Origin of the sequence: Providencia sp. R33, assembly GCF_019343475.1 — a bacterium.
In the GTDB taxonomy this organism is placed as follows: domain Bacteria; phylum Pseudomonadota; class Gammaproteobacteria; order Enterobacterales; family Enterobacteriaceae; genus Providencia.
In genome coordinates this window covers 1,495,292-1,552,962 of record NZ_CP072453.1, presented here as the reverse complement: position 1 = coordinate 1,552,962, position 57,671 = coordinate 1,495,292, and the positions used below count along the sequence as shown (strand labels likewise).

General features: G+C 38.4%; 50 protein-coding genes (2 of these 50 running past the window's edge). 34 read left to right on the top strand and 16 right to left on the bottom strand.

Going from position 1 to position 57,671, the window contains the following annotated elements; all coding sequences use genetic code 11:
* Nucleotides 1-146, bottom strand: partial view of an MFS transporter gene (locus tag J6836_RS07190; protein WP_219248042.1) — the 5' end (the start) only. It extends 1,096 nt beyond the left edge of the window; 146 of the gene's 1,242 nt are visible here — the first part of the coding sequence; it begins with the start codon at nucleotides 144-146; the stop codon falls past the left edge of the window.
* A 538-nt stretch (nucleotides 147-684) separates the two neighbouring features.
* Here J6836_RS07190 and J6836_RS07185 point away from each other — a divergent pair.
* The gene (locus tag J6836_RS07185) at nucleotides 685-1,824 is read left to right on the top strand and encodes an MFS transporter (RefSeq protein WP_219248040.1); all 1,140 of its coding nucleotides are present in this window, start codon (nucleotides 685-687) and stop codon (nucleotides 1,822-1,824) included.
* A 41-nt stretch (nucleotides 1,825-1,865) separates the two neighbouring features.
* Here J6836_RS07185 and ydeE read toward each other — a convergent pair whose 3' ends face one another.
* Both ydeE and J6836_RS07175 read right to left on the bottom strand, forming a co-directional pair.
* Nucleotides 1,866-3,056: an efflux MFS transporter YdeE gene (gene ydeE / locus J6836_RS07180; protein WP_219248038.1), complete on the bottom strand. Its 1,191-nt coding sequence runs from the start codon at nucleotides 3,054-3,056 to the stop codon at nucleotides 1,866-1,868.
* A gap of 311 nt (nucleotides 3,057-3,367) precedes the next feature.
* Nucleotides 3,368-4,525 (bottom strand): iron-containing alcohol dehydrogenase, encoded by a 1,158-nt coding sequence (locus J6836_RS07175; RefSeq protein WP_219248036.1) that lies wholly within the window; start codon nucleotides 4,523-4,525, stop codon nucleotides 3,368-3,370.
* Between the two features lie 295 nt (nucleotides 4,526-4,820).
* Between J6836_RS07175 and J6836_RS07170 the strand changes: the two genes are divergently transcribed.
* The 4 genes from J6836_RS07170 (at nucleotide 4,821) to J6836_RS07155 (ending at nucleotide 13,226) form a co-directional block, all read left to right on the top strand.
* Nucleotides 4,821-8,177, top strand: a complete 3,357-nt coding sequence (locus tag J6836_RS07170) for a C80 family cysteine peptidase (RefSeq protein ID WP_219248034.1) — start codon at nucleotides 4,821-4,823, stop codon at nucleotides 8,175-8,177.
* Entirely contained in the window at nucleotides 8,147-9,316 is a 1,170-nt protein-coding gene (locus J6836_RS07165; protein WP_219248032.1) for a hypothetical protein, read from the top strand. The genes J6836_RS07170 and J6836_RS07165 overlap by 31 nt, the downstream gene beginning before the upstream one ends.
* 15 nt (nucleotides 9,317-9,331) lie before the next feature.
* The gene (locus J6836_RS07160) at nucleotides 9,332-12,130 is read left to right on the top strand and encodes a hypothetical protein (RefSeq protein ID WP_219248030.1); all 2,799 of its coding nucleotides are present in this window, start codon (nucleotides 9,332-9,334) and stop codon (nucleotides 12,128-12,130) included.
* A 211-nt stretch (nucleotides 12,131-12,341) separates the two neighbouring features.
* Nucleotides 12,342-13,226: an ATP-binding protein gene (locus J6836_RS07155; RefSeq protein ID WP_219249422.1), complete on the top strand. Its 885-nt coding sequence runs from the start codon at nucleotides 12,342-12,344 to the stop codon at nucleotides 13,224-13,226.
* 33 nt (nucleotides 13,227-13,259) lie between these two features.
* Here the strand turns inward: J6836_RS07155 and J6836_RS07150 are convergent, their stop codons facing one another.
* Nucleotides 13,260-14,150 (bottom strand): alpha/beta fold hydrolase, encoded by an 891-nt coding sequence (locus tag J6836_RS07150; RefSeq protein ID WP_219248028.1) that lies wholly within the window; start codon nucleotides 14,148-14,150, stop codon nucleotides 13,260-13,262.
* 137 nt (nucleotides 14,151-14,287) lie between these two features.
* Nucleotides 14,288-15,475: an MFS transporter gene (locus J6836_RS07145; protein ID WP_219248026.1), complete on the bottom strand. Its 1,188-nt coding sequence runs from the start codon at nucleotides 15,473-15,475 to the stop codon at nucleotides 14,288-14,290.
* A gap of 94 nt (nucleotides 15,476-15,569) precedes the next feature.
* On the opposite strand from J6836_RS07145, the gene J6836_RS07140 reads away from it, so the two are divergent.
* Nucleotides 15,570-16,508, top strand: coding sequence for a LysR family transcriptional regulator (locus J6836_RS07140; protein WP_219248024.1), 939 nt, complete (start codon nucleotides 15,570-15,572; stop codon nucleotides 16,506-16,508).
* A 111-nt stretch (nucleotides 16,509-16,619) separates the two neighbouring features.
* Entirely contained in the window at nucleotides 16,620-17,156 is a 537-nt protein-coding gene (locus J6836_RS07135) for a metallophosphoesterase (protein WP_219248022.1), read from the top strand.
* Nucleotides 17,157-17,176: 20 nt separating this feature from the next.
* Here the strand turns inward: J6836_RS07135 and J6836_RS07130 are convergent, their stop codons facing one another.
* The 3 genes from J6836_RS07130 to J6836_RS07120 all read right to left on the bottom strand — a co-directional run bounded on the left by J6836_RS07130 (nucleotide 17,177) and on the right by J6836_RS07120 (nucleotide 19,265).
* Nucleotides 17,177-17,800 (bottom strand): helix-turn-helix transcriptional regulator, encoded by a 624-nt coding sequence (locus J6836_RS07130; protein ID WP_219248020.1) that lies wholly within the window; start codon nucleotides 17,798-17,800, stop codon nucleotides 17,177-17,179.
* 79 nt (nucleotides 17,801-17,879) lie between these two features.
* Nucleotides 17,880-18,848, bottom strand: a complete 969-nt coding sequence (locus J6836_RS07125) for a threo-3-hydroxy-L-aspartate ammonia-lyase (RefSeq protein WP_219248018.1) — start codon at nucleotides 18,846-18,848, stop codon at nucleotides 17,880-17,882.
* A 27-nt stretch (nucleotides 18,849-18,875) separates the two neighbouring features.
* Entirely contained in the window at nucleotides 18,876-19,265 is a 390-nt protein-coding gene (locus tag J6836_RS07120) for a RidA family protein (protein ID WP_219248017.1), read from the bottom strand.
* A 389-nt stretch (nucleotides 19,266-19,654) separates the two neighbouring features.
* On the opposite strand from J6836_RS07120, the gene J6836_RS07115 reads away from it, so the two are divergent.
* The 5 genes from J6836_RS07115 to J6836_RS07095 all read left to right on the top strand — a co-directional run bounded on the left by J6836_RS07115 (nucleotide 19,655) and on the right by J6836_RS07095 (nucleotide 30,347).
* Nucleotides 19,655-23,389 carry a DUF4132 domain-containing protein gene (locus tag J6836_RS07115; RefSeq protein ID WP_219248015.1) on the top strand — a complete coding sequence of 1,245 codons (3,735 nt, stop codon included), beginning with the start codon at nucleotides 19,655-19,657 and terminating at the stop codon, nucleotides 23,387-23,389.
* 23 nt (nucleotides 23,390-23,412) lie between these two features.
* Nucleotides 23,413-24,522 (top strand): ATP-binding protein, encoded by a 1,110-nt coding sequence (locus J6836_RS07110; protein WP_219248013.1) that lies wholly within the window; start codon nucleotides 23,413-23,415, stop codon nucleotides 24,520-24,522.
* 70 nt (nucleotides 24,523-24,592) lie between these two features.
* Nucleotides 24,593-27,139 (top strand): DUF5682 family protein, encoded by a 2,547-nt coding sequence (locus tag J6836_RS07105; RefSeq protein WP_219248012.1) that lies wholly within the window; start codon nucleotides 24,593-24,595, stop codon nucleotides 27,137-27,139.
* 2 nt (nucleotides 27,140-27,141) lie between these two features.
* A complete protein-coding gene (locus tag J6836_RS07100) occupies nucleotides 27,142-28,296 on the top strand; it encodes a VWA domain-containing protein (protein WP_219248009.1) in 1,155 nt (384 codons plus the stop codon).
* Nucleotides 28,293-30,347 carry an SWIM zinc finger family protein gene (locus tag J6836_RS07095; protein ID WP_219248007.1) on the top strand — a complete coding sequence of 685 codons (2,055 nt, stop codon included), beginning with the start codon at nucleotides 28,293-28,295 and terminating at the stop codon, nucleotides 30,345-30,347. Before J6836_RS07100 ends, J6836_RS07095 begins: the two co-directional genes overlap by 4 nt.
* Here J6836_RS07095 and J6836_RS07090 read toward each other — a convergent pair.
* The gene (locus J6836_RS07090; RefSeq protein WP_219248005.1) at nucleotides 30,344-30,829 is read right to left on the bottom strand and encodes a MarR family winged helix-turn-helix transcriptional regulator; all 486 of its coding nucleotides are present in this window, start codon (nucleotides 30,827-30,829) and stop codon (nucleotides 30,344-30,346) included. The two genes, J6836_RS07095 and J6836_RS07090, sit on opposite strands and share 4 nt — an antisense overlap.
* 84 nt (nucleotides 30,830-30,913) lie before the next feature.
* Here J6836_RS07090 and J6836_RS07085 point away from each other — a divergent pair, with 84 nt between their 5' ends.
* From J6836_RS07085 to J6836_RS07070, 4 genes are all read left to right on the top strand, one after another.
* The gene (locus tag J6836_RS07085) at nucleotides 30,914-31,771 is read left to right on the top strand and encodes an EamA family transporter (protein WP_219248003.1); all 858 of its coding nucleotides are present in this window, start codon (nucleotides 30,914-30,916) and stop codon (nucleotides 31,769-31,771) included.
* A 58-nt stretch (nucleotides 31,772-31,829) separates the two neighbouring features.
* The gene (gene alkB, locus J6836_RS07080) at nucleotides 31,830-32,465 is read left to right on the top strand and encodes a DNA oxidative demethylase AlkB (protein ID WP_219248001.1); all 636 of its coding nucleotides are present in this window, start codon (nucleotides 31,830-31,832) and stop codon (nucleotides 32,463-32,465) included.
* Between the two features lie 168 nt (nucleotides 32,466-32,633).
* Nucleotides 32,634-33,659, top strand: coding sequence for a threonine aldolase family protein (locus J6836_RS07075; RefSeq protein WP_219247999.1), 1,026 nt, complete (start codon nucleotides 32,634-32,636; stop codon nucleotides 33,657-33,659).
* Between the two features lie 120 nt (nucleotides 33,660-33,779).
* Entirely contained in the window at nucleotides 33,780-34,541 is a 762-nt protein-coding gene (locus J6836_RS07070; protein WP_219247998.1) for a DUF4184 family protein, read from the top strand.
* On the opposite strand, the gene J6836_RS07065 is transcribed toward J6836_RS07070, so the two are convergent.
* Nucleotides 34,538-35,119, bottom strand: coding sequence for a TetR/AcrR family transcriptional regulator (locus tag J6836_RS07065; protein WP_219247997.1), 582 nt, complete (start codon nucleotides 35,117-35,119; stop codon nucleotides 34,538-34,540). The two genes, J6836_RS07070 and J6836_RS07065, sit on opposite strands and share 4 nt — an antisense overlap.
* A 109-nt stretch (nucleotides 35,120-35,228) precedes the next feature.
* Between J6836_RS07065 and J6836_RS07060 the strand changes: the two genes are divergently transcribed.
* From J6836_RS07060 to J6836_RS07040, 5 genes are all read left to right on the top strand, one after another.
* Entirely contained in the window at nucleotides 35,229-36,449 is a 1,221-nt protein-coding gene (locus tag J6836_RS07060; RefSeq protein ID WP_219247996.1) for an MFS transporter, read from the top strand.
* A 45-nt stretch (nucleotides 36,450-36,494) separates the two neighbouring features.
* Nucleotides 36,495-36,986, top strand: coding sequence for a GNAT family N-acetyltransferase (locus tag J6836_RS07055; RefSeq protein ID WP_219247995.1), 492 nt, complete (start codon nucleotides 36,495-36,497; stop codon nucleotides 36,984-36,986).
* 169 nt (nucleotides 36,987-37,155) lie between these two features.
* The gene (locus J6836_RS07050) at nucleotides 37,156-37,617 is read left to right on the top strand and encodes a YaiI/YqxD family protein (RefSeq protein WP_219247993.1); all 462 of its coding nucleotides are present in this window, start codon (nucleotides 37,156-37,158) and stop codon (nucleotides 37,615-37,617) included.
* A gap of 114 nt (nucleotides 37,618-37,731) precedes the next feature.
* Entirely contained in the window at nucleotides 37,732-38,376 is a 645-nt protein-coding gene (locus J6836_RS07045; protein ID WP_219247992.1) for a LysE family transporter, read from the top strand.
* Between the two features lie 83 nt (nucleotides 38,377-38,459).
* A complete protein-coding gene (locus J6836_RS07040; protein WP_219247990.1) occupies nucleotides 38,460-39,503 on the top strand; it encodes a transketolase-like TK C-terminal-containing protein in 1,044 nt (347 codons plus the stop codon).
* A 38-nt stretch (nucleotides 39,504-39,541) separates the two neighbouring features.
* Here the strand turns inward: J6836_RS07040 and J6836_RS07035 are convergent, their stop codons facing one another.
* Nucleotides 39,542-39,979, bottom strand: coding sequence for a MarR family winged helix-turn-helix transcriptional regulator (locus J6836_RS07035; RefSeq protein ID WP_219247988.1), 438 nt, complete (start codon nucleotides 39,977-39,979; stop codon nucleotides 39,542-39,544).
* Between the two features lie 195 nt (nucleotides 39,980-40,174).
* On the opposite strand from J6836_RS07035, the gene aceE reads away from it, so the two are divergent.
* Together aceE and J6836_RS07025 are read left to right on the top strand one after the other, a co-directional pair.
* Nucleotides 40,175-42,850, top strand: coding sequence for a pyruvate dehydrogenase (acetyl-transferring), homodimeric type (gene aceE / locus J6836_RS07030; protein ID WP_219247986.1), 2,676 nt, complete (start codon nucleotides 40,175-40,177; stop codon nucleotides 42,848-42,850).
* A gap of 76 nt (nucleotides 42,851-42,926) precedes the next feature.
* Entirely contained in the window at nucleotides 42,927-43,337 is a 411-nt protein-coding gene (locus tag J6836_RS07025; protein WP_219247985.1) for a hypothetical protein, read from the top strand.
* Between the two features lie 37 nt (nucleotides 43,338-43,374).
* On the opposite strand, the gene J6836_RS07020 is transcribed toward J6836_RS07025, so the two are convergent.
* The 4 genes from J6836_RS07020 to mnmH form a co-directional block, all read right to left on the bottom strand.
* Nucleotides 43,375-43,878, bottom strand: coding sequence for an ATP-binding cassette domain-containing protein (locus J6836_RS07020; RefSeq protein ID WP_255586343.1), 504 nt, complete (start codon nucleotides 43,876-43,878; stop codon nucleotides 43,375-43,377).
* 97 nt (nucleotides 43,879-43,975) lie between these two features.
* On the bottom strand, nucleotides 43,976-44,755 hold the full coding sequence (locus J6836_RS07015; protein ID WP_255586402.1) for an ABC transporter permease: 780 nt from the start codon (nucleotides 44,753-44,755) through the stop codon (nucleotides 43,976-43,978).
* A gap of 16 nt (nucleotides 44,756-44,771) precedes the next feature.
* The gene (gene modA, locus J6836_RS07010; protein WP_219247981.1) at nucleotides 44,772-45,521 is read right to left on the bottom strand and encodes a molybdate ABC transporter substrate-binding protein; all 750 of its coding nucleotides are present in this window, start codon (nucleotides 45,519-45,521) and stop codon (nucleotides 44,772-44,774) included.
* A gap of 166 nt (nucleotides 45,522-45,687) precedes the next feature.
* Complete coding sequence (gene mnmH / locus J6836_RS07005; RefSeq protein ID WP_219249421.1) at nucleotides 45,688-46,773, bottom strand: tRNA 2-selenouridine(34) synthase MnmH; 1,086 nt, start codon at nucleotides 46,771-46,773, stop codon at nucleotides 45,688-45,690.
* Between the two features lie 194 nt (nucleotides 46,774-46,967).
* On the opposite strand from mnmH, the gene J6836_RS07000 reads away from it, so the two are divergent.
* Nucleotides 46,968-47,225, top strand: a complete 258-nt coding sequence (locus tag J6836_RS07000) for a DUF3811 domain-containing protein (protein WP_442959468.1) — start codon at nucleotides 46,968-46,970, stop codon at nucleotides 47,223-47,225.
* Nucleotides 47,226-47,343: 118 nt separating this feature from the next.
* Here J6836_RS07000 and J6836_RS06995 read toward each other — a convergent pair whose 3' ends face one another.
* Nucleotides 47,344-47,595 carry a hypothetical protein gene (locus J6836_RS06995; protein WP_219247978.1) on the bottom strand — a complete coding sequence of 84 codons (252 nt, stop codon included), beginning with the start codon at nucleotides 47,593-47,595 and terminating at the stop codon, nucleotides 47,344-47,346.
* 586 nt (nucleotides 47,596-48,181) lie between these two features.
* Here J6836_RS06995 and J6836_RS06990 point away from each other — a divergent pair.
* From J6836_RS06990 to J6836_RS06945, 10 genes are all read left to right on the top strand, one after another.
* Nucleotides 48,182-48,901, top strand: a complete 720-nt coding sequence (locus J6836_RS06990; RefSeq protein ID WP_219247976.1) for a type IV pilus major pilin — start codon at nucleotides 48,182-48,184, stop codon at nucleotides 48,899-48,901.
* A gap of 64 nt (nucleotides 48,902-48,965) precedes the next feature.
* Nucleotides 48,966-50,576 (top strand): type II secretion system protein, encoded by a 1,611-nt coding sequence (locus J6836_RS06985; RefSeq protein WP_219247974.1) that lies wholly within the window; start codon nucleotides 48,966-48,968, stop codon nucleotides 50,574-50,576.
* 27 nt (nucleotides 50,577-50,603) lie between these two features.
* Complete coding sequence (locus tag J6836_RS06980) at nucleotides 50,604-51,044, top strand: TcpQ domain-containing protein (RefSeq protein WP_219247972.1); 441 nt, start codon at nucleotides 50,604-50,606, stop codon at nucleotides 51,042-51,044.
* Nucleotides 51,045-51,059: 15 nt separating this feature from the next.
* Nucleotides 51,060-52,532, top strand: coding sequence for a type II and III secretion system protein (locus J6836_RS06975; protein WP_219247970.1), 1,473 nt, complete (start codon nucleotides 51,060-51,062; stop codon nucleotides 52,530-52,532).
* 149 nt (nucleotides 52,533-52,681) lie between these two features.
* The gene (locus tag J6836_RS06970) at nucleotides 52,682-53,077 is read left to right on the top strand and encodes a hypothetical protein (protein WP_219247968.1); all 396 of its coding nucleotides are present in this window, start codon (nucleotides 52,682-52,684) and stop codon (nucleotides 53,075-53,077) included.
* 10 nt (nucleotides 53,078-53,087) lie between these two features.
* The gene (locus J6836_RS06965) at nucleotides 53,088-53,906 is read left to right on the top strand and encodes a hypothetical protein (protein WP_219247965.1); all 819 of its coding nucleotides are present in this window, start codon (nucleotides 53,088-53,090) and stop codon (nucleotides 53,904-53,906) included.
* A complete protein-coding gene (locus tag J6836_RS06960; protein WP_219247963.1) occupies nucleotides 53,894-54,409 on the top strand; it encodes a hypothetical protein in 516 nt (171 codons plus the stop codon). Before J6836_RS06965 ends, J6836_RS06960 begins: the two co-directional genes overlap by 13 nt.
* A gap of 1 nt (nucleotide 54,410) precedes the next feature.
* A complete protein-coding gene (locus tag J6836_RS06955; protein WP_219247961.1) occupies nucleotides 54,411-55,955 on the top strand; it encodes an ATPase, T2SS/T4P/T4SS family in 1,545 nt (514 codons plus the stop codon).
* Nucleotides 55,939-56,967 carry a type II secretion system F family protein gene (locus tag J6836_RS06950; RefSeq protein WP_219247959.1) on the top strand — a complete coding sequence of 343 codons (1,029 nt, stop codon included), beginning with the start codon at nucleotides 55,939-55,941 and terminating at the stop codon, nucleotides 56,965-56,967. The genes J6836_RS06955 and J6836_RS06950 overlap by 17 nt, the downstream gene beginning before the upstream one ends.
* 12 nt (nucleotides 56,968-56,979) lie before the next feature.
* Nucleotides 56,980-57,671 carry the 5' portion of a hypothetical protein gene (locus J6836_RS06945; protein ID WP_219247958.1) on the top strand. Its footprint extends 508 nt past the window's final position, so only the first 692 of its 1,200 coding nucleotides appear in the window; the start codon lies at nucleotides 56,980-56,982; the stop codon falls past the right edge of the window.

The following is a 57,671-nucleotide window of genomic DNA, read 5'->3' as shown; positions in this document are numbered from 1 at the left end:
ATTCCTAACGTACTGAATATTAATCCAATTTCCCCTCCTTTGAAGTGGAGGGTATTAAAAAGATATGAGGCAAAAGTGACTAGCCATGAGCCCCAGATAAAGAATTGTAAGAAAGAAACTATTTTTAATCGAGTTGTAATACTCATGTCTGCACACCTTGATTTAACTTAAACTTACTTAAATATAATTATTAATTTTACTGGCTGATGTTGATTGTTTAATAATTAACCATGAAAGCGCTTAGTGCCTATCTTGTTATTGTTTTTGCATTATAAGGTAGTAAATAGCTCGCTTTATTGATGTGAAGATGGCTATTCGTAAATTAGTTAAACTAATGATTGTTTTTTAATCGATATTAATACTTGAATTATCACGTTTAAGCTAATTAGTGGCATTTATAAAAGATAACGAAAATGTAGAAAAATAGTTAGTTTATGTTTAAGTTTTAATATTTAGTTGTAACAGTATTCATTTTAGTGTCTAATTGATAAGTATTTTTGTGGTTTTCTATTTTAGCTATTCATCTACATATCCACCTAATTTCCTTCCATACCCAAATATCTTTTGTTGAACAATCAGATTCTTAAATTTTTCTTCGTTCATTTGATAACTACCAAATAATTTTTCAATGGCTCGACTCAGGAGTCTTATTTAATACTTAACTAAAAACCTTAAAGGAGTGTTATGACTTCATATCGTTTTTTACTTTTTGTACTCGCAATGGCAGTATATCTTGTTGGTGCAACTGAATTTATGCTCTCAGCAATCATGCATCTATTAGCGAATGTGTTTAATGTACAAACGTCACAAATATCATGGCTAATATCGGTTTATGCATTATCGTATGCATTGGCAGCACCTATTATCGGATTTTTTTCGGATAAAATGGACAAGCGAAAAATGTTACTCGTAGCAATGTTATTTATTTCAATTGATAGCATAGCAATAACATTTGCGCCTAGCTTATTGATAGCACTTGTTTTGCGAGTGTTTGGTGGGGTTGCTTCCGCAGCTTTAGTTCCGATTACGTTTGCGCTTATTTCAGATGTAATAGATGAAAATAAACAGGCGATTGCAATGGGCTATGTCATGCTAGGAATGACACTGGGTATCATCACGGGGCCTATTATAGCAGGGGGAATGGCACAGTATTTTTCATGGAAAATGCCATTTATCTTTATGGCGATAGGCGGCTTTTTGGTGTTATTTATATCAATGAAGGTTTTACCATCTTCTAAGTCATCAATAGTAAAACAAGGTTCATTTAATATTTATAAGCAAAAAGCGCTGTGCCAATTTATTATTGCTAAAGGGATTTGGAATGGTATTACCGTCTGTGTATTTTTATTAGCAGGTGAAATTTTACGAAGTAGGTATCAACTTAATAGCGCAACTCTCGGCAGTTTGATGGGGCTTTTCGGCGTAGGATTAATATTAGGTAATAGTGCTGTTTCGAGAGTTGTTTCATATACGGTTTCTGAGTTATCACTGGTATTAGCTATACTCGCGTTTTTGTTTATTACTATCATTTTGTTTATTAGCGGTTGGTTAACATTAATAGGTGATTGTTTTAGTTTATTTGGATTTGGCGTGTGGTTAGGTCTAATTTCACCTATCAGTACTTCATTGCTTGCCAGATTAAATGTTAACAATAAGGGGTTGGTACTATCAATCTCAGAAAGTTTTAATAATTTAGTACTGTTATTGGCAATCCCACTTTTTTCTTGGTTGATCTCTAGTGGACGAGTTTTAACCTCCGCAATATTGATTGGCCTATTATTTAGCATTGCGATGCTGTTTATAAAAAGACAAAAGCAGCAATAACAATACACATGCTGATAAGATTTAGGGATATTGTCAAAGGGTTACTCCTGCACAACTAACTGATTTTGACGTAATCTCATCCCATTTAACATGGATAACCAAGCTAAAAACGTAATCATCATCAAAATGATAAATATATAATAAGCAGGTAATTCAGTTAAAATCACGCCAGTCATCATTGGGTTAAAAGCCCCCCCTAATAAACCTAAAGATTGAGCTGAAAAATAACTCGCTTTCATGCCTTCTGGTGCAATGCTATCAATCAACATATATTCACCAGGAGCATAAATAAGCTCTCCAAGCGTAAAAAGAAAAGCACCAAATGCCCATATATAGAGGTTTTCAGCGGCAAACATAAAGGTGGCTAAACCGAGTAAGAAAAATAAGCTACCCAATGTCATTAGCTTTTTCAAATTATCTGGAGTGATCCGTTTGCCAACTGCGTATTGCAACGTTACAACTACAACAGCGTTTACTGGGAGTATCACGCCGATGACGACTTGTGCAAAATCACTGTTTGCTACAGTAATAACATATTGAGAAATCCAGGTTGTAAAGGTACCAAAAACCAATGACCCTAAGAATGTCGATAAAATAAACCAAGCCAGCACTCGGTCTCGTAGCATTACAACTGGGTTCCAAGGGCGCTTGCTACCATTCAGATGTTGTGCAGGTTTTATACTTTGTACAAACCTTTGGATAAAGTATATTGGAAAAGCAGCAGAAATAGCAGCCAAATAAAATGGCAGATTAATACTATACATTAACAGCCAAGTACCAATAGGCGGCCCAATTGTCCACCCTATATTGATAAAAGTGTAATTTAAGGAAAACACTTTTGCTTTTAACGATAAGGTAAGAGTATCTGCAAAGTAAGCTTTTAGCACGGTAGAGAAAACTGAATAAGAGCAATTGATCAAAGAGAAAAATATAATTACTAAGATGGCATTAGTGGAAAGAGGAATGGCAATAAAGCCACCAATAAAGGCTGTCACAGCAAGCAACATACACCTTTTTTTATCTACTCTATCAGCGAGCATGCCAAAAACCATGCTAAATAGCACCCCAACAACCATCGCCAATGACATTGCAATACCAACAGTATCAATTGCCATTTGGTACTCTCGAGTGAGATAAATGGCCATGAAAGGCAGTGTTGCTCCACGACCAATGGTCAAGAGTAATGACGATGCAAGTAACGCACTGTTAGATACACTAAATTTCGCTGACATAACTCATAACCTAAGATTTTTATTATTGTTAACTGTTTGTTTCAACTAAACGATATTGTAATAAAATACATAAATTTAGCGTGGTGATAAATGGGTAAAAATGCGCTAAATCGAAAACAATATTTTGCGCAGTTCAATCCGCCATTATCGATTGAATATATGGCAATATGAAAGCAGTTCAACAGTATTAAATGTTATATGCTGAGAATAAATAACAAATGAATATTGGTGGATACATAAATTAGTATTTACTGTTTTTAAATAGAAAGATGTATTACTACACCTCTCTATTTAATTAAAGATAATTGAATTTATAAAGCAGCAGTATAGACACGGCGGCTTACATCAAGTGTGATGTCTCGATGTTCACCTAACTTGACCATATTATGGGCTTCAAGGCTTTTTATGAGAGGTTCAATAACATCAGTTGAAAGCTGGTAATCACTGAAATGCGTACCTACATTCATACTTTCGAAAAACTCACGGGTTAGCTCAATTGCTTTTATTGATTTTTCCTGTTCATTGCCAACTTCTATTCCCCATACTCGTTCCGCATATTGCGCCAATTTTGCTTGTTTTTGCGGTAGTTTCTCAAGCAACATTGATGGCAGTACTATTGCTAATGTTTGTGCGTGATCTAAACCATAAAGTACAGTAATTTCATGGCCTAGCATGTGGGTAGACCAATCTTGTGGAACACCTACGCCAATTAAGCCATTTAGCGCTAACGTTGCGGTCCACATTAAACTTGCGCGAATGTCATAATCTTTAGGTGTTTCAAGTGCTTTAGGGCCAATTTCAATAAGAGTTTTTAATAAGCCTTCTGCAAAAGCATCTTGAACATAAGCATTAACTGGGTAAGTTAAGTATTGTTCAATAACATGAACGAAAGCATCAACGACACCATTGCTGATCTGACGAGGTGGGAGAGTATAAGTTTTAACTGGGTCAAGAATCGAAAACTGAGGGAACACTTTGTCACTCATAAATGCAAGTTTAGAGTGTATTTCTTCGCGTGTAATGACTGAGCCCTTGTTCATTTCTGAACCTGTTGCGGGTAAGGTTAACACAGCCCCAAAAGGTAATGCAGTTTGAATTGTTGTGCCGCCCTTGGTAACAACTTCCCATTTGTCACCAGGGTAATTAACAGCAGCGGCAACAAATTTAACGCCATCAATAACGGAGCCACCACCAACAGCCAGTAAAAAATCGAAGCCTTCTTTTTCTATTTTATCAACTGCTTTGATCAGTGTTTCATAACGTGGATTGGCTTCTATTCCGCCAAAAAGTGAAAATTGTCGTGAACCTAAAGCTTGTTCGACTTCATCTAGCGTGCCGGTTTTACGTGCGCTTTCACCGCCAAATAAGATAAGTACTTTCGCATTTTCAGGGATCAATCGGTCAAGCTCACTAATTTTACCATCACCAAAAACAATACGTGTCGGGTTATAGAACTCAAAATTATTCATATATAGACCTTTGTTGAAATGAAAAATACCGTGGACTAGATGGCATAGTACTACTCTGGCTGATAGCTTCAATATGAAATAGTGCAATTTTAACATTTATAAATTTTAAAGCTTTAGTATTTTAACTCTTTGTTATAGAAGATGAATGAATTCATTAAGAAAAATAAAAAAGTAATTATTTTTAATTAAATGATTTTCCATCAATCAACTCACTCCTAAAATAAAAGGCAAAGTGCTTAAGTGAATTATTGTCTGTTATATTTAAGCTTGTCAAATAAAACCAAAAGGAATCAAAGTGATAACTAATAATACAAGTGTTAATGAATTTAATAGCAAAGATTTTTTTATTCTGGAGTATATTTTAGGTGCTAAACCCCTTGCAGGAGAGAAATCAGAAACAACAAAGAACATTAACCATTGGGTTAACCCAATAGATTTGTTTGATTTATTAAAGAAAGTAAATAGTGAATGGGTGAAAGTTGAAAATAAATCTCAATATGATTTTAATGTTATTATTCAATTAGGGGAGGATAAAACAGTTGCAACTTCAATTGCTAAGCTTATTTCAAAATATAATAAAACTATCGTAATGCAACTTGAACTAAGTAGTCATCAATGGAAAGTCCTTCATGGTGATATTAATGTCAAGCCCGAAGGGAAAATACGTTGGATTGCAGTTGGTCATGGTAAGTATTTAGGTAAAAACCAAGAGACACTTTTTGAAGGTTATAATTCTAAGATATTTGTTGATGCTCTAAAACATATAAAAAATAATATATTAAAAAATCATCAACCAGATAAAATTGTATTGGCAGGATGTGAATTGGGTCGTGGTGGGCCCAGTGAAAATTTTACGTTTCGTACGGGGGTTGAATTAGCTAAGCACGGGATATACTTGCCTATTGTTGGCTATAGCCGAGAAATTTCCATAACGAAAATGGGTAAGAAAAAAATTAGTACATCTGGTTTTTCCAGTGAGGTGTTTTCAACAAAACCGTATCGACTAGAAATATGGATAAACCCAGATGAGCAACAAGTTTTTATTAATGAAAAAATCGCAGCTTTGTATTTTATCGATGAGTTAAAAAATGGCGAATTAGATATATGGCAGCTGATGAAAGATAGTAATTCAACAGCGTTAGATGTATTGAGAGACAACATGGATGATATTGATATTGAGCTAGTGAAAACAATTGCATACAATGAGAGGGCATATGAAATTTTCAAGTCAAAACTTGTTGGTGACCTAACTAATTTTAGAAAGGAGCTTATAGCAGACTTTAGTAATTTGGGTATTAGAGAAGCACCATTATGGCCAATGATAAATGTTAATCCAATCAATGATGGAAGCAATCGGAAATTTGAAGATTTAACAGTTATTTTTCGGTCAGGAAATGGGATAACGGGAAAAATATATGCTGAAAAATTAGCATCATCAGACCCAAATAATACCGTGGCATTTCAGATAGACCCAAATACAATGCAGTTTTTTATTGAATATGGGGATATAGGAAATCTTGATACATTATCATCTCAACAATGGGTTATCATTGATAATATTCGTTCTGAACCTTCTTTTATACAGAATTTAGCTAATTCTATTGATGTTGCTAAGAATAGGTACCTACTTAGGAAACCTGAAAATATCTCAGTTTATTTAACAGATAAAAAATCATTTTTAGATTTAGAGGATAAGTTTGAATTTACACAACAACTGGCTATAAGATTAAAAGAAAAAGGAATAAATTCAAATGTTAATTTGGAAATATACTTTGATGATGAACGAAAACTTATGTTTTTATTGGAAAATATAGCAATAAATAATATCAAAAAAGAAGATATTAATATAAATCGCTATGCTTATTTAAAGGGTTATTTTACATTAGAAGATGGCAACGTTGATTATGAAAAAATTAATATTGCAATTTATGACCCAATAGTGAGTAAGAAAGTAAATCAATATTTTAGAGAGTCAACTGGACAGGAGGGTTTTGAAAGGTGGAATGCTAATTTTGAAGATGAACCGAATGTTAGTCTTAAACAGCAAGCCATAGAGTTAAAAGAAGTTTTAAAATTCATAAGCTTACAACCAGAAAGGATCAATTATTTAAGCAAGCCTTCTGTTAATCGTTTGTCTGAATTATTCCCTGCTGAAGGTGGATTTAACTACTCAGATGTTCTTAAATTAATTAATGACCCAGTAAAATTAGATGACTATAATAAAGACATAGAAAATTTCTTAATAAGCTATATTGAAATAAAAATACCATTCGGCGATAAAAAATCACTAGGCGAAGAATTCAAATATGTTTTTGATTTGAAAGGCAAACAGAACATTAAATTCTCGGCACTATTGAAAATATTGAATAAAAATAGCTTGAAAGCTACAGTGAGAAAAGTGGAATCACCTATTTTTTATGATGATAGTATTAATTTTTTATATATTCTAAGTGATTGTGATTCATTGCAGGAAGAGGAAGGTAGTGTTAAAAAACATTTAAATTCATTAAAACATTTAATGCGAAGAGATGCTCTAAATGAAGTGACATTAGACGAGAAATTTATACTTGACCAATATCGGGAGTTATACGAAAAAAAGAGTGTTATTTTAGAATCGATGACGGAAAACATTGATAGTCAAACACATACTGCAATGATAAATAATATAAAAAACGATCAGTTCATTTATTTTCAGGCTGATAGTGAAATTTATACGATAGTAAGTTATAACCGTGATGGAATATTTTATATTTCACTATCTGATACTGCTGGTGTTGAAATTACAGTTAGCGATGCTGATTTAGTCGTCGCGAAGGGAAGGTTATTAGATATATTTACACGATTTATTAACAATGAGGTAGATTTGGATAATGAAAAATCTATTACAAGGGGAGATGGTGTAGAGTTTAACCGTAAAGTAGGCGAGCATCTCTATGGTGAAGTACAAATTATAAATACTAAAAGCGCGTCTTTTAAAAATGTACGAGATGCAATAACCGTAGAGCTAGACTCCCTATTTGAGCCGGTTGAAATTTCAGTTATTGATGATTTTGAAATTATATTTGGTGAGCAGCAAACAACACTAAAAAAACTTAGAGATATAGGGGCGAATATAAATGGTGAACCATTAAATTCAAAACATACCCAACAACAAAATTGGAAAGAGCATATTAATTTTGATGAGCAAAAACTTACTGCTAAGCTCGCAATGATAAAAAACGAGACTGAAGGTATTGAATTAGCATCAATATTAATGAATAGTTTGAGCGAATCAGATTATGAAAATTATATTTCAAGTGGAACGACAATACAAAATCAAGCGCTATTGAAAGAGCAACTTTCGATTATTTACAGTTCAAAAGTTAATGAATCTACTATTTCTAAGGAGACGATTCATAAACTACAAAAAACGGGAATGAAGTTGCCTATTTACAATAGAGTTGCTAACTCTGTTGGTCAAGGTATTGGAGGTATAGGAATATTTCTTACTATTAATAATGTATATCAACTAATCGATGAATTAGATAATCCGAATCTGACAGAGCAGGAAAGGGCTGAATTACAAAAAAACCTTGATTTGGCTTGTGCAAATGCTTTCTTTAATTATGGTGATATGGTGATATGGTGTTACAGCCAATCTTACTTAAGTTAGCTTATCAGCAGGCAGGGTCATTTAATGTATCAAGTAAAATTACAGCACGTATTACATTAATATTTAGCCTAATTGGTATGGGATTGGATGTTTACCAAGCTTGCGAAGCATTTAAACAAATTGACAATATAACTAACTCAAAGGATCGGCAAGATCTTATTGTGAATGGCTCGTTATCTATTGCAAACATTGTTGTTGGTGGCATTACAGTGCTGGGAATATTGATAGGTTCATCTACACTGCCTGTTGTTGGGTTAATTGTTGCGGGGGCATTACTCATAGGAGGAATGGTTTATACAGGCATACGAGCTGTTGAAAAAATAGAAGAGGAATTGGGTGCGTCACTTAAATGGAATGAAAAAGCGCGGGAAGGAATACGAGCCGCTCTAGGCTTCAAACCCTCAGATGAAATTCTGAACCGTTTTAGTTATAAACAGCATATTGAATTTTATAAAAATGCGGCTTGGCTACGGGATTTGGGGCTTTTTAAAGGTGAATTATTACACCTAGATTTCGAGGAGCATTTACAGCTTATTTCAGTACCCGTTCTAGATGTTAATGATAAATACTATATTAAATATTGGGCGAGTAAAAATGTCATTCAGTCTCAAGTTTTTTTCGGAGATAGTCCAGATTCAATACTCAGTAACATTGATGTTGATGAAGTCGGCCCATGTTATACGATAGAACAGATAAACTATATTCGAGACAACTTTTTCTATGACGGAGTAAATAAAAAGTGGGTTAAATCAATATTATCTAAAGAAATTAATTATCATAACTTTAACTGGCGATTTAGTTTGATTGATAAAGAAGCCCCATTTTCGTATAAAGAAGTTGGTAAAATAGAAACTGATGATATTCTCATATTGAATGAAAATTATGTTAGTGATTTTTTTGACTTTTTTTTAATAAATGAAAATATGCAAAATCATTATGATTCACATAAGGAGACCAGTATATTTGAGCAGCTAAAACTTTTATCTAATGGAGATTTGCGTTTCTTCCGTAGTAGGAATCAATATTCAAATACATTTCATCCGGATTTTTCCCCTGATGAAGAGGTACGAAATATTGGAGTTGAATATACTAACTCACCTGATGAAATATTTAAGGAGATTAGTAAAAACAATAAATAAATAGTTTTTGAGGGAATGCATAATATTGGATATAGCTTTGAATCTATAGAAAGAAGAAAAAATATAAGTCTAAATCTTGGCCGGGGAAAAGATATCATAATAGGAAAGGAGAACGCAAAGAATGCCTTTATTTTTCATGGTGGAGTGAAATTTTTTGCAGGAGGAGATAAGGACGATATTGTCAGTGTGTATTTTAATAATGAGAAATCTAATAATTCAAAAAATAAAATATACTTTGATGGTGGTAAAGGAGAGAATGGCATAATTATTAATGACATCCCTGAGTATAGTCAGATTGAAATCGATCTTAAAATAAACAATGGGAGCATTTATACTAATGAAGGAGGGGTAGATGAACTCTATTTGAAAAATGTAAATAACGTAACATTAAATGGACAATATAATTCTATCTTTTCATTATACGGCAATGGGGAGAATAATATTCTTGATGTAAGAAGTGGTGAGTGTTTTGTGAGTGGAGGTGCTGGCTATGATAGAATATATTTTGAATCAGGTATTGTAAATGGAGATGAAGGGGATGATACATACTTCTTAAGGCGCTATGGCCAATCAGTAAATAAAACTATTTCAAATGAAGATGAACCCGATATTTTTCTTTCCGCGACAATAATTGAGAATAAAAAAGGTAAGAGTACGGTTTATTTAGGCTATTCATTAAAGGAAATTAAAAATATTTCTGTTGTTAATAATGATATAGTAGTGACTATAAAAATAGATGATGAACAAGAAAAACAGGAGATTCAATTTAATCTAACGCTTAAAAATGCCTATGAAGAAAAAATTAAAAATAGAATTAAATTTCATGATTATCAATTGATTACACGTGATGGCTTTGTGTTGACTAGTCAACTTAATGATATAAATGATAGTGAGCTAATGATATTAGATCATGGAATTTATACTGTTAATTATCAACGGAAGCTTGATTTATCAAATAAAAAACGTAAAGCCATAGTTAATGTCAATACTAATGAGAATGTTATTGCTATAGATAATGATAGCTACTTGATAGATAATTGGGCGAGCATGGGTTTTATAGAAAACAGTTCTGGGCTGATCTATCATGGTAGTAATAAAAATGAAAAGATCATTTTGTCCAATTTGAATAATAAAGTCATAGTTAGCAAAGGTGCTGATGTTTATCAAGTTATAACAGATGAGTTTCATCCCGGTAAATTAGTTTTCGACTACTCTGAAGTACAGGGAGTTTACGAAAAAAATGATAGCATATCGATAAAATTTACCACACTAAGTGGTTACGACCTTAAAATAGACAATAAAGTTATTTACTTGGAAAATAAGTTTGGTGATAGAAGCTTAGAAATTGAATTTATCAATTATAATTCGATAAATTTTGACCAAATAAAAATAATTGATGAAAGAAATAAATTATTTAAATTAGGCCTTGATGGTGATAGTGTAATCATAGAAACTAGCAAAGATATAATTCCCACTGATGGCTCCGACTACATTCACTTTCAGCCTCGTTATAAGTTTTCATCTAGGGTAGTGGATTCTCTCGCGGGTAATGATGTTATATTCGATGAAAGCGGGCTGGGTAATATTATTAATGGCGGAAATGGTAATGATAAGATTGTCGTCGAAAATGGCGAAAATACCCTATATGGTGGTGATGGTAATGATATTTTATACGGAGGTGCTAAAAGTGACTTGTTACTTTCAGATTTAGGTGATGATATATTGGATGGAATGGAAGGCGATGATTATTATATTATTGATGGGCGTAAAAATGTTGGGGAAACCATAATTTGTGACAGCCAAGGTGTCAGTAATATTTATTTAATTGACTTTCAACAGAACTATGAAATTAGAATAATGAAAAATGGGTTGTATCATATTTATACATCTAATTCGAATAAGCGTATTGTTAAAATAAAAGTTCCTAAAGAAGAAATAATGAGCTCCATTAAAATATATCATCATGAACAACTTCCAAACCATATGCCAAATTATGTTAATGAAAATATGAGCCATCTAGTTCGTTATCTTGCAGAGCAAAAAAGTTATGTAAAACAAATGAGTCCGTTAACGCCATATCATCCTTTTGATGAGTTTAAATCTAAATTTACTCACAGTTTACCAGAAAAGCTTTCTTTAACTGAAACATCAATACGTATTTCACCACAATCTAACCCACGCCATCACGTTATTCATACCAGAGGGGCAGAACAAAAAGTCTGGGACTCAAGTGGACATGGACGAGTATTTAAAGCAGAAGCTAAAAAAGGGGGGATATCCATACCTAATGGGAGTTTAGCCAATAATGTTTTATATGCAGCACAGGGTGAAACCAATTTATCTGGTGGTGATGGTGATGACGTGTTTATCGCAAATGGGGTTAGCGGTTTAATAACCGATGAAAGCGGTAAAAATTTATTTGTTATTAATGGTGATCTGCCAGGCTGGAATTCACTCTATAGTTTAGGTGGGGAGAATACGATTTATTTGGTGAATTTTAAACGTAATGTGACCAGAGAATCACCTGACCATATCAGTAACGCCACTCGCTATATTTATGAATCAGAAAACGGAAGAACAGTTAAAATATTTCAATACCCGAATACACAGGCCCCTACAATAGTTCATCAACGATGGGATATTGAAGAACATACAGATAATGTTTCACAAAAATTAGCGTATTTAGTGAACACATTAGCGTCGTTACGTATGCAAGATGAAATGCAAAATGTTGCTAACAACAATCATGATGGTATTTCAGTGAAATGGGAGCCCGTAAAATTGGTTAAAGGCTACCTAAATCATATGGGGTAATTTGCAAACTTAGAATCTACATGAACTATTGTACTAACCGTGAATATCCGCAATAAACATTTTACGGTTTTTGAAGATATTGTTTGGTTTAAATCATCTTTATAGACAGCAAGTTGCAGTAAACTTACTGTCTATTTAATGCTAAAATTTCCCATGAATTTAGTGCATGCATTTTTACGATCATTGTTTGCCATGTAAGGAGGGCTAAGTGATGAAACGTTTTATGAGTCTAGAGCTTCCTCCTGAACCCATAATTAATAGCAGTTGTGTGAGAAAGCGTCTTAAAAACAGTATTTGTGATAACTGTGCGGACAGTTGCCCAGTAAATGCTATCTCCTTTAGTCACATGGACGCCAAAATTGATAATGAACTTTGTTTCCAATGTGGCAACTGTCTTTTTTCTTGCCCTGTTGATGCAATTGAAAATATATCGCCTCACGAACGCACCTATCAACAGAATTACTTAGTGGTTCACCATGATGAACCTGTTGCAACGACGGAAGAACTTATTGTTTGGCATAAACAATATCAAATTCGAGGTATTCAAATTGCGGAGCCATTGGTTGATAAATGGCTACCCACCTTAGCGGCACTTAACCTCAAATTAAAAACACTGCAAGAGCCTGTCTGGCAGCTGCGGATCGAACAACCTCCTGCGGTTGATAGTGGGCGCCGCATGATGCTATTTCGCCAAAAGTTAGATCAAAAACCACTGGATAAAGGGCAGGTAAAAACAGGGCTTAATGCTCGGAAACAATTCTACCCAGAAGACAGTTGGTTTCGGATTGCACTCGATAGCGAAAGCTGTATTTTGTGTGGAGCATGCGCGAAAGTATGTGATGAAAATGCGATACAAATTGGTGATAATCAGTTTGTTTTAGATGAAAAGCGTTGTACGGGGTGCATGAGTTGCCAAGTAGTGTGTTTTCCAGAATCAATTCAAGTTCATGCGCACACAGCCAAACATAGTGAACCGACAGTATTTCACTACTATGATGCAAAATGCCACACCTGCCATTTACCGTTTTTTTCTTGGAAAGAGAACGTGCAAACCTGCCCAATATGCTCACAGCATAAAAAACAAGGGTGGTTATAGAAAAAAAGGTGCTATCAAGAGCACCTTTTTCAGTTAGTTACTGACTGAATTTAAATTTTCAATCACTAATTTTGCAACCTGCGGGTTAATGGCAGGGGGCGTTTCATGTCCCATTCCTTCGATAATGGCTATTTTTGCGTTTGAGATACTATTTGCAATATCTTGGCCCGCTTCAACAGGGAATAACGGGTCAATTGAGCCATGAATAACCAATGTTGGAACATTAATTTGACTCAGATATGGTCGCATATCCCCAGTCACCGCAACCGCTACAATTTGGCGTTTGGTGCCTTCTGGTGAATAATTTCGCGAAAGCGCTTGCTGTACATAATCGCGGTAATAGGCTTCATCAAATGGGCAACAACTTGAGCTAATACGGCGATAAAACGCAAGTTGCCCAGCCAAATAACCCTCGAAATCTTCATTGGGATTTGCACCTGAACTCATCAACATTTGCATTACATCAGGGGCACTTTGCGGTAAATTTGGGTTTCCTGTTGAAGACATAATTGGGCACAGTGTTAATGTGTGTTCAGGGTATTTCGCAGCAAATAATTGGGCAATCATTCCGCCCATTGAACGGCCAATAATATGTGTCTTATCAATTGATAAGCTCTCTAATAAACGCACAATGTCATCTACCATATCGAATAAGGTATATGCAATATCGAATGGTTGGCCTGTTTGCATTTTTTGAATCAATTCCCCTAGGTTAATTGGCGGAAAATGATCCATATGAGGAGATAGACCTGCATCACGGTTATCAATCCGAATGATATAAAAACCCTCATCGGCGATTTGTTGGCAAAAATCGGTTGTCCAACTAATGTTGTGACCGCCCAGGCCGGGGACTAATACAACGGCAGGGTTCTCTGGAGTACCAAATGAATCATAAAAAAGTGAAATAGGTTGCTTGGTTGTCATTTTTTTTCCATTGAATTGAGTGTTGTGCTATTTATGCCGCCACAGTGTAGCAAATACGAGCCCCAAAAATGCGTAAAGGTTGCCAAGAAAAAATTTTAGCGACATAGCTATTATTCTACAGAAAATAACACAGTTTATTATCTAGCCGGTATAAATCGGCTAAATACCAGCACGATAAGTGAAAAAGTCAGCAAAACCAAGGCAATAAGTAAACTCATATTGAGTGAATAGGCAAAAACAATAAGGCTGCCCAAGGCTGATCCTAACGCTATTCCGCCATTGAAGAATGCGATATATAAGGCGCTTGTTATCTCAATTTGTGAAATGCTATATCCGATCATCCAATTCATTAATGAAACAGATACTCCGCCGTACGCCACGCCCCAAAGTGTGATGACAAAATAGCCCCCAAAAATGTTTAATGGCAAATATGCGAATAAGACTAGACTAATGATAATTAAGCTAATTATCCAAAAAATGGAAAGTTTGATATTTCGGCTAGAGGCCATTCCAAAGATAAAATTACCTAGAATCCCTGCAATGCCATAAATAAGCAGGGCAAAACTGATTTGATTACTGTCTAAATTAAAATGTGCAATTAATAATGGGCGAATATAGGTGAACACCATAAAGTGACCAGAGACTAATAACAGCGTGATTAGCAGGTTAGCGGTGATAATCGGGCGTTTTAGTTGTTGCGTAAAGGCTGCTTTTACTGCTGCTGAATTTGTGGGGAGTTTAGGTAAATAAATAGCCATTAATAAAATTAAAATAAATGATAAAACCCCCATAAAGATAAATGCGCTACGCCAGTTCCATATACCACCCATAAAAACGCCGAGTGGGACCCCCATAACGGATGCGGCCGCGACACCACCAAAAATCAGTGACGTGGCAAAACTAATATGCTGTTTGTTCACTAAACGAGGGGCAATCCCACCAGCAATAACCCAAATAATACCAATACAGACTCCAACAAGTACTCGACTGGCAAATAGTAACCAAAAATAGGGTGTAGCAGCGGCTACAAAATTACACACCATCAGTAAGCTAGCGCCAAAGATGAGCAGAAACTTTCGGTCTATCTGCTTAGCAAACAAAATAATGAAAGGGGAGCTGAGCGCAGCGACGATCGCGGGTAAAGCCATTAATAAACCGCTTAACCCTACGGAAACAGAGAACTGTTCTGAAATTGGTGTCAGCAAGCCGACAGGGAGCATTTCCGTAGTGACAACAATAAAGGTTGCTAGGGCAAGGGAAATAACGGCCATCCATGAGCGAAGTGGATGAACCGATGATGCATTTTCAACAGAATTAAGTGACATGGTGTTCCTACCGATAAAATAATGAGTTGAAAAAGCTTATAGGGGACGATATATAAGATAAACAACCTATTTGGATTAACATTGGGGATTGAACGTGGTTAATAAAACGTCATCATCAATAGATAACTTGCTTGATTTAAAAGTATTTGTTGATGTTGTGGAAACCTGTAGCTTTACACAATCGGCAGAACGGCTCGCGTTATCGCGCTCTGCGGTTGGCAAATGTATTGCTCGCTTAGAAAGTCGTTTACAGACGCGTTTATTTAATAGAACAACGAGAAGTATTCATTTAAGTGATGATGGGCAGCTTGTTTATGGATCTGCACTAAAAATCTTACAAGAAATTGAAAATGTCGAAAACATTCTCAGCCAAGGGCAGCAACAGCCGAGAGGTTTATTAAGAATTACGGTTCCTGTGGTTTTTGGTAAACGCTTCATTATGCCTCTTGTGCATGATTATTTAGCACGTTGGCCAGAGGTTGAGGTCGACGTTGATTTTTCTGATGATTACTGCGATATCGTCAAAGACGGTTTTGATATTGCTATTCGTATCGGCGGTAATGATGATAATCGCTTGGTTCGCAAAGTGCTCGCACCACACCGTTTCATTACTTGCGCTTCACGACAATATCTTCAGAAATTTGGTTACCCAACAACGTTGCAAGCGCTGGAGCAACACAATACATTGATTTTTCGCCACCGCGGTTTGAATGTGCCTTGGCAATTTAAATCGGGCTCAGCGGTACAAAATTATATGCCAAAAGGGCGGCTTGTGCTGAATGATACTGAAGCTATTTTAAATGCGGTATTACAGGGGCATGGTATTTGCCAGTTGGGTGCATTCTTGGTGGGGGAGCACATCGCACAAGAAAATTTGATCCCCATTTTAACTGAGTTTTCGAAGCTAGAGGCACCAATCTGTGCGTTATACCCAACAAAACGTTATTTGCCACCGAAAGTGCGCCAATTCTTACAGCTTTTTGATGAACATTGGCAAGGGTGTGCTATTTGGGATGAAAATAAGAGCCAATAAGGTGATTTTTCAGCCTATTCCGTAAAGCAATTAAAAATCATTGGGATATGATAGCTATCAAGCAATTCGTTGCTTAAATATATTTTTTAACAAGAGATTTTTAGGTTTTATATGATTTACTTTATTTCAGATACCCATTTTTGCCATTCTAACATTATCAACCTCTGTGATCGCCCGTTTAAAAGTACCAGCCATATGAATGATACACTTATCCATAATTGGAATGCTTATGTGACAGACCATGATGAAATCTACATCTTGGGGGATTTTTTATATAAAGGTAATGGCTCAGATGCGAATAAAATTTTGCGCAGGTTATCAGGCAAAAAATACCTTATTCGTGGTAACCATGACAAGTTTTTAGATGATCCTGAGTTTGATGCATCACTGTTTGAATGGGTAAGAAGCTATTATGAATTGGATTACCAAAAGCAAAAAATTGTTTTATTTCATTATCCTATTTTAGAATGGCAAGGTTTTTTTCGTGATGCGATACACTTATATGGCCATGTACATAATTCAGGTAAAGACCCAGAGCAACGTAAGCGTCTAGATATTTTAGGGCCTCGTGCGATTAATGTTGGCGTTGATGTGAATGATTTTTTCCCAATTAGTATTAAAACCATTTTAAAACGCGCAAATAGTTAACTTACGAACAATAAATAACTTTATTTTTTGGCATACAGATACACAGAAGCACGTGATACACCGAGGTGTTGTGCAACAGTTTCCATTGATTTTTTTACGTCAAGTAAGCCTTCGCTACGTAAAATTTCAATGAGGTTTTTTCTCTCATCTGCTTTTAGTGTCCGCGGAGTTGCAGCGAGTGTCGCGGCATATTGATCGATTCTATGGCGAATAGCTTCAGACCCGTTGGGCTCAATATGCTCTTTAATTGGGCTATTTCCAACCTCGGTAAATTGCGACAACACACTTTGCATGCCCCGAAATAAAGTCATATCTAAATTTAGGCACAAGGCAGCAACATATTCACCACTGTCATTTTTGATCCCAATAGATGTGCTTTTTACTGGGCGACCATCAGAAAATTGATTGGTATAGTTAGCAACAATACTTGGAAAATCAGCAGATTCAATACGCGCTAAGCCCAACTCAGTTGTCGGCTCACCCACTTGGCGACCAGACAAATTATTATGAATCGATAAAATTGAATGCTCAGGGTTTTTTAAGTCATGAACAACAACTTCACAAAATGGCGCAAAAGTTTCGCTGAGCCCTTTCGCTATTGTGTCGATTTGCGCCAGTAATGTGTTTTCATTGGTGTCGGACATAAACCCCCCCTTATCTAAAAGCGTTAATCTATTAATTTTAACCTATTTTTTACCTCGCTAATAGATAAAGGACGGAGAGTTACTGTGAAACTAATTCAGCAAACCGATTAATGTCAACATTACCACCACTGACGATTATACCGACGCGTTTTCCCTGAAACTGTGCTTTTTGCGCGAGTGCTGCCGCGAAAGAGAGGCAACCTGTTGGTTCAACAACCATCTTCATGCGCTCTGCGTAAAATTTCATTCTGTCAATGAGCTGCTCATCGGTAACAGTGAAAATATCATCAACATTATTTTTAATGATTTCAAATGTGTATTGCCCCAAATGTTGCGTCTGCGCACCATCAGCGATAGTTTTAGGGGTATCGATATGGACAATTTTACCTTGGCGGAAAGATTGCTGAGCATCATTACCTGCCAATGGCTCAACACCGTAGACTTTACAGTTAGGGGAGAGCTGGCGAGCTGCAAGTGCACAGCCAGAGGTCAAGCCACCACCGCCTAAGCAAACAAATAAGGCATCCAATTCACCCACCTCTTGGAACAGTTCCATGGCAGAGGTACCTTGCCCTGTAATGATATGAGGGTGGTCATAAGGTGGAATAAGGGTTAACCCCTGTTGTTCTGCGAGTTGCTTGCATAACGCTTCCCGGTCTTGTGTATATCTATCAAAACGGACAACAGTCGCTCCATAACCCTGTGTTGCTGCAACTTTGACAGCTGGGGCATCATTTGGCATTAAAATGGTTGCAGGAATATTCAGTAGTTGCGCTGCAAGTGCAACCCCTTGAGCGTGGTTGCCCGAAGAAAAGGCGATGACTCCCGCTTTTTTTTGCTCTGGTGTAAATTGGGACAGGGCATTGAAAGCACCGCGAAATTTAAATGCGCCCATACGTTGGAAGTTTTCACATTTGAAAAATAGCTCACCACCGAATTCTTTGTTGGCCGTTGTTGAGGTGAGTACTGGGGTTTTGTGTGCAAAACCCGCAATGCGCTTAGCTGCTGCTTCAACATCTTGATAAGTGGGTAAAGTTAAACCTGTCATGTTTATACCTCTTTTGAATTTTTTAAATTAGCCTAAAACCGCAGTTGCTTCAATTTCGAGCGCGGCATTAAAATGAAGCTCTGAAACACCTGCAACAGCGCGAGCAGGGCGAAAATCGCCTATCCATGCTGCATAAATTTGATTAAATTCCTGCCAATCATTCATATCTGCTATATAAACACGCACTTGAACTAAGTTTGCTTTTGTCAGATTGGCGGCTGACAAGCAAGCATCAAGGTTTTTTAATACTAATTCAGCCTGAACGTTAAAGGGGGCGTCAGTGATTGCTTGCCCTGAAGCATTGACGGGTAATTGACCCGAAATAAACACAAATCCATTAGCGTTAACACAATGAGAATAGTGGCCTCGTGGCGGGATCAGTGTAGGGGCATTGATATATTGAATTGATTGGCTCATAGCAACCTCTAATTTTACAAAAACGCATTTATTAGATTTTTAGTCTAATATTATACTATATGTATAGTCAATCTGTTTTTGAAGAAAAAAACATCAATATATTGGGGGGAATATGAGAAAAAATGCAGAACAATTTGCAGTTAAGGTTTTGTGGATTGTTAGCTGTGATGTTGAACACTAATATTTTTTCTTTGTAATTTCCCACGTATTTATTTAATAAAAGCGAATTTTTCAGTGAAAGAAATTGTAAAAATTGGAATGAATGAAATTAAAAGTTATACATAATTAAAGGGAGTTATCTTAAATAAAAATGATTAAGAATAATCGAATTGTGACGATAAAAATAAAATGGTAAGAATTTGTTATATAAAAACTTTTAGGGATGTGACATGGCGAAGTTTACGTTTGATATACTTTCTATTTTTGGGAAAAAAAGCAGTAAAGTGGCTGAACAGTATGTTCAAGAAGCTGTTTTACCGTTATCCGTCTTGGATGATTCATTGCCCAAAATGGTGGTTGAATATGTACTGGAAGGAACATCGCCAGAAGTATTGGTCAAGTTAAGCCAATTAGACACCGAAAAAGCGGTTATTTTATTAGATAAACCGGGCACTGTGGATTGGTGGTGGGGCGGTAATAATTTTAATACGGGCCAATATAATAAAGTGATCCGCCAAGGGATTAATGCACGCCATAAACTTTATTCCAAAGTCGGTGATGGAGTGAGCGCAGAGCAAGTTGCGCGTTTTGGCAAAGTTTTAGCAGCTGCATGCCAAGATATTAATATTAAAGTGCTGACCTCAGAGTTACCGTCGTGGGTCAGTTATTTAGTTGGCGATGTATTTTCCAAAACTTTCGATAATTCTCGTGATGAAAAATTAGAACATCGTAAGCATTGGAATATGGAATTGCTAGCTGAGATTATTGGTAAAGAAACCGATAAGCCAGCTAATTCAGTTTTATATGTTATTTTTGATAGACAGCATTTGTCTGATTACCACTATGAGAACTTAAATCGCTTATTTGTTCTCCCTGGGTTTAAAGAGTATTTAATTGCGCAGCAAGATTTTATTAAGCAGATATTGATTGGTAATTTGTCTGCCGCTGGGCAAGTGCAGCTAATTAATTCCCTGAAAAAAGATGAAGCACTCTATTCGACGTTTGCGGATTGCTTAGTAACCTTTGCAACCAGCTCATTAAAAACGGTACGCAGTGCAGCAGAACCCATTTTATCTATTCTGCCTGATGAATCAGTCAAAACCTATTTGACCAAAGTATTGACTGAAGGAACGCCAAAACAGCGTACGCAAGCTGCGGATTTATTTGCGCGGATTGGTAAAGATAGGGAAGTTCTCGAGGCTGCTTTACAAACGGAAACTAACAAAACGGTACTAAAAAGTATCGAAAGTGCCATTTCACGTTTTTCGGTGATGGATACGGCGAGTGAAATTGAAGAAACTGCACTGCCAGCGCTTGTTGAGTTGGAAGATACGCCTTTACCTGAAAGTGCAAAAGATATTTTAATCAGTAATTTCAATGAAATGCTGCAAAAAGCCAAAGAAAATGCAAAAAATGAAATTGAAGAGAATAAAAAGCAGAAGCATACATACAATTGGGCACAGCGCCATTATAAAGAGTTCCAAAAGCTGGATGCGAAAACCTGTGCAAAAATTATTGATAAACTGAATTCAGGTAAAGAGGTTATCACCGACCACGAATACAGCGTGGTGAAATTCAAAGAGTGTATTAATAACCTCCCTGAATTTACGCTATTTCATGCATTACGTCTGATAAGCCATAACCGTACAGGAATGGATCATTTCTCCCATTATTACCTGACCCGTGAAGTGCCACCGCGTATTATTGGCCAAATTGAATTACGCCAATTAGAACAAGTTTTAACCCATTGCCATTACCAACAAGCGAACCGCTTAATCGCCGATTTCTGCTTGCGTTCATACAATGACGGTTTAAAACTGTTTAATCAGCCTGAGCAAGTATGGCCATTCTTTACGCAATATCCTGATTTTATTGCAGAGGCATTAGGGTTAATTCCGCAACAAGCAAAACAGCGTTATTACCAAGAATATGATGCCTCAAGTGGTATCGAAGTATTGGCGATGTTACCAACCATTCCTGCTCGTTTTATTCCACGTATTATGGAATTAGCATTGGGTGAAAGTAAAACGGATCGCTTAAGTGCACAACAATTACTTGAAACATTGCCTAATATTCATATTAATGCCGCAGAAGGGTTAGATTCAGGTAAACAAGAAATTCGTGTTACAGCCATTGAGTGGTTGGCGCGTCTAAAACACCCAGATTCTTTAAAGCCACTGTATGCGTTATTGAAAAAAGAAAAACGTGAAATTGTGCGCGCTGCATTATTAACGGCGTTAGAGCAATTTGGCGAAGATATTTCCAGTTATTTATCGCCAAAAGTCTTATTAGCGGAAGCACAAAAAGGGCTTAAAGGTAAAGCCCCTGCGAGTATGTCTTGGTTTAATTTAGACACATTACCAGCACTGACTTGGCAAAATAATAAGCCCGTGGATGGGGATATTATTCGCTGGTGGGTTATTTTAGCGGTGAAATTAAAAATGCCCGCAGGGAACGGTTTATTACAGCGTTATATCAGTTTGTTGTCTGTGGATAGCCAGCGCAAGCTTGGCAGCTTTATTCTAAATAGCTTTATTGCCCAAGATACTGCGGGCCCATCACTCGAAATGGCGATGGCAGAAGCAGAACGTGATGCGCCACAGCGTTTAACCAACTACCAAGATTGGGTGAAACGTTGGCCAGAATATTACAGTCAATATGAAAACTACACCCTTGAGCAGTGCATCAATGATATTAAAAATGAAGTGCTTCGTCGTTATTTAGGTTCAGCGATTACGGATAAAGGCATGTTAGCGCTTATTTGTGGTATTGAAGGGCACATTGCAGTCACTGCGTTACGTAATTATATGCGTGATCATTATCAGCGCCGTGCGCAAATTGAAGCCATGATTGATGCAGTTGCAACTAGCAATGACCCGTTAATTATTCAGTTGTTGCTCTCGCTATCACGCCGTTACCGTACCGCATCCGTGCAAGAAAAGGCCCGTGGTTTAGTGGCTCAAATTGCTGAGCGTAATGGCTGGAGCGCCGATGAACTTGCTGACCGAACAATTCCGACGGCAGGCATGGATGAATCGGGGGTACTTGCCCTTGAGTATGGTGACAGAACCTTTACTGCTAAGCTGGACGCCCAGCAAAAACTGGTGTTGTTTAACCCAGAAGGTAAAGAAATCAAAGCATTACCCGCAGCACGTAAAACGGATAATGAAGAGCTGATTAAAGAATCGAAAAAATTATTGAGTTCCAGTAAGAAAGAACTTAAGCAAGTGATTGACTTACAAACTGCACGCTTATACGAAGCGATGTGTGCAGAACGTTTGTGGACGACTCAAGACTGGCAAGAATATATTCAAGCTCACCCAATTATGCGTGGTTTGATTGAAAGACTGGTCTGGATGGAAGTTGATAATGATAAGGTTATCAATGTATTCCGTCCTTCTGATGATGGCAGTTTGCTGAACCTTGAAGATGATGAAATCGAGCTAAGCGCAGGGTCATCAATTAAATTGGCCCATGCTGCGTTGGTTTCTGAAGAAGAAAGAAAAGGTTGGATAGCCCATTTTAAAGATTACAAAGTGAAATTTTTGTTCTCGCAAATGGAGCATAAAATCCCTGAGTTAGACCTTGCACTCACTGAAATTGAAGACCGTAAAGGTTGGTTAACAGATACCTATACGTTACGTGGGGTACTTACCAAAATGGGTTATCAGCGTGGCCAAGCTGAGGATGGCGGTAGCTTTATGCATTACTCCAAACACTATGCTAGCCTAGGTTTCTACGTTTACATTGAGTTCAGCGGAAGCTATGTGCCAGAAGAAAATATTCCTGCGGTCTTGTACTCCTTAAGCTTCGAAAGCGGGCAGCAAAGTTCGTGGAACCGCAATTACATAGAGCTAAAAGATATCCCGCCAATTTTATTAGCTGAAAGCTATGCAGACTACTTAAAAGTAGCTGACGCGTGTGCGGGATTTGACCCTGAGTGGGAAAAGAAAACGCCTTGGTAATTAGGGGTAAATAGGACAACTCAATGAGTAACAAAGAAACAAAAAATGGGCATGTTCTGCGCGAAAGCGCAGAAATTCGCTTTGCTGATGAACTAGAAAAGCTCACTCAAGCCGATAGCCATAACCCAAAACCACAAGGCTGGTTGCGTTCACCACGCGCTGTTCGCCAGTTTATCTTAGGTGATGAAGCATTGGGTATTACGCCGAAGTTTTTTGGTGATGATGCCTTAGTTGACCGTGCAATAGTGACCCTGTTAGGTAAACAGGGTCTGATGTTAGTCGGTGAACCTGGGACAGCCAAATCGATGCTATCTGAATTATTAGCCGCTGCAATTAGTGGGGACTCGGGCTTAACCATTCAAGGAACTGCGGGAACAACTGAGGACCATATTAAATATTCATGGAACTATGCGTTGTTATTGGCAGAAGGGCCAACGGAAAAAGCATTAGTGAGCTCGCCACTTTACCAAGGCATGATGGAAGGGAAAATTGTGCGTTTTGAAGAGATAACCCGCTGCCCACCAGAAATACAGGATGTGCTGGTCAGCTTAATGTCTGAAAAACAGATGATGATCCCTGAAATGAAAGACAATGCGAGGATCAGCGCCAAGCAAGGTTTTAACTTAATCGGCACAGCCAACTTACGTGACCGTGGCGTTCATGAAATGTCGTCAGCATTAAAACGCCGCTTTAACTTTGAAACAGTTAGGCCGATCCAAGACCCTGCCTTTGAAATCGAGCTAATCAATAAACAGCTGACTAACGAATTAGGTGAGCTGAATGGCTTGGTAACGGTGCCTGCGAATGTGATTGAATTATTAGTGACGACATTCCAAGAGTTACGTTCAGGTAATACCAAAGACGGCGGCAATATCAAAACCCCCGATGCAGTGATGTCGACGGCAGAAGCGGTGAATATCGCTTATGCGTGTGCATTAGAAGCGCATTATTTGGGTGACGGAACATTGAGTGCAGGTGCGGTTGCTCGCCAGTTAATTGGCGTTGTACTCAAAGATAATGCGGATGATATCAAGCGGATGCGTTATTACATTGATAATGTCGCACGAGAAAGAGCCAAACAGAGCCCAGAGTGGAAAGCGTTTTTTGACGCTTCTCGCCAGTTCTGGCAATAGGCTCGATGGTGTGTAGTGCAATGGCGAGGCTTTCGGCTTCGCCCATTTTTATCAATCAGGGAATATCACGGTGAGTTTGCCTTCCATACCTTTACCAGAACGGCTTGAAAAAGCATTGGTTAGCTGGCAACAGCTTGAATCAGAAAACATTTATTTTGCCCCTGTTCGCCATCACAGCCCAGCTTGCGCCTACGGGACGCTTTCGTTAATCGAACAAATTAATCCTGATTATGTATTGATTGAAGGGCCTGATAGTTTTAATGGGTTAATTGCGGGGCTACTGCATCAAGATACACAGCCTCCCGTCGCGATTATGGCACAAACGGAAATTAAAGCTGAATCATTGAATGGTGAAAGTGACAGCGTCACTCGATCGGCTTATTTTCCATTTTGTGAATATTCCCCTGAATGGCAAGCACTCAAGCAAGGTTCATTGCATAAAGCCCAATTACAGTTTATTGATTTGCCATGGGCTGCGCAGGTTAATATTGATGAGGCGGATGTTGGGCAAAACCAAAGCTTGCAAAAAGAGCGTTATTTAGCGCACAGCTTGTTTATTGCGCAATTAGCAAAAAAGAGTGGTTGCCGTGACCATGATGAGCTTTGGGAGCAACTATTTGAATTACGCACGCTTGAGCAGCTCATTGATTGGTCAACATTTTTTAAAGACAGTTTCATCTGGTGCGGGTTAGCACGTTTAGATTATGAGCCTAAAGTCCTTGAATCTGAAGGCTCAACACAGCGTGAAGCCCATATGCAGGCGCACATCCAAACCATTAAAGCACAACAACCAAATGCCAAAATTGTTGTTGTAACAGGTGGGTTCCATACCTTAGCGTTAATTGAAGGCTTGTCTGAATGCATTTCGGCAAAATTTGCATTAACCGCGACAGCGCAAAAACAGTTTATAAAACTACAAAAAACGGCTGAAAACGATAACGCATGGCTGATCCGCTACAGTGACGATAAGCTCGATGCATTAAACGGCTATGCCTCAGGTATGCCATCACCTGCGTTTTACCAAAAGGTATGGGAAACGCTATTGCAGCAACGCCAAGACCATGAAAATGGCCTCATGCGGCCGACTCAAGCATATCGAAATGAATTAGGCGTTGCGTATCTGGCAAAGGTTGCGACTATTTTGCGCGAAAAGCAATTTGATGCGGCACCAGGTTTTTTATCGGTAAAACTAGCTGCGGAACAAAGCATTCGCTTAGCGGCCTTTCGTGGGCATGCAGGGACAGGACGCTATGATTTATTAGATGGGCTACAAAGTGCATTTATCAAAGGTAGCTTGGATGAGAGCCAAGATGAACTTTGGCATGAAATTAAAACCTGTTTTTCAGGTTTTCGCCTAGGCCAAATCCCCAAAGGGACAACAACGCCGCCGTTGGTAGCACAAACCTATGAGATGGCGAAAGCGTTTCGCTTTAAGCTTGATGACACATTAAGCAAAATCAGCCGGTTAGATGTTTACCGCAATAAGCAACACCGCCTACGTAGTCGTTTCCTACATTTATTAGCTTTTTTAGATATCCATTTTGCCAAACACCTTTCTGGCCCCAATTTTATGTCAGGAAACCAAATGGATGTACTATTTGAAGAGTGGCAATATGCGTGGACGCCAAATGTGGAAGGCGAACTGATCGCGTTATCTGAAAAAGGCACCCAGCTTAAAGGAATTGCATTAAACCGCTTATTTGAAATGGAAAAAAGCCTTGAGCAACAAGGTGTCAGCCGTTCAAGCCAAAGTGCAGTGACATTGCTAATGCAGGCCGCGCTTATTGGCTTACACCAGCGCATTCCTGCTTTATTTTCATTACTCGACAACTATATTCAACAAGATGCTAAATTCGAATCGTTAGTTGCTTGTGGCCATAAGTTAGTGCATCTATGGCGTGGTCGACAATTCTTTGATATCGAAGAAAATTTTGCGATCGAAGTCCGTCTGGATACCTTATTACAACAAGTTTTTTATTGCTTTGAACAAATCACGCTGGGGGATGAACAGCAACAAGAAATGCATTTTAATGCGCTGCTATCATGCCGTGAATTAATCACCTTTATGCCAGAAATTAATAAAGCCCATGATTATTCGAACGACTTTTATCACCAGTTATCGCGTTGTGAAGGCAAACTAAACCATGTTCCTTTATTAAAAGGGGCGGTGGATGCGCTGCGTTATTTAGGTGCCAAAACCGATGAAAATACGTTAGTCAATGAGATCCAAAAGGCGTTTAGTGCAGGAAGTGACCCAGAAATTGCGATTGGTTATTTTATTGGCGTAATGCGAGCTGCACCTGAGTTAATTTTACGTATCCCACTCTTAATCGAATTATTGAATGATTTGCTCAGTGAATGGGATGAACGCCGATTTATTCAAGTATTGCCTGATTTGCGCTTTGCATTTAGCCAATTGACGCCAAAGCAAAATGCGCAAATGGCACAGCATGTCGCGCAAAACTTATCAATAGAAGCCCAAGATTTAACACTGCACCAAACTGAGTTTAATGAGAAACAAATGCTGCAGGCGTTGCAATTAGAGCAACGGCTACAAAACCAACTTACTGAGCTTGGGCTACAAAGCTGGTTCACACACACGTCGGAGGCGAAATAACTATGAGTAAAAAAGAGACGCCATTGACGCCAGAGCAGCTACAACTTGCTAAACGTTGGCGCTTGGTATTAGGCCAATATGCCGATAACGCGTTGGGGCAAGCCGCTTTCAGTGCGCAAGAGCTAAAAATTGAACGCTCACTGGATTTTTTATATCGCCGTGAATACCAACGACGTGGCTTACGGCAAGAAAGTGGCCGTCATGGCTCGTTAGATGCCTCGCAACTTACCGCGGTCAATTGGTTAAACCAAGCTCGGAAATTATTCCCGAACAGTACGTTTGAGCGCATGCAATCACAGGCACTTGAACGTTATGAAATCAGTAGTTTGCTGAAAAACCCCGATGCATTAAATGCTATGGAGCCCACGAAAGCATTAGCAAAAACGTTAATGAGCTTGCGCGGGAAAATGAACGAAGATACGCGTGATGCGGTGAAAAATATTATTCGCAAAGTGGTGGATGATATTCTCAGTCAAATGCGTAATCAGTTCCGCCAAGCATTAACAGGGCGCAAAAACCGTTTTCGTCGTTCGTTAATACCCAATAGTCGTAATTTCGATTGGCGCGCGACTATCGCCGCAAATTTAAAAAACTATGATGTACAACATCAACGGCTAGTCATTAAAACGCCGTATTTCAACTCACGCCAGCAGCAGCATCTACCGTGGGATGTGATTTTGTGTGTTGACCAAAGTGGCTCAATGGCAAGTTCAATTATGTATGCGGCGGTCTGCGCCAGTATTTTAGCAGCGTTGCCAACGGTACGGGTTTCATTAGTGGTTTTTGACACACAAGTGGTTGATTTAAGCCATTTAGCTCATGACCCTGTTGAGGTTTTAATGACGGTGCAATTAGGTGGTGGAACCGATATCGCCAAAGCGATGCAATACTGCGAAAGCTTAATTCGCAACCCTAAAAGAACAGTGATCAGCTTGATCAGTGACTTTGAGGAAGGCGGTGCGTTAAATCATCTGCTTAACTGCACACAGCGCCTGAACAGTCAGCAAGTGAAACTTTTAGGTTTAGCTGCGTTAGACGATGATGCATTACCTGTTTATGACCCTGAAATTGCCCAAAAATTGGCAGATAGGGGCATGCATGTCGCGGCCTTAACACCAGAGCATTTTGCACAGTGGCTGGCGGAGGTGATGCAATGAGTTGGCAAACCATTTATTACCAATATGACGATGATGCATTAACCGTATTTGCCAACGCAGGGTTATTACGCCGAGCACGTAAAGATATAGAAAATCAAAAAGTTAACCCTATAGATCTTGCGGTGGGGCAATTTGACAGTGATGGGCAAACGGTACAGTTAGATGCGCAAGGCGTGCAAAGAGCAACGTGTAATTGCAGCGCATCAGGTTGTTGTAAGCATATTTTAGCGGCTGTACTTTGGGTTCAGAATAATGTGGCGAATGAAAGCACTCAGGAAATTGGCAGCGAAACTGAGCTTAGTGAACCTGAGCCACTACTGCCTGAATTGCTCGCATTAGAACCGATGTTATTAATTAAACTTTCTTCTAAACCCGATTGCCGCTTAGCTATCCGCTTGTTAGATGAGTGGCAAGGGCGTGAGCTGACTTTTGATGACCAATACAACCAATTAAGAGTGACATTAACCGAATATGATGAGCCAATCATTTATCTGAAAGGCAGTGGTTTTCAAGGGATGATCTCCTCAGTACCTGAAAAACAGAAAAAAGCCGTTCACCTTGCGGTGATTGCTAAGCTGTTGATGCAAAATGGTGTGGTTTGGCAATGGCCTGATGATTTAGCCCCTGTGCCTGATACTGCTCTGTCGTTAACTGATGATGATAAAACCGTTATCGCAACAATTGGGCAATTTATCCAAGATTTGTTGCGCCAAGGTTTGTCGCACATTAGCCAAAGCAGCGCCACGCAATTGCACTTGTTGAATATGTCGGCGAAAGCAGAAGGTTTACCTCGGTTAGCTAATTATTTGAAAAGGCTCAGTCAACAAGTGAAATTACTTGCTGATAAGCACTTTACCATGGATGAAGGGCAAGTTTTGCGGCTAATCGCCGAAATTGCCGCCTATTTACAGCAACTTTCAACAGCAGATGCAACACAGCTTGCAGTGCTTAAAGGTTTACAACGTCGGCAATATACCAGCCAAGCGTCAGTGCTTGATTTAACACCGATTGATGCGAATTGGTGGCAAACGCAAAGTGGCGCAATTGGCGCAACATTTAGTTTTTGGGATAACCAAGAGAAAAAAATTATTCAATGTACGCAAGGGCGTGCAAACCGACTTGACCCGATGTTTGGTCGGCAAAACGTTTGGCAAACGTTATCTATTTGGAAGCAAACTGCCGATAATTTGATGCGAACACCGTTTAAATTGCATGATCCACGGCTTTCGGATGAAGGTAAATTATCGGCCAGTGGCGACAGTTTTGCCGTAAAAGATAGTCAAAAACTGTTAGCAAATGAGGATTACCAAACGCTTCAAGGGGAATTGGGCTTTACTCACTGGCACGAGGCTTGCGAGTTCCTTTCGAACCTATCCAACGAAAATGTTTATCAACCAGTTATCTTGCATATTGCTGATTACGAACAGTTGCATTGGGACGAAGCAGAACAGTGCATTTTATGGGCGGTATCCGATAGCGAAAAAAATAGAGCGTTTTTGCGGTTAAACTGGGAAGGGAATGAAAATCATAAAATCGAAGAATTACGCTTTATCACCAAGGAAAAATGGCCTATCGCCGCAGTGAGTGTTCTGGTCAATCAAACAACACAAGGTATTCAACTGGTGCCCAAAACCGTGTGGCTAAAGAAAGAACTCGGTATTGAGCTATTTTACCTTGATTTTGAATCTATTCCCCGTAAGAAACAGCGTTCAGGTTTTTTCAATAAAATCATCGAATACATGGAGAAAAAGCAACAAAAGCGCAATACATTTGTACCTGAAATAACACTCGCAAGCCAATTGGTTCGTCCAATTTTATCCGTACTGGAAACCCAAGCTTGCACGGGAAGGCAAAAACTTTCGTCATCTCAACACGCTGAAATTGGCGATGTAATACGTGTTCTGGAAGATTTGGGAACAATATGGTTAGCCAATCAGGTCAAATTGTTAACAGCTTCAGGGGAGATCCCCCCCGAAAACGTATTACGATTAGTGTACTTATGCGATAAATTTGAGCGTTTGCAAATGCCGTTACCGTTTCAGTTTACTTAAGGTTCAAACGTTGCGAGAAATGTCCGTAATAGTTGGTTGAGCGCCTGTTGCTCTTCCAACGTCAACTTTGCCACTAACCGTGCTTGGTTTTTTGTATGAGCCTCAATGACTTGATTAATTAAGGTTAGCCCTTCATCAGTCAGTGAAACTAAAAAACCTCGACCATCATCTGGGTTGGTGTGGCGGGAGACTAACCCCGCTTTTTCCAGTTGATCAATGCGGTTTGTCATAGTTCCCGACGTTACCATTAGTGTCGCAAGCATATCCCCCGGGCTCAGGGTGTAAGGTTTACCAGAGCGCCGTAAAGTCGCCAGCACATCAAAACTTGACCGATTAAGGCCAAATTCAGCGAAGACTTTTTCCATTTCACGGGTGAGATGATAGGCAATATTGCCTAACCGACCAATTAACCCCATTGGGCTAATATCGAGATCTGGGCGCTCACGCTCCCATTGTTGAGTGATTTTATCGATTCTATCCATAGGTAAATAATGGGCTTTATTTATCTTGACGTCAAGGTAAATAAAAACTATCTTGACATCAAGATAAATATTGAAGGTCAAACTATGAATCGCTATGTTGTTTTATGTTTTACTGCATTAGCCCCCATTGTGTGGGGAAGCACCTATTTGGTGACGACTGAAATGCTGCCCTCGGGTTTACCATTAACATTGGCTGTTTTACGTGCATTGCCTGCGGGGTTGTTGTTGATGCTACTTTTACGCCAACTACCTTCAGGGATTTGGTGGTTGCGAGTGGCTATTTTAGGGGCGTTGAACTTTTCACTGTTTTGGTGGTTATTGTTTATTGCAGCTTACCGTCTACCCGGTGGTGTTGCCGCAACGGTGGGGGCTGTACAGCCACTAATTGTACTGTTTTTAAGTCGTTGGTTATTGAATAACCGTTTGTCCAGTGTTTCAGTAATCGCTTCGCTTAGCGGAATTGTTGGTGTGGCGATTTTGCTGTTAACACCTACAGCTGCGCTAGATTGGGTTGGCGTGATAGCTGGCTTGGCTGGGGCATTTTCAATGGCCGCGGGCACGGTTATGAGCCGTCGTTGGCAACCTCCCGTTAGCGCATTAACTTTTACATCGTGGCAATTAACTGCGGGCGGTTTGATTTTACTCCCATTTGCCTTCATTTTTGAGCCAGCATTGCCGACGTTAACATCCGTGAATATCATTGGGCTTAGTTATTTAACCTTAATTGGTGGGGCATTAACCTATGCACTATGGTTCCGCGGGTTGGCGTTGTTAGGGCCGAGTTCAGTGGCATCGTTAGGTTTTCTTAGCCCGGTTAGCGCCGTGGTTTTAGGGTGGTTTTACCTTAATCAACAGCTTAGTACCTTGCAATTTATTGGCATGATAGTGATTTTAGGCAGTGTTTGGGTGAGCCAGCGCGCAGAAGCACTCAAAGCACGGTGAAGCGATGTTTAACTGCGTATTATGAGTGACTACGGTTAAATTAATGAGATAATCGAATATGTTATTTTCTGATGATGAAAACACCATTGAGATAGCACCAAATGCTTTCTTGCTAAAAGGTTTTTTACTGGGCAATAGTCAGGCGTTATTACAATCATTAAATGACATTATTTTGCTATCTCCATTAAGAAATATGGAAACCCCGGGAGGGTACCGCATGTCAGTTGCGATGAGCAATTGCGGTGATTGGGGGTGGGTGACTGATAAAACAGGGTATCGCTATACAAATAGTGACCCTGTCACTAATCAACCTTGGCAACCCATGCCAATAATATTGCGCCAATTAGCCCAAGAAGCAGCAGAAAGAGCGGGTTTTCTGGGGTTTGAACCAGATGCCTGTTTGATTAACCGATATGCTGTGGGGACTAAGCTATCACTTCATCAAGATAAAGACGAAGCGGATTTTTTACAGCCGATTGTTTCATTTTCATTAGGGTTACCCTGCATATTTGATTTTGGCGGTGTTACACGTGAAGCGCCCAAAATAGCCCTGACACTGGAACATGGGGATGTGCTGGTTTGGGGTGGAAAATCCCGTTTAAATTACCATGGTGTTCGAACCATAAAGGCGAGTGAGCACCCATTGCTGGGGCCATACCGCTTTAATCTCACATTTCGCCGTTCACAAAAGTAACGGTTTATAAGCGTTGGTTTTGTTTACAAATTTCGTTGGTAGCTGTTATTTTTGTGTACCTATAAAATTGTATCAGTGAACGATAAAAAAGATCGTTGAATAATAAATTAGTTATCTCTATAACTATTAGCTAATTATTTACATAACAGGGTATTAGTGGGTGAATTAATGTACAGCTTTACAAATGATTATAACGAAATTGCGCATCCTAACGTGATGGAAGCATTGAACAACTTAGCTGGGAAACGTTTTACAGGTTATGGTACAGACGGTCTGTGCAAGCAAGTTGCTGAGCAAGTTAAACACCGTATTGGTCAGCCTAATGCGGATATCCATTTCTTTAACGGCGGAACGATCACCAATTTAACGACGATTTCCCATATTTTACGTCCACACCAAGCGGTGATCTCCGTTGTTGGTGGTCATATTGATGTTCACGAAACAGGGGCGATTGAAGCATCTGGGCATAAAGTTATCACAGTAGAATCTGGCTCTGGGAAACTGACACCAGCGCATATTGAAAAAGTATTGTCTGAACATCCCGATGAGCATTCAGTTCAACCAAAAGTTGTTTATATCAGTAACTCCACTGAAATTGGTACGGTGTATCGCAAAGCGGAGCTAGTTGCTCTGCGTAAAATTTGCGACGAAAATGGTTTGTTCCTATTTATGGACGGAGCACGTCTAGCATCGGGTTTGATGTCCCCAGTCAGTGATTTAACCATTGAAGATATCGCACAACTCACGGATGTTTTCTACATCGGTGGAACAAAAATTGGGGCATTGACTGGTGAGATTTTAGTGATTTTAAACCCCGCGATAAAATCTGATTTTCGTTATAGCATTAAGCAAAAAGGCGGGTTACAAGCTAAAGGCTGGTTATTAGCTGCGCAGTTTGAAGCACTATTTAATGACGACCTTTATTTTAAGTTAGGTCAGCAAATCAACGATGCTGCAAGTGAACTTGCCAATTTCTTTAGCGAAAAAGGGTTCGGCTTTTTAGCACCTGTAGAATCAAACCAAGTTTTTGTGATTTTACCTAGCTCGCTAAGTGATAAAGTGTTGGCTCACTATGTCGTCAGTAAAGTTTGCCAGCCAACAGCAGACACAACCTGCCTACGTTTTTGTACCTCTTGGTCAACGACGGCACAAGATATTGAAAAGTTGAAACAAACTTTCAATTCGCTCATCTAGTTTACCTTAGCTTTATAGCCCACATGAATTTGTGGGCAAATTTTTCCGATTTCTCGTATATCGTTTTTACAAATAAAACGGCACTATCCTGATATTTATTCAATTGCGTTGGTCGCGAGTATGCCTTGGACGTTTTCCCATCCCGCTGTCGTTTTTCCCATTAAACAGGCCAAATATTTCCGTTGGTTAAGTTTGCCTGCACTTATTTTAGGTAGCTTGAGCCCAGACTTATTCTATTCGCTAACGTGGTACAAAGCCGCATCAATGGCCCATGATTCTATTGGTTGGTTTTATGCAGGGTTGCCACTGTGTTTATTAGTTTATTGGTTAACGCAAAAAATGGCGCCCGTGTTGAATAGAATGAGCCCTTTTACTATTCATACTATGAATAAACTCACTATTCGACAAACGTTAGTTGTCTTTATTTCACTGTATATCGGGGCATTAACACATATTATGTGGGATAGTTTTACACATGAATCAGGGGCATTTGTACGGGAAATTTCATTTTTGCAAATGAAGCTGTTTGCGATGTCTGATAGCCAAGAAATTGCGTTTTATAAATTATTACAGCACCTTAGTTCTGCGGGGGGATTAGCCTATCTGTGTTATCAATATTTTCAATTCCATCGTATGCAGCCCAATGAAATTAAAAGTGAAAACAAGAAAAAGTTAAAGCGATTAATTGTGATTGGTGGGCTTGCATGCGTATCGACGTTGCCTTTAGCTTATTGGCTAACGCCGAAAGTAAATGGTTTTAATTTCAATCGGTTCGTTTATTTAGAGTTAACGCTAACGGTACCTGTATTTTTGCTAATCGTATTATTATTCGCCTATAGGCTCAATACCTTATATAAACAAAATAGGGTAGCTAACGATTAGTTTTCGCGTAACCCATCAATGATTTTATCAATAGCTTGAATACTTTGCTGTAAACGTTCTTGGCTATTGGCCTGAGAAATCCAATAGGCAGATTCAGCAAGCCCGCCATTGATTAAAAAGGCAAGGGCGCGGGTATTAACATTGCCAATAATCTGTTTGCTCATTAATTCCTGTAGCAAGATATCGACTTGTTCAGTGCATTTAAGATTTGATTTTGCAAGATCTTCAGCCACAACAGATTTGGCATCTCGTAAGATAATCTGTTGATAATCAGGCTCTAATGCCATTTCTAAATAGGCATGGCAGCGTAGACGGAAGTTGTTCCACAGGTTAGTGGAATTGGTAGAGATTTTTTGCAACCGACCATTCATTTCGTTATCAATCTGTTCAACAACAGCGGTAAATAAACCTTTTTTATCACCAAAATGATGGTAAAGAGCACCTCGAGTTAAATCAACGCTTGCCGCAATTTCATCCATGGAGGTTGCTGCAAAACCCAAACGGCTAAAGTGTTCTCGTGCAGTGGTTAATAAAAGCTCGCGGGTTTCTTCCATTTGAGCTTGCGTTCTTCTTGCCATAAAACCTCTTATAAACACGGAGTCTCGTTATTTACATTCACCGTGTATGATTATATCATTATTATACATACGTGTTGTATGTATAATGAATTTATCATAGGGAGCTTACATGCTAAGTCGCTATCAAGAACTCTTCCAAGCTAAAGGAAGCCAGCGCTTTGTTATCGCAGGGTTACTTGCTCGCCTCGCGTTACCGATGATGGGCATCGGTATCATCACTATGCTGGCACAATTAAAGGGAAGTTATACGTTAGCGGGGTTAGTTTCAGCAACATTTGTGCTTACCTACGCATTGCTGTCGCCACAAATTTCCCGATTAGTTGATAAATTGGGTCAGTATCGAGTGTTACCCGTAGTCACGCTTATCAGCTTATTGGGAGTTATGTTGCTCGTTACGACAACGTGGCTGGCATTACCTAATGCAGGGTTATTTATTGGCGCGTTTTTAGCCGGTGCGATGCCCAGTATGTCGGCTATGATAAGAGCACGGTGGACGGCATTGTATAAAGGGCAACCTATCCTACAAACGGCTTATTCACTTGAAACTGTTTTTGATGATGCGACGTTTATTGCAGGGCCGCCGTTGTCAGTTGGGTTGACTGTTGCTTTATTTCCGCAAGCGGGCTTGTTGGTTGCCGCTGTTTTATTGCTGATGGGTGTGATGCTCCTTGTGCAACAACGCAGTACAGAACCCCATGTTGTCACTTTGGAAATGTTAACACCAAAGCAAAAATCGATTTTGTCGATGACAAGCTTACAATTGCTGATCGCATTAATGATTGCATTAGGGGTTATTGTTGGTTCGGTGGATATATTAAGTGTCACACTCGCACAATTACAACAGCAACCCGCTGCGGCAAGTTTAGTTTTATCCGCTTACGCGATAGGTTCTTGTGCGATGGGCTTGGTTTTCGGGGCGCTCAATTTAAAAACACCATTACCACGCTTATTATTCATTAGTGGGGTTATGACATTCTTATCTATTGTGCCAATGTGGTGGGTAGGTGGCGTTTATTCCCTCGCGCTTGTAGTGTTTATTTCGGGGCTTTTCTTTGCACCAACCATGATTATTGCAATGTCATTAGTGGAAAATATCGTTCCGCAAAATCGGTTAACAGAAGGAATGACGTGGTTACTCGCAGGGTTAAATATTGGTGTGGCTATCGGTGCAATGATGACGGGAAAAATGGTTGATACTTATGGGTTGTATGCTGCTTTTCTTGTGGCGATCATTGGAGGCGTATTTGTTCTATTGTCCACGGCATTAAGTTATTTACAACTCAATGCGCTGCAAAAAATGACGAAAACGTGCGAAAATAGTTGCCCATAGTTTGGAAAATAAAATAAGTACAAATAAAGAATAAGAGGTTATTAAATGCAACCCCCCGTATTTAGACAAGCGACATTACATGATGTCGAAACGTGTTTTGCCATTGAAATAGAGTCATATGAAGGGGATGAGGCAGCAACCAAAGAAAAAATCGCAACGCGAATAGCGCAGTACCCACAAGGTTTTTTATGCATGGAGGTGGCAGGTGAAATCGTTGGCTTCATTAATGCAGGCTGTGCGTGGGATGTGGTGATGTCCGATGAAGAATTCAAAGAGCTCATCGGCCATGATGCACAAGCGCCAAATGTGGTTATTATGTCGGTTGTGATCCACCCAAATCACCAAGGAAAAGGCTATTCATCGTTATTGATGAAAGAATTCATTGCTTTAATGCGAAAAAATAACAAAGAAACTATTCATCTAATGTGCAAAGAACGCCACGTTGATTTGTATAAACATTTTGGTTACCAATATGTCAAACCCTCTGAGTCAGATCATGGTGGAATGACATGGCATGAAATGGTCATGGTGCTTTAGTTTATCAATTATCACCAAGTTTATTTCAGATTAATTGCTAATATTATCAGTGATAAACTTGGTCGACATAACGTTTAATTAAACACTACTCAAATCACATCGGTACTTTTTCTTGCTGTGATCGTGTTATGATATCCCCATAATATACCGCTAAGTTTTGGATAAAATAATGGAAATATGGGTTGATGCGGATGCGTGTCCTAAAGTTATCAAAGAAGTTTTATATCGCGCAGCTGACAGAGAAAATGTGCAAATTACATTTGTTGCCAACCAACGCTTGTCGGTTCCGCCATCTCGTTTTTTAAAAACCTTACAAGTTCCCGCAGGCTTTGATGTCGCAGATAATGAAATCGTTCTTCGTGCGCAAAAAGGGGATTTAGTGATCACTGCAGATATTCCTCTAGCCGCAGAAGTGATGGAAAAGGGCGCGTCCGCCTTGAACCCTAGAGGTGAACGATACAGTGATGCAACTATTCGTGAGCGTCTGAATATCCGTGATTTTATGGATACGATGCGGGCAAGTGGCGTGCAAACTGGAGGCCCTGCAAGTTTAAACCAACGGGATCGCCAGCAATTTGCAAATGAATTAGATAAATGGTTATTACAACGAAAAAAAATGTTAAGCCAATAATACAACTTGTCGGATAATCACCCTGATTTTGTGCAGTAAATCTGCATTTTGAAATAGAGTTGATAATAATTTCGTGCCTATAATGGAAAACCCTAAATTTTCGAAGACAAAATTATGGATCCGTTACATAGCATTATTATCACTCTATTTTTATTTATACTGACGTTTTTTAATCCTGGCGCCAATTTATTTATTGTTGTCCAAACCACGCTTAGTTCAGGGAAAAAAGCGGGGCTGACCTGCGGTTATGGCGTTGTTTTAGGTAATGCCATTTATTCTGGCCTTGGGTTATTTGGTCTTGTAACCTTAATGTCAGAGTTTGGTGCGTTGTTTTCGTTAATTAAAGTACTAGGCGGATTGTATTTGTTGTATTACGCGATTAGCGTTTTTAAAAATAAAACCCAACTCAATTTATCCACCGAGAATATTACTGAACATTTCCCGAAAGGTGTGTATTTTCGCCGTGGTTTAATTTCCGATCTTTCAAATCCGCAAACCGTGCTGTTTTTCATGAGTATTTTCTCAACCACTATCTCTCCCTCAACGCCATTATGGACAAAACTGGTGATTTGGCTTGGGATCGTGTTGGCTTCATTGATATGGCGAATTATTCTCTGCCAAACATTTTCTCTTTCATCGGTTAGACGGAGCTATTCCCGTATCCATAAAGTGGTGGGGAAAGTGGTCGGGTTGATTTTAGGAACATTGGCGACAAGGCTTATCTACCAAGGTGTTACTGAGCTTGTTATTAAAAAATAATGGCGTTAGGCTTCATTTGACTTCATCTTATAATTGCAACTACAATCATTGCAATTGCAATTATAAAGTAAGGTGGAGCGCTAATGTTTATCCAATCAATGAAAATGCCGGCAGCAACGGCACAAACCCAAGCTGCAGCTAATTTGTGTTTACAACAAATTAATCAGGTAGCTTATGACAACGCCAACCTGCCAAGCTCTCCGACAAGTTTGCTTCATAAAGCGATTAAACATATTGGCGACACTAAGCATAAGGACGCTTCGATTTGGGTTATTAATCAAAATGGTGCTGCTGGTCAGCAAGAAACGGCGTGGCCAATTTGGTTTAATAGCCAAGAAACGTATGAAAAACCCCTGTTTTACTTTGTGAATACACCTTTAATTGAGCAGTTAAGTGCACTAGAGACTGAAACAAACCATAAAGGGATTTTCCTCAATTGTATTGATACGAGTGAAAGCTATTTACCTAAAGGGGTCTATCCGTGGTTTCCATTAAAGCTTACGTCGATGGAAAATTGGCTAGCTTATGATATAGCGAATGCGCAAGAAGCCGCGGCTATCGCCCAACAAGCATTGACACATTTGTATTTAAATGGCGATAAGTTATTGGTCTATATGGCATTACACAGTGTTAATCAAGTAAATGAGCCTTTACCTGAAGAAGCAGCGATAGCGGCGTTTAAAGGCATGTACCAGTTATCACGTAGTGCACCAAAGATTGATATTCAATTGTGTGGGGCAGGAAAATCACTCGAAAGGGTTAAGCAAGCTGCCCAATTATTGAAAAAGCAATGGGGTATTGAGTCTGAAGTGTGGAGTTGCCCAAGTTATACGCGACTCGCGTTTGATGCGAAACAGCAGTTTGTGTCTTCTCACCTTAACCTCTGTTTAGGTAATACCAAGGTACCCATCATTGCGGTAACGGATTACTCACACCATATCGCTAAGCAAATAAAACCATTTATACCTCGAGGGTTTATGGCATTAGGTTCTGATTCTATTGATAAAAACGGGATTATTTACCCATCAGTAAATTGGATAGCCTTGTGTGCATTGAAGCAACTTTATGAGGAAAATCAGCTTTCTGTCGCTGTTTATGAAGACGCAATTGAAAGGCTAACTCGCTAGGGTGTGACGGTATCGTCGGTGGTACCGTCTCACTTTATTTAGTCTTTTGCACTCAATGCGGCTTTATCAAGGGCATTGGCAAAATCATTGATTTCAGCTTCGCTAAATTGACTGAGAAAATGTGTTTTAACCACTTCTCGGTAGATTTCCCACATCTGTTTGCGAAGCTGTTTGCCTTTTTCCGTAATTGTGGCAAAAGATGCTCTTCTGTCATCGTCCGAACGAGAGCGAATGACGAGTCCTTCCTTTTCTAAGCGGTCAATTAAACGCGTTAAGTTATAGCGTTCAATCACCACGACATCCGCTAATTCATGCATTCGCCGCGTTCCGTTTTCGCCACTTTCCAAGCCCCATAAAACATCATACCACGCATAAATAGGCAATTTTGCTTCGGAAAGTTTAGTTTCGATTTTTCTGATGATGATCCGATGTGCGCGGACAAAGGAAAACCACAAATCCGCTTGTTTAGTTTTCATATGGCCTTTCTTGATTAAAGGGAGTTAGTTGCAATTGCAATTATAAAAGGATAAAGTCTTTTTTACCATTATTGCATATGCAACTATACCGTTAGGTATGATAGTAATCGCAACTATAGCAATTGCAATTCAAGGTCAATGATCCGGTTTGAGACGTAAACCTGCCCTGACGGGAAAGTAGATTTGGGAGAAAGTATGAACCACACAACAATAGAAAAAGATGTCGATCCTCAGGAAACCGCGGAATGGCTTGAGTCTTATGAAGGCGTTACCGAAGTTGATGGCCGTGAGCGCGCACATTTTTTACTTAACAAAATGGCGCAAGCGGATCAACGAAAATACGGTGATTTTCAAAGCATTGTAACCACACCGTATATCAATAGTATTCCCGTCCATAACCAACCTGAATACCCGGGTAATTTGGCAACGGAAGGGCGATTAAACGCCTATATTCGTTGGAATGCGATGGCGATGGTACTCCGCGCGGGGAAACACTCTAATGTGGGGGGGCATATTGCAACCTACCAATCCGCGGCAGTGTTATACGATATTGGTTTTACACACTTTTTCAGGGGGAGAACGGATGATTTTGCTGGGGATATGGTGTATATCCAAGGGCACTCAGCACCGGGAATTTATGGTCGAGCTTATTTAGAAGGGCGAATTGACGAAGAGCAACTCGATAATTTTCGCCGTGAATCTGTCCGCCGTGGCTTGTCATCTTATCCTCACCCACGCTTAATGCCTGATTTTTGGCAGTACCCGACAGTGTCGATGGGGCTCGGGCCATTAACTGCTGCGTATCAAGCGCGTTATATGCGTTACCTTGAGTATCGTAACCTCAAGCCACATCAAGGCCGTAAAGTTTGGGCATTCCTTGGTGATGGGGAGATGGATCAGCCTGAATCAATCGCGGCAATCTCCTTAGGTGGGCGAGAAAAACTGGACAATCTCGTATTTGTCGTCAACTGCAATTTACAACGACTCGATGGTCCAGTCCGTGGTAATAGTAAAATTATTCAAGAGCTTGAGTCTGTATTTAAAGCGGCTGGTTGGAATGTTATTAAGGTTATTTGGGGAAGTGCTTGGGATAAATTACTGGAAAAAGACACTTCTGGCTTATTGATGCAGCGAATGATGGAGTGTGTAGATGGTGATTACCAAACTTTCAAATCGCAAAGTGGTGCATATGTCCGTGAGCATTTTTTTGGTAAATACCCTGAGCTGCTCGCACTTGTGGCGGATATGAGTGATGACGACATTTGGAATTTACACCGTGGGGGACACGACCCTGAAAAAGTCTACGCTGCTTATCACCAAGCGGTAAATACCAAAGGCAAGCCATCCGTCATTTTAGCTAAAACTGTGAAAGGTTTTGGAATGGGGGAAGCGGGTGAAGGGCAAAACATCAATCATCAACTAAAAAAAATGAGCCAAGACGCGGTTCGCGCTTTTCGTGACAAACTCAATTTGCCTGTGGTAGATGAGCAATTAGACGAAATTCCGTATCTCAAACCTGAAGTTGATAGCGCAGAAGCCCTGTATATTAAAAGCACGCGCCAAGTGCTGGGAGGCTATATTCCAGCACGTTTTGGCCAAACAAGCCCTGTGGCTATACCGCCATTAGCCAGTTTTGCCAATTTATTCAAAGGCAGTGGGGAGCGAAATATGTCCACCACGATGGCATTTGTGAACATTTTGAATGTGTTACTTAAAGATGCCGAAGTTGGCAAGCTGGTGGTGCCAATTGTACCTGATGAATCAAGAACCTTTGGAATGGAAGGGCTATTCCGTCAAATAGGCATTCACTCCTATTTAGGCCAGCTTTATACCCCACAAGATGCAGGGCAATTAAGCTACTATAAAGAGGCAAAAGACGGGCAAATTCTGCAAGAGGGGATCAACGAATCAGGGGCCATTTCTACATGGATAGCTGCGGGTACGGCATACAGTAACCATGATGTGCCAACCATTCCTTTCTATATTTTCTATTCTATGTTTGGTTTGCAGCGCGTAGGTGACCTTGCTTGGGCTGCGGCAGATGCGCGTACCAAAGGTTTTTTACTGGGGGCAACGTCTGGGCGAACCACCTTAATGGGTGAAGGCTTACAGCATGACGATGGTCACAGCCATGTTTTATCTTCCGTGATCCCAAGCTGCGTTTCATATGACCCAGCCTATGCCTATGAGTTAGCTGTAATTATTCAAAATGGCATGCAACGCATGTTCGTTGATAATGAAGACATTTACTATTACATCACTCTACTCAATGAGGGCTACCCGCAACCCGCCATGCCTGAAGGGGTAGAAGACGGCATTCTAAAAGGCGCTTATTTATTTAAATCCTACGATAATGTGCCTGAAAATTCCCCGCGTGTTCAGTTGATGTCTAGTGGTTCGATTATGCGTGAAACCCTTGCGGCGGCAGAGCTTTTAGCAAATGACTTTGGGGTGAATAGCGACATTTGGAGTGCGACCAGCTTAAATGAATTACGGCGCGAAGCGATGAAGGTAGAGCGTTGGAATATGTTGCATCCTGAAGATGAGCCTAAAAAACCATATGTGCAGCAAATGATTGAGCCATACAAAGGGCCATTGGTGGTTGCGACGGACTACATGAAAATCGTAGGTGACCAAATTAAACCCTATGTATCAGATAGAAAATTCATCTCATTAGGTACGGACGGGTTTGGGCGTTCAGACACTCGTGAGGCATTACGTGAATTCTTCGAGGTCAACCGTCATTTTATTGTGGTGGCTGCACTGAAATTATTAGCGGATGAAGGTTTGATTGCTCGCTCAGAAGTTAACCGAGCGCTACAACTTTATGAGATAAATGTGGATAAACCTGCACCTGATTCGATAAACTAGCCTTATAAATGAATGTGTATAGCGCAGCGGGGTATTATCCCCGTTGCTGCTATATTCAGACAAACAAGGGCTTAACATGAGCAACATCGCATTATATCTCGGTTCGTTCTGTACATTTATCGCTGCATTACTGCATTTTGCGTGCTTGTTTCTCGGTGCAAAAGGGTATCGTTTTTTAGGTGCAGGGAACTCTATCGTAGAAAAAGCGCAAAAAGGCCATTGGTATCCGCATGTTACAGCCATTGTTGTCGGAACTATCCTGCTTATATGCTCTGCTTATGCGTTGACAACAGCGCTAGGGCAGCCAATTTTACCGTTTCACCAGCCTATTTTGTTCGCTATTGCGACCGTATTTTTACTTCGAGCCGCTTTATTTCCATTGATAAAAGCGCGTTTTGCAGGAAACAGTGATTTATTTTGGTATGTGAGCTCGTCCGTGTGTTTTGTGATGGGGATGCTGTATTTAGTTGGTGTGGTTTTTATCTAATCGAGAAAGACAAAAAAGAGGCCTAAGCCTCTTTTTGCTAACACTGGAGTATATTGCCATTTTCTATGGCAACGTGGTATTCCGCCAATGCAGCCGCTTCTTTAGGTTCATGAGTGACTAATAAAATAGTGACACCATCTTGTTTTAATTGATTCACTTGCGACCAAAGTTGCTCCCTTGTTTGCCAATCTAAGCTGGAAAACGGTTCATCCAATAAGAGCAAAGATGGCGATGAAATCATCGCGCGGGCAAGAGCAACTCGTTGTTGTTCTCCGCCTGAGATTTCATAGGGGTAACGGTTGGCCAAGTGAGCAATATTCATTTTATCTAACAAAGCGATAATGTGTTGCTTATCTCTGGGGATTTTAGCTGCATACTGGGCTAAACGGAGATTGTTCATTACATTCAACCACGGAAATAAATACAAACGCTGGTTAAGATAGCGGCAAGGGCGCTGCCAAATGGGCAATTTATTCAATAAGTTACCTTGGTAATAAATATCGCCTTGATAACGTTGATAGCCTGCTATGCAATTGAGCAACGTGGTTTTCCCACTACCAGAGGGGCCACAAATCGCGGTACAATAGCCCTCTTAAAGTGACAGTGTCACTTTTTTTAAAATTCCCGCGTGAATATTCTCAAGGTTTAGCATGGGTTTTCCGCCTTTTTAAACGGTGAAGTGCAAGCAACAGCACAACCGCTAATGCCATTAAAATCAGAGCACACCCAAGTGCGAGTGAAAAATCCCCGCTGGCAATATTCAAATAAATTGCCATGGGCAAAGTTTCTGTTTTAAAGCGAGTTGCCCCAGCCAACATTAAGGTGGCTCCGAATTCCCCCAATGCCCGTGAGTAGGCTAATATACCGCCGCTCATTAAACCTTGCCAACAAAGCGGGATCTCAACCAAAATTAATGTTTTCGCGGGAGATAACCCCAAATTTAACCCTGTTCTGACAAATGCAGGGTCAATGGCGGCAAATGCCCCTTGTGCAGAGCGATAAAGCACTGCACTTGCTACATAGGTTTGCGCAATAATCACACCGAGAGGGGAAAATAACCAACGGCTGAGTTCTGGGAAAATCACGGAAAATGGCCCTTGGCTACCTAAAAGTAGCAATAAGCCTATCCCAATGACTAACGGTGGGGTGACGAGGGGCAAGTCAAACAGCGCATCCACTGCACGTTTGCCGAAAAATTCGCTGCGTGTCATCACCCAAGCTGCAGGAATAGCTATTAAGAATGCGAAAAATAATGACGTCAAGGACGTAGCAAGGGACATTAAAATCGCGAAATGGAACTCAGGCTCAGCAATTAATTGTGAAAGCAGTGACGGCGTGAGCTGAAACAGCAACGCCGTCAATGACCCGACAATCAAGAGTAATAAGAGCAATAGGGGCACAAGTGCCCACTTCATGATGGGGTACATATGGGAATTATTTTTTAGTGGTAACAGGTAAAAAACCGTAGTCTGTAAAGGCTTTGATACCTTCAGGCGCAGCAAAATACTCAGCCAATAATTTGGCCTCTTTTGGCGCAGCGCTGGTGCTTAATACTGCAATGGTGGCAATTTCTTCAGGGCTACCTTCTGGGGAAGGTAATACAAGTAATTTGTCCTGATTTTTCATTGCATCGGCACAGCCAATAATTGCTGCATCCACTTCGCCATTGAGCAAATACATGGACAGGTGTTTAATTGTTGCGGCGCGCACTATCACTTTATCGCGTAATTGATCGCCATAACCGCTTGCATCGAGTAACAGTTCACCACTGCGGCCTAGAGCGATAGCTTTCGGGTCGCCCATACCTAGACGCAAATTGCTTTTGGCGAGATCTTCAATAGTGGCTATTCCTTGTGATTTGTCTTTTCGCACAGCAACAACAGGAATATGGCGAACGATAGGGTAAGCGTCAGTGGCCAGTGATTTGGCTTGTAGCTTTTCCACATAATCTTCAGAGCCTGGGAAAAATAAATCCCCTTGTTGAGTTAACTCAAAGCGCGTCAAAATTTGCCCCGAACCGCCATACTCAACAGTGACAGTGTTGCCTGTTTCTTTTTCGAATTTTTCGATTACTTTTTCAATCGGCGGGCGCAAACCTGCTCCAGCGTACATATGAAGCTGAGCAGCCATAGCTTGGGGAAATGTAAAACAGACAAATAATGAAGAGAGTAAAAGACGACGCATGAGTACCTCGTTATCGTTATATAAAAAAACATATAATGAGGAATCAAGCTAAGTTAAGCAAGGCACAACTGCGTAAGTTTTGATATTCATTAAGCTATTTGAGAATTCAATGATTAGTTGGCTTATCAGTCGAATGAACCTAAAGCCAAATCTGATTTTTCGGTAATTATTGATTGAGCCACTGCTCAACTTCGCCATAAGTGCCTTGAAAAATAATTCGCGCTTGTTTTTGGCTTAATTGATAACGATACATAGGGTCATAATATTCATTCAACAATGGGCATAGCCAAGAAAAATGTGATTGTGTTTCACCCGTAATTTGCTGATGTTTTAGTGCTGTATCTAATAAATGTGTTAATTCAGTGGTGCGTTGAGAACCTAAACGTTTACGGATTGCAAACAAACCGTGGTGGAGGTATTCACTGTAATATTGCCATCCAATTTCTTCACCATATGCATCAATAAAGTCGTGGGTCATTCGGTCAAAATATTCATGTTTGAGCCGTTCAAGGCGTAACTCAAATGGGTCATCAATAACGGCAATGGTCGCTTTTTCCATTTGTTCCCGTAATATAATAGGGAGACTGTTTGCACCAATTGCTCTACCTTCGTCTTCAAGCACCCATCGTGTATGGTTAGATGATTTTTTGAGCATTTCAACAGCGAGGTGGTTTTCGAAAGTAGCTTGTGAAAATTGTGCTTGCAATGTACGGCCAAAAGATGACCCTCGGTGGTGAGCAATACCTTCTAAATCAATACCATCAGGCTGGTTATGAACTAGCGTTGTTTTACCATTTCCCGTACATCCACCGATTAAAATAGTCGTCCGTATTGATAACTCATTAATGGCATCAATGGTTGTTTGACGAAGTGCTTTATAACCACCGTTTATGAGGGGGTAATCAATGCCATTATCTTTAAGCCATGCTTGTACAATATGAGAACGCATACCTCCCCGAGCACAACAAATAAAGCCATTGGGAAATTGTTGGCAAGCCGCTAGCCATGCGGCGATACGGCCAGCTTTGATTTCACCACGGACTAATTGATGACCAAGTTCTACGGCTTTATGTGACCCATGTTGTTTATAACAAGTGCCAACTGCAGCGCGTTCTTCATCATTCATTAATGGAATATTTATCGCGGTGGGTATTGCACCTTGTTGAAACTCAATGGGGGCACGAACATCAATAATAGGAGTGTCAGAGGCAAGTATCTGGCGAATGTTTTGGGGGGAAGGGGCTAATTCCATAATAATAAAAATACGCTTATCCAAGTAGCAATGCTCGATACTATACGCCTAATTCCACATTTTTTACAGCTCTTGCCGAATCAAAAAAAAGCCTATTAAGGTATAATGAGTACAGTTTTTCATATTATGGCTTTCGAAATAGTGTTATATTGCCAATTGGAATTTGAACATGAGTAAGGGGCTGTACAATGAAAATGTTAACTATCCAGGAAATGACAGAAACGCAAAAAAATCGAGTACGAACACGATTAGCACAAGAACGTAAGAAATTAGAACGTGAATTAACAAACTCGGAGCAAGCGAAAGCTAAAAAAGAAATTATTGCGGAAATTTCTAAAGAAGTTGATAAAGAAGCTCGAAAAATTAGAGCCCAACAGAAAAAAGATAAACTAGTGCCGAGTGATGCCACATACAGTTGGTCATCCAGTAATCATAAACGAGGTTATCGCTAACTTAAATGAATTAATAATGTAGTTTATTTAATTGTTAGTGTAATAGTTTATAAAAAAATCGCGTATGTCATTAAACATGAGATACGCGATTTTTTTATATTTTAAATATTAATATAGTTTACGAATCAAGCCTTGAAACATCACAAATTATTTTTTCCTTTAATGCTTCGATCAAGTAAGAAGAGAACGATAACGAGGTATAGCCCTCATTTTTGATACTCTCAAAAGCATCTATATATATCATTGGGACTTGTATTAATTTTGCTTTTTTTAAATCAGGCTTAGTCATTTTTCCTGTTTTTTGATTCAGCGTAGATTCATGATTAGAGGTAAAAGATGTACCTGAAAAAACTAATTTAGAATATGCCATATTATTAATCTCATATCAGAGCTACTTGCCACATAGACTATTGAGGCTATAGCGATATTATTTAGTAAAAGTAGTAGTTCGACTAAAAATTATTTCACTGTATTAAACTAATTTAATAAAGTGCATTTACAAGGCACCAATTACCCAGAATAAGAGTGTTTAGTCGAATATTGAGTAAAATATATTAATATTACTTATTTGTATATGCTTATAGTGATTGAATTGAAATAAATAATGTAAGGGAATATTTCTTTTGATTTAAATGACATTAGGAATAATCCTAATCGGATTTTTTATAGATACGATTTTATTATTTAATATATATGCCTTTAATATAGTCAGTGTATGTAATATTAAGGGGAAGTTAATTAATTTCACAATAAATTCACCATTGAAAATTTTCATTAAATAAAACTTTATTGACGGGGAGATAATTTAAACTAATAATTATTGCAATGATAGGAAGTTAGAAGGAAATTAATTAGTAATAAAAGTAATTAGTTTAATTAATATAGTCTTTATCAGTAATATAAACATTGAAATTAATAAACCAAATTAAATTAGATTAAATTCTTAAGGAATACCTATGTTTAAAGTCTATCAACAGACACAGAGCTTAAAAATGAAACTACTTAAAAAAGCACAAAAAAAGAATGAAGCTAAAAAACAAAGGGGTATGACGCTATTAGAAATTATTATTGTATTAGGAATTATAGGAACAATTGCTGCTGGTGTTGTGGTATTAGCACAGCGTGCGTTTGATAGCCGTGCTATTTCTGAGGTTGTTAGTAATACCAATACAGTCAGAGTCGCCATGAAAGACGCTTATCAGCGAGCGGCTGGCTACACAGTATCAACGGGTGCAGCAACGACGTATACAGTCGATACAATTAAAGACACTGCCAATGGAGAACCCATTGCACGCCTTGTTCAATTAGGTAAGTTATCTATTGATGAAGCGCGTAATAGTATCTCGAACGATTTTCTGAATATCGGTGGAGCAAAAACATCAGCGGCACAAGGAGATTTAGGTCTTAAAGGCTTTGTGATTGAGCTTAATGGATTAAACCAAGACCAATGCCGTAATATTATTTCCCAAGTTGGTAATCAGTGGGATTATGTTGCAGTAGATTCAGCAGCAGCGGGCACATATAGCGTAACATCAGCAGTTGATATGTCTGTTGTACCTGCAACGAATATTTTACGTACATTAAATGCAGACGGTAATGTTAATATTACACCAGACCAAGTTGCTAGCGTATGTACTGATAGCCCTGAAAATGCGGTAATTTTAGGTAGCCGTTAATCAATAGGCAATAATAACTTGCTAAAGAACCTCCCTAATAATAGGGAGGTTCGAGAGACAAAATATGAGAAATAATAGAATAGCTGGTTATTCATTACTCGAGGTTATTGTCGTTCTTGGAATTATTGGAGTAATAATGATCCCACTGAGTCGTTTCATTATTAATCGAATTGAAGATAATCATAGACAGCATATTTCAGATGCTGTTGTTGATGAGCTATATCGGTTTATCGATTTCATTAATAATGATGAGTTAGAAAAAGAAGATAATAATTTTGTTCGTAATCCTTTATTTCAAAAAGAGCAAAAAAACATAGTTTATAGTAAGCGAACGAGTAATTATAAGCTCGAAGATGCAATCACGACAGATGGTAAATATTTTAATTGGGGGCAGACGGTAAACAGTGATAGGAATCTATTTACTGATGAAATATGCAAGGGGAGTTTATTAGGAATATCATTAAAAAAAGAGTTTTTAAAATGCACGATGGATACATTGCTCGTTGACAACCCTGCATTCTCTATTGAAAGAGTTGACCTTGTAGGCGATGAATTAAAAAAAACAATTGAACGTGTAGATTTTATCGTTTTATACCATCCTATTGAGGACGAACAGGGATTATATATTGAGTCGTACTACAGTAATTTTAATGATGCATTTAAAAATAAATTCATGTACTTAACACAAGCAAGCTTTGTTAAAAAAAATAAATCTACAGCTAATTCGGGGTGGGAGCTTATAAAAGTAAATAATGAAAATCTACAATTTGGCGATTTGGCATCCCATGCAGAGCTCGTCAACAATCCAAGTTTTGTTTATGGGCTTCGGTTTAGTTTTAATGTTAAGGCAGGAAAATTTTTAAGAGCAGATGGTTCCGTTAATGCAGATAAATTATGTTGGAATACAAGTACAAGTCAATATGGGCCGTGTATAAAGGCAAAAGATGAAAACTCACTGGTATTAACGAGTGGCGATCCAGACAATGAAAAAAAAGCGCCTGCACTTTGCTGGGATAGAGAAAATAAAACAAAAACGACTTGCTTGGCATTAAAAAAACAGGATCCAACATTTACGATAACAGATGCACAGTACCTTCCTGAAAGTAATTTTATGCTGACGGACACTGATAGCAAAGGGAACGAAGTCACAGGTACATTAGTTGCAAATATTATTATCGAAGATAGTCATTATGATGGTAATAATTTAGTAAAAGAATACCGGACTGTTCCTGAAGTGAGTTATCACAATTTCAGCAATAATGACAGCCAAATGATTAAGGATGAGGACTATATAGGAGATGACAGCAAGGAGAATGGTACAATTATCATTCCTCGAAAAATATGCCCAGTCGTGCAAAATAGGCGACTATGGCCAAGATTGACTGTTGCAGTTTCATCTATGATGCCCGTTGTATACGACGATAGTAAAAAATTAGATATCGATCTTAGTCAGGAATATAGCACACGGAAAAATAAAATCACGAATGTGGGACTCGCCGCTGGCGTTGTTTTACAACCTCGTAATACTTTTATTGGTGGTAAAAATGTTTGGATAATTAGCGCTTCTTTAGGTGTTAATCATCCAGCTGAAGGAAAATCAAAAACATATATTAACCCAAAGTCGCTTTCCATTATGGCAGTCGAATGGTACAGCTCAATCAAAGGGGATTATTGAGCAGCTTATGATTAAAAAGGTATAAGTATGAAGAAATATAATTATTTGATTATGTTATGCGGTTTTACGCTAAACAGTTTTGCAAACACAGATATAGAAGTGCAAGAGTGGATTAATTTAAAACCCATGAAAGAAATAAAAGCCATTACGAATACGCCTCAACTTAATACACAACTAAACCAGGAAAAAATTGAAGGAAAATCGCCAAACCAAATTGATTTTTTGAGTGAATTGGTATTAAAAAAGAATGAGCTTTTAAGCCAAAGTGTTGAAGAGTGGGCTAAATATAATGGGATAGATTTTATATGGAATAGTCCAAAAGATATTGTCGTTTTTAACGAAATTAAAATTGAAGGTAAGAATAAAATTGAGGTTATGGAAAAGCTGGGTAAGCAGTTATCTTACCAAAAGGCAGGTTTTTACCTCAAATTTTATGAAAAAAACAATGTTCTTGTTATAGACAATTAATAAGTAGAAACAGCAATGAAACTAAATAAAATCATTTTGTTATTAATTCCTTTTTTTGTTCAAGGATGCAGCAGCTTTTTTGAAGAAAAATATGATGAAAAAGAACTGTTCGACCGTGTAACGGGGTTACAGGACATCAATGATAGTAAGCAAAATGCGTTTATGTCATTAGACTCACCTTATTTGGGTAAGGAAGTTGACTACGATCGCCAGCAAAAGAAAATATTGGATAAGGAAATATCATTAACCTCTTATTCACCGATTAATATTTATACAGTAATGGAAATGCTTGGCGAACAGATGGAAATTACGTATAAAATCGATGCTAACACATCAGGTGAAGCTGAAAACCAAGTTGCAGGAGAGGAGATACTAAAGAATACGGTTTATACAATTAACTTCAATGGTGATTTAAAAGAATTCATTAGTTATCTATCTAATTTATATGATGTAAATATACAACTTAAGAAAAATAATCTACTCGAGGTGAATTTATACAGTAATTATGCAATCAGCTTAGATTATTATGGCAAGGACAACAATTATGAGGCAAGTTTAGATATCTCAAATAATGATGCTGCGACTGCAAGCGGGCTGAAAGGTAAATCGACAACATCTTTTAAATCTTCCTTTTGGGAGGATGTAAAAGACATGATGGACAAGTATATTTCATCGGGTGTTTATAATATCTTCCAAGATTCATCAATTTTGACATTTGTGGGTCGTCAATCTGAATATGAGCATGTAAGTAAAGTATTAGAGCAGTATAAACAAGCCAATAACCGTCAATTTGTTGTTAGTTATAAAATTTATATTATAGACAAGGGAAAATCAAAAAATCTCGAAGCTGAATTAGGATTTTCTTATAATAGTGGTGGTACGCAAATCGGTTTTAATCAGCATTTACTGACAAAACTTACTGGTAAATTAAATGCGAATTCTAATTTCCATGGTGGAGAAGACGCCAAATTTCGCTTAGCGAGTCAGTTGGATGCGGTCTATAAGTTAACGGGTAGCAAAATATTGCAAAGTGGATCATTTATTACGCGCAATAATATGCCAATACCGTTGAACCTAACAAAAACACATCACTATGTCTCGGGTGTGACGAGCACCAAAAATGCGAATATGGATATTACCGAAAGCCAGTTGACGACAGATCAAATTGTCACTGGGAGCAGTTTTATTATCACACCAAGAGCATTATCTGACGGTAAAATCGAGGTAGCAAGCGGCTTTACACGTAAAAACTTAATCAGTATTGATAAATTTGATAGCGTGCAGTTACCGAATTTTACGACAACTGAAATGTTTAATACTTCTACAATTAAACCTGGCGACCTGCTTATCGTTGGTAAATATGATGAAGATAGTGATTCCGATATGCAACAAGCTGGAATTTTCTCAGGAATATTAAATGGCGAGGATGCAAACTCAACGGTAATCATGATTGTTGGAATAGACAATTATTTTTCAATTAATGAGTAAGTTATGACATTAAATGAATTATTAAAAAACAAACTGACAATTAACGGTATATGGATTGATTCTTATAAAGTTGATGAGCATCGCCATCGGTTCTGGTTAGAATCAACGAAGAAGAGATATAAAAAATACGTTACCAAACACAAAGTGGAATGAAGGAAGTTTTATTTCCAAGGCATGTTAAGGTTCATGAAATTTTAGCATTGTATATAAAAGGATTGTATGGTGACGGTTTTTTTTATGCACCAGTTACTGAAAATGGCATAACGAATTACTATTTAATTTGTATTAAAGATGATTGTGTTATATCTCCTTCAGATACCATCATCACTGAGAGTATGTTAGCTTACTTGCTAAGTGAAAAAGAAAACTCTGAATACGGGTCATTAAACATTACAGTAATAAATAATGAAATTTTTAATGCTATCTATGAAGAATATAAAAATCAGGGGAAAAAGTATCGTGTAAAATCATTAAAAATATACACGGCAATATCAGTTTCTGTTTTTTTATTTACTATGTTTATTTTTGTATTTTTTCTATACTAAGGCTATTGATATGAAAGATATTCTTTCTGGCTGGCGTGAGCATGGTCTGCTTAAATCTAAAAGTATGTTTATTTCTATAATTTTGATGATGATTTTTATCATGATATCTGTTGGAGCTTACTATATATATCAAAAAAAAATTGAGGAAGAAAAACGAGAATATCAAAAACAGCAATTAGTTATAAATGAAAAGAAAAAAATATCCGATTTTTATACTAATCAATCACATGGGTATCAATTTCATGGTTTAATCAACATACTTGAACAAATTATGGTAAGTCGCTATGCTTTTACTCTCAGCGGTTATTCCGAAGATATGTTTAATTGTGATACTAATGGATGTAATTTTTTATATAAGTTAAAGCCTGGTGCGATATTTAATGTTCAAGAAAAAACATTTTTTAATGAGAATTATGATGGAACAATAAGCTCTGATAGCATTGAATTTTCTGGATTAAATATTAACCACAAAGATGATCAAATCATAGATAATATTATCAATAAGGTTGATTATAATGTTCCTTTATGTAATGACTATATTAATTACATATATGCATTTAATTCATCTAAACACTATGTTAATGATAGAATAACGCTTGTTGAACTTCCATCTTCATCAGTAGTTAATTTAGAACAAAAATACCCAAACTTTGAAAATAGCCACAATCTTCTATTTTCAAAGTTTGAGATGGTCTTACCAGAAAACCCATTGAAAATAGAAAAAATCCTTGAAAGACAACCCTATATTAATTTTTACATTTTCAAGTCGATAGAAAAACTAGATAGCAACAATATTAAAGTAACAGGAGTTTTCACATGTACAAGATAGTTTTTTCATTTATTATCCTTATTATAAGTAGCCAAAGTGTTTTTGCAGAAGAGCAGGCTGAAAATTTAGGAGTAACAGAATCAGAAACACCTGCGCTCTCTATTGAACAAAAAAATATTATTGACTTAATGCAAAATAACCTTAAGTTTGAATCTGAAAAACTAAATATTGAAAATCAAATCACATTGGCAAAATTAAAAAAAGAGCTTAAAGAAGTTAATGAATTGCTCAATGAACCTGTTATTCAAAATAAACCAGTCATGAATGAACCTGAAAACGAAGCTTATGAACAAAAAATCACTGAGCTAATGGATGCACCAATTAAACCTACAGAAAAGCCTAAAGTGATTATGATCTCTCATGTCGCAGGCGTGAAAAAAATAGGTGTCTTAAATCCTGAAAATAGGCAAGTAACTTTTACGACAGAAAATATGCCATTTAGAATGAATGGGATGCGTTATCGTGTTGTCCTAAAAAATCAACAATATAGAGTTATTGAATGAAATGAATTTACCTGTTGACTTTATTTGTTTAAATAACATAGAAAATGGTATAAAGGCGATAGAAAAATGTCAATTCAACATATTAGAAAAAGACTTAGTTACGGTTAATTATAATAATAAAAAATATCTTATTATTAATAAGTTTGATATTAACAGTCTAGCAAACCATTATATGGACTTGCATTATGCAATGTCTGTATATAAAAAGAAAATTAACGGGTTTATGCTAAGCAGTGAAGCTCAGTATTATCAAATAATCGAAAATGTCACGCGTGCAACAAGTAATAATATTTTACTTGAAACAAGCCACGTGCAAAAAGAACTCGAAAGCTTATTACAAATAGCAGTAGATACGGGAGCGAGTGATTTGCATATCACTCGGGGAGATGTTATTTCTAAAATTGAATTTAGAGTCAATGGCTCTTTAATTCTCTATTCGCAAATGACATCAGCAAGTTGTGATGAACTCGTCTTTGTATTGTATAACGTTGAGGCGACTACTAAAGAAACAACATGGAATCGTCAACAACCACAAAGTGCAAATATCCTTTATGATTTACAAGGTAAAAAATACCGTTTTAGATATGCACATTTTCCAATTTTTGGCGAAAGCAGTGATTGTTATCACTGTGTTCTGCGGATAATTCCTGCATCTATTGATACTAATCCAAACCCTAGACTTGAAAACACAGGGCTGTCAGAAATTGAAATCGATGATATTAAAACAATTTTGAGTAACCCCTACGGTGCATATTTTATTGCTGGTACAACAGGTTCAGGAAAATCGACAACACTTAAAACAGTGATGGAATGGCTACAAATAAACCGCTTTAATAATAAAGGTTGCTTTTTAACGGTCGAAGATCCTGTTGAATATTATATCTATGGAACAAAGCAAAGCTCAGTATTAGATGTCGACGGAGGGGGGTTTCACTCAGCGATAAAGTCTGCATTACGACGTGACCCTGATGTTCTAATGATAGGGGAAATTCGTGACAAAATTTCAGCTAATGCGTTATCCGGCGCCGTTGAAAGTGGCCACTATTGTTTCACAACAGTACATGCGGGAAGTATTGTCACTTTATTACAACGGTTATCTGCTTTAGGGATCGCTGGTGATAAACTTTGTACGCCTGGTTTTATAGCTGGGTTACAATGCCAAAAATTAATGCCTCTTTTATGTTCTCATTGTAAAAAAACGGAAACTGTGGTTTTGGGTAAATATCAAAAAGATGTTTCCGTTATTAATCGTGATGGCTGCAAGCATTGTAATAATACAGGCATTAGCGGGCGAAAATTAGTGATTGAATATATGCGTCCTTCAATTGATGAGTTATCCGCCATTGCTAAAAATAATTGGCTTGAAGCATACGTATATTGGCGAAAAAAACGCTTTATAGGAAAGGGAATTGGTGAGGGTTTTCAAATAAAAGAGAAAACAATGCTATTGGTTATTGATAATAAAGTTTGTTACCACTGGTTTACTCATGAATTTGGTGTTGTCCCACCCGAAGATCTGGAGATAATTTTTGAAAAAATTCACTAAGTCTCAGCGATTATATTTATATCAATTTTGTGCAGATATGATTAATTCTAATCTTCCACTATATGACTCGATTATAAAATTAAAAAAAGAAGGAGGAACGGTCATTGGAAAAGGGTTTTTGAAAAAATTGAACTTCCTATTAGATAAAATGGCAAATAAGGAATCTATCGCTTCCGTTTTTGATGGTATGGTGCCTAAAAATGAATTGAGTTTAATTTATGCCGCAGAAAAAAGTGGAGCATTGGCAAATGGCTTTACGAGTATTATTGACGTTATCAAATATAAAGATCAATTAATGGCCAAAGTCATTAAATCGATGACATTTCCAATGATTATGCTTGTTTTATCATTGATTGTTATTGCAGGGTATTCATTGAAAGTTTTCCCAGCTTTTGAGCGTGTTTTGCCCGTAAGTCGTTGGCCTGCAGTCACTAGCTCTCTGTATAAGTTTGGATTAGCATTATATGATGGATTATGGATATATATGCTTATTTTTTTAATCATAGTGACCGTGATTGTTCGTATCATCATGGCGAATTTAACAGGTTTAATTCGTGATAAATTTGTTGATAAGATCATCCCATTTTCAACATTTAAACAACTAAATGCTTCCATTGTTTTGAATAGTCTATCTGGCATGCTTAAAAACAAAATACCGATTAATGATGCTTTAACTATATTGAGTTTAAATGCAAATCGGTGGTTAAAGTTTCATATTAAAATTATGCAAATCAATATGGCTAAAGGAATGAATTATGGAGATGCGCTCAATACAGGATTATTAAATGTTCACGAATTATTAAATATTAGTTTATATTCAGCACTACCTTCATTTCATGAGGTTTTAACATCAGTATCAGAAAAATCTAAAGTCAATATTAATGATAAGATGGATAAGTTAGCGGCACTTTTGAAGTCATTATCAACATTAATATTGGGTGGTTGCGTCATTTGGATCTTTATTGCTTTATTTTCGCTATCCGATCAACTATCAAAAATGTCGCAAATGTAATAGGTATATAAGATGAAATTTAAAAAATTATATTTAACTATGTTATTACTTCCGTCGATTGCGATTGGTGCATCAACAAAAGGCATTAAATATATCGATGGCTCTGGGCCAACCAACCCGGCGGCTATGGTCTGTGCAAACTCTTCAACACCATTACCTATCGTAATTTCGACACTCAGAGATTTTGGTATAACATCAATATACAAGAATCGAGTTTTAGTGACAATCGAAGCTATTTATTGGACAGAAAAAGAAAGAGGGGTGCCCTTAAAATTTGCAAGCTTTTTTGGCGACACTGAAGTTAATTGGCCAGGAAAACCTAGCTTTGGTGATGGGTCATCAGGCCATTCTGTTTCACAATTTCCACTAAGTGCTCGATTTATGAATGGAATGAGTGTTGCGGATGCTGGATTAGGAGGTACTAGTAAATTAGATCATAAAAGGAAATTTGAGCCTTATTATAGCCAAGTAGAATATCTAAAATCACGTTACTTTTATATTATTAAGTATAGACCAGGCGTACAATTCGGAGAGTACGGCGTGAGGCAACCGGATGAAATTATTTGGTTGCCAACGCGTTCTATAAAAAGTTTGAAGATAAAAGTTGAGGATAAAAACTCACCGCCTAGACCTGAAATCTCAAATATAACTGCTTTTGTTGCATTTACTTGGACTGCTAAATCTGGCTACAATCCGAAATCAAT

Excerpts from the sequence above, each read along its gene's own strand:
- J6836_RS07075 (WP_219247999.1), top strand. The coding sequence starts at position 32,634 with ATGTACAGCTTTACAAATGATTATAACGAAATTGCGCATCCTAACGTG.
- J6836_RS07145 (WP_219248026.1), bottom strand. The coding sequence starts at position 15,475 with ATGTCACTTAATTCTGTTGAAAATGCATCATCGGTTCATCCACTTCGC.
- J6836_RS07095 (WP_219248007.1), top strand. The coding sequence starts at position 28,293 with ATGAGTTGGCAAACCATTTATTACCAATATGACGATGATGCATTAACC.
- J6836_RS06955 (WP_219247961.1), top strand. The coding sequence starts at position 54,411 with ATGAATTTACCTGTTGACTTTATTTGTTTAAATAACATAGAAAATGGT.
- J6836_RS06980 (WP_219247972.1), top strand. The coding sequence starts at position 50,604 with ATGAAGAAATATAATTATTTGATTATGTTATGCGGTTTTACGCTAAAC.
- J6836_RS06970 (WP_219247968.1), top strand. The coding sequence starts at position 52,682 with ATGAAGGAAGTTTTATTTCCAAGGCATGTTAAGGTTCATGAAATTTTA.
- J6836_RS07070 (WP_219247998.1), top strand. The coding sequence starts at position 33,780 with ATGCCTTGGACGTTTTCCCATCCCGCTGTCGTTTTTCCCATTAAACAG.
- aceE (WP_219247986.1), top strand. The coding sequence starts at position 40,175 with ATGAACCACACAACAATAGAAAAAGATGTCGATCCTCAGGAAACCGCG.
- J6836_RS07165 (WP_219248032.1), top strand. The coding sequence starts at position 8,147 with ATGGTGTTACAGCCAATCTTACTTAAGTTAGCTTATCAGCAGGCAGGG.
- J6836_RS07130 (WP_219248020.1), bottom strand. The coding sequence starts at position 17,800 with ATGTCCGACACCAATGAAAACACATTACTGGCGCAAATCGACACAATA.
- J6836_RS07175 (WP_219248036.1), bottom strand. The coding sequence starts at position 4,525 with ATGAATAATTTTGAGTTCTATAACCCGACACGTATTGTTTTTGGTGAT.
- J6836_RS07125 (WP_219248018.1), bottom strand. The coding sequence starts at position 18,848 with ATGACAGGTTTAACTTTACCCACTTATCAAGATGTTGAAGCAGCAGCT.
- J6836_RS06985 (WP_219247974.1), top strand. The coding sequence starts at position 48,966 with ATGAGAAATAATAGAATAGCTGGTTATTCATTACTCGAGGTTATTGTC.
- mnmH (WP_219249421.1), bottom strand. The coding sequence starts at position 46,773 with ATGGAATTAGCCCCTTCCCCCCAAAACATTCGCCAGATACTTGCCTCT.
- ydeE (WP_219248038.1), bottom strand. The coding sequence starts at position 3,056 with ATGTCAGCGAAATTTAGTGTATCTAACAGTGCGTTACTTGCATCGTCA.
- J6836_RS07025 (WP_219247985.1), top strand. The coding sequence starts at position 42,927 with ATGAGCAACATCGCATTATATCTCGGTTCGTTCTGTACATTTATCGCT.
- J6836_RS07085 (WP_219248003.1), top strand. The coding sequence starts at position 30,914 with ATGAATCGCTATGTTGTTTTATGTTTTACTGCATTAGCCCCCATTGTG.
- J6836_RS07110 (WP_219248013.1), top strand. The coding sequence starts at position 23,413 with ATGAGTAACAAAGAAACAAAAAATGGGCATGTTCTGCGCGAAAGCGCA.
- J6836_RS07050 (WP_219247993.1), top strand. The coding sequence starts at position 37,156 with ATGGAAATATGGGTTGATGCGGATGCGTGTCCTAAAGTTATCAAAGAA.
- J6836_RS07090 (WP_219248005.1), bottom strand. The coding sequence starts at position 30,829 with ATGGATAGAATCGATAAAATCACTCAACAATGGGAGCGTGAGCGCCCA.
- J6836_RS07035 (WP_219247988.1), bottom strand. The coding sequence starts at position 39,979 with ATGAAAACTAAACAAGCGGATTTGTGGTTTTCCTTTGTCCGCGCACAT.
- J6836_RS06995 (WP_219247978.1), bottom strand. The coding sequence starts at position 47,595 with ATGGCATATTCTAAATTAGTTTTTTCAGGTACATCTTTTACCTCTAAT.
- J6836_RS07115 (WP_219248015.1), top strand. The coding sequence starts at position 19,655 with ATGGCGAAGTTTACGTTTGATATACTTTCTATTTTTGGGAAAAAAAGC.
- J6836_RS07060 (WP_219247996.1), top strand. The coding sequence starts at position 35,229 with ATGCTAAGTCGCTATCAAGAACTCTTCCAAGCTAAAGGAAGCCAGCGC.
- J6836_RS07135 (WP_219248022.1), top strand. The coding sequence starts at position 16,620 with ATGATTTACTTTATTTCAGATACCCATTTTTGCCATTCTAACATTATC.
- J6836_RS06965 (WP_219247965.1), top strand. The coding sequence starts at position 53,088 with ATGAAAGATATTCTTTCTGGCTGGCGTGAGCATGGTCTGCTTAAATCT.
- J6836_RS07160 (WP_219248030.1), top strand. The coding sequence starts at position 9,332 with ATGCATAATATTGGATATAGCTTTGAATCTATAGAAAGAAGAAAAAAT.
- J6836_RS06990 (WP_219247976.1), top strand. The coding sequence starts at position 48,182 with ATGTTTAAAGTCTATCAACAGACACAGAGCTTAAAAATGAAACTACTT.
- J6836_RS07000 (WP_442959468.1), top strand. The coding sequence starts at position 46,968 with ATGTTAACTATCCAGGAAATGACAGAAACGCAAAAAAATCGAGTACGA.
- modA (WP_219247981.1), bottom strand. The coding sequence starts at position 45,521 with ATGCGTCGTCTTTTACTCTCTTCATTATTTGTCTGTTTTACATTTCCC.
- J6836_RS07185 (WP_219248040.1), top strand. The coding sequence starts at position 685 with ATGACTTCATATCGTTTTTTACTTTTTGTACTCGCAATGGCAGTATAT.
- J6836_RS06960 (WP_219247963.1), top strand. The coding sequence starts at position 53,894 with ATGTACAAGATAGTTTTTTCATTTATTATCCTTATTATAAGTAGCCAA.
- J6836_RS07150 (WP_219248028.1), bottom strand. The coding sequence starts at position 14,150 with ATGACAACCAAGCAACCTATTTCACTTTTTTATGATTCATTTGGTACT.
- J6836_RS07040 (WP_219247990.1), top strand. The coding sequence starts at position 38,460 with ATGTTTATCCAATCAATGAAAATGCCGGCAGCAACGGCACAAACCCAA.
- J6836_RS07045 (WP_219247992.1), top strand. The coding sequence starts at position 37,732 with ATGGATCCGTTACATAGCATTATTATCACTCTATTTTTATTTATACTG.
- J6836_RS07055 (WP_219247995.1), top strand. The coding sequence starts at position 36,495 with ATGCAACCCCCCGTATTTAGACAAGCGACATTACATGATGTCGAAACG.
- alkB (WP_219248001.1), top strand. The coding sequence starts at position 31,830 with ATGTTATTTTCTGATGATGAAAACACCATTGAGATAGCACCAAATGCT.
- J6836_RS07120 (WP_219248017.1), bottom strand. The coding sequence starts at position 19,265 with ATGAGCCAATCAATTCAATATATCAATGCCCCTACACTGATCCCGCCA.
- J6836_RS07100 (WP_219248009.1), top strand. The coding sequence starts at position 27,142 with ATGAGTAAAAAAGAGACGCCATTGACGCCAGAGCAGCTACAACTTGCT.
- J6836_RS07065 (WP_219247997.1), bottom strand. The coding sequence starts at position 35,119 with ATGGCAAGAAGAACGCAAGCTCAAATGGAAGAAACCCGCGAGCTTTTA.
- J6836_RS06975 (WP_219247970.1), top strand. The coding sequence starts at position 51,060 with ATGAAACTAAATAAAATCATTTTGTTATTAATTCCTTTTTTTGTTCAA.
- J6836_RS07155 (WP_219249422.1), top strand. The coding sequence starts at position 12,342 with ATGAAACGTTTTATGAGTCTAGAGCTTCCTCCTGAACCCATAATTAAT.